Annotated in this window: 45 protein-coding genes and 3 pseudogenes (2 of these 48 running past the window's edge); 31 read left to right on the top strand and 17 right to left on the bottom strand. The window is 57.0% G+C overall.

Going from position 1 to position 57,671, the window contains the following annotated elements; all coding sequences use genetic code 11:
- A protein-coding gene (locus tag ACYZUC_RS12715; RefSeq protein ID WP_008044013.1) for a CitMHS family transporter crosses the window boundary here: on the bottom strand, nt 1-939 show its 5' portion. The gene continues 348 nt to the left of window position 1, outside the view; only the first 939 of its 1,287 coding nucleotides appear in the window; the start codon lies at nt 937-939; its stop codon lies beyond the left edge, outside the window.
- A 270-nt stretch (nt 940-1,209) separates the two neighbouring features.
- Between ACYZUC_RS12715 and ACYZUC_RS12710 the strand changes: the two genes are divergently transcribed.
- The 6 genes from ACYZUC_RS12710 to ACYZUC_RS12685 all read left to right on the top strand — a co-directional run bounded on the left by ACYZUC_RS12710 (nt 1,210) and on the right by ACYZUC_RS12685 (nt 12,552).
- Entirely contained in the window at nt 1,210-2,151 is a 942-nt protein-coding gene (locus ACYZUC_RS12710; protein ID WP_461996074.1) for a hydroxymethylglutaryl-CoA lyase, read from the top strand.
- On the top strand, nt 2,148-3,359 hold the full coding sequence (locus ACYZUC_RS12705) for a CaiB/BaiF CoA transferase family protein (RefSeq protein WP_461996073.1): 1,212 nt from the start codon (nt 2,148-2,150) through the stop codon (nt 3,357-3,359). Before ACYZUC_RS12710 ends, ACYZUC_RS12705 begins: the two co-directional genes overlap by 4 nt.
- 87 nt (nt 3,360-3,446) lie before the next feature.
- Nucleotides 3,447-4,208 carry an IclR family transcriptional regulator gene (locus ACYZUC_RS12700; protein ID WP_461996071.1) on the top strand — a complete coding sequence of 254 codons (762 nt, stop codon included), beginning with the start codon at nt 3,447-3,449 and terminating at the stop codon, nt 4,206-4,208.
- A 356-nt stretch (nt 4,209-4,564) separates the two neighbouring features.
- Nucleotides 4,565-4,711, top strand: a complete 147-nt coding sequence (locus ACYZUC_RS12695; protein WP_461996069.1) for a hypothetical protein — start codon at nt 4,565-4,567, stop codon at nt 4,709-4,711.
- A gap of 24 nt (nt 4,712-4,735) precedes the next feature.
- On the top strand, nt 4,736-12,157 hold the full coding sequence (locus ACYZUC_RS12690) for a two-partner secretion domain-containing protein (protein ID WP_461996067.1): 7,422 nt from the start codon (nt 4,736-4,738) through the stop codon (nt 12,155-12,157).
- Nucleotides 12,157-12,552 (top strand): hypothetical protein, encoded by a 396-nt coding sequence (locus ACYZUC_RS12685; protein WP_461996065.1) that lies wholly within the window; start codon nt 12,157-12,159, stop codon nt 12,550-12,552. Before ACYZUC_RS12690 ends, ACYZUC_RS12685 begins: the two co-directional genes overlap by 1 nt.
- Nucleotides 12,553-12,689: 137 nt before the next feature.
- Here the strand turns inward: ACYZUC_RS12685 and ACYZUC_RS12680 are convergent.
- A pseudogene (locus ACYZUC_RS12680) lies at nt 12,690-12,908 on the bottom strand (IS4 family transposase); the annotation flags it as partial.
- A gap of 675 nt (nt 12,909-13,583) precedes the next feature.
- Here ACYZUC_RS12680 and ACYZUC_RS12675 point away from each other — a divergent pair.
- The 16 genes and pseudogenes from ACYZUC_RS12675 to ACYZUC_RS12600 form a co-directional block, all read left to right on the top strand.
- Nucleotides 13,584-15,869 (top strand): annotated as a pseudogene (locus tag ACYZUC_RS12675) (DUF637 domain-containing protein); the annotation flags it as partial.
- Between the two features lie 1,301 nt (nt 15,870-17,170).
- Entirely contained in the window at nt 17,171-17,518 is a 348-nt protein-coding gene (locus ACYZUC_RS12670) for a hypothetical protein (RefSeq protein ID WP_461996063.1), read from the top strand.
- 262 nt (nt 17,519-17,780) lie between these two features.
- A complete protein-coding gene (locus tag ACYZUC_RS12665) occupies nt 17,781-18,086 on the top strand; it encodes a hypothetical protein (RefSeq protein ID WP_461996062.1) in 306 nt (101 codons plus the stop codon).
- 284 nt (nt 18,087-18,370) lie between these two features.
- Nucleotides 18,371-18,607 carry a hypothetical protein gene (locus ACYZUC_RS12660; protein ID WP_461996060.1) on the top strand — a complete coding sequence of 79 codons (237 nt, stop codon included), beginning with the start codon at nt 18,371-18,373 and terminating at the stop codon, nt 18,605-18,607.
- A 39-nt stretch (nt 18,608-18,646) separates the two neighbouring features.
- Nucleotides 18,647-18,805 (top strand): hypothetical protein, encoded by a 159-nt coding sequence (locus tag ACYZUC_RS12655; RefSeq protein WP_461996058.1) that lies wholly within the window; start codon nt 18,647-18,649, stop codon nt 18,803-18,805.
- 5 nt (nt 18,806-18,810) lie between these two features.
- Nucleotides 18,811-19,155 carry a hypothetical protein gene (locus ACYZUC_RS12650; protein ID WP_461996056.1) on the top strand — a complete coding sequence of 115 codons (345 nt, stop codon included), beginning with the start codon at nt 18,811-18,813 and terminating at the stop codon, nt 19,153-19,155.
- 481 nt (nt 19,156-19,636) lie between these two features.
- On the top strand, nt 19,637-19,960 hold the full coding sequence (locus ACYZUC_RS12645; RefSeq protein ID WP_256676880.1) for a hypothetical protein: 324 nt from the start codon (nt 19,637-19,639) through the stop codon (nt 19,958-19,960).
- 165 nt (nt 19,961-20,125) lie between these two features.
- Complete coding sequence (gene cdiI / locus ACYZUC_RS12640) at nt 20,126-20,506, top strand: ribonuclease toxin immunity protein CdiI (RefSeq protein WP_461996053.1); 381 nt, start codon at nt 20,126-20,128, stop codon at nt 20,504-20,506.
- A 321-nt stretch (nt 20,507-20,827) separates the two neighbouring features.
- The gene (locus ACYZUC_RS12635; RefSeq protein ID WP_461996052.1) at nt 20,828-21,295 is read left to right on the top strand and encodes a hypothetical protein; all 468 of its coding nucleotides are present in this window, start codon (nt 20,828-20,830) and stop codon (nt 21,293-21,295) included.
- A gap of 454 nt (nt 21,296-21,749) precedes the next feature.
- Entirely contained in the window at nt 21,750-22,034 is a 285-nt protein-coding gene (locus ACYZUC_RS12630; RefSeq protein ID WP_461996050.1) for a hypothetical protein, read from the top strand.
- A 261-nt stretch (nt 22,035-22,295) separates the two neighbouring features.
- On the top strand, nt 22,296-22,703 hold the full coding sequence (locus tag ACYZUC_RS12625; RefSeq protein WP_461996048.1) for a contact-dependent growth inhibition system immunity protein: 408 nt from the start codon (nt 22,296-22,298) through the stop codon (nt 22,701-22,703).
- Nucleotides 22,704-23,044: 341 nt separating this feature from the next.
- On the top strand, nt 23,045-23,605 hold the full coding sequence (locus ACYZUC_RS12620) for a hypothetical protein (RefSeq protein WP_461996046.1): 561 nt from the start codon (nt 23,045-23,047) through the stop codon (nt 23,603-23,605).
- A 224-nt stretch (nt 23,606-23,829) separates the two neighbouring features.
- Complete coding sequence (locus tag ACYZUC_RS12615; protein ID WP_461996044.1) at nt 23,830-24,258, top strand: Sbal_3080 family lipoprotein; 429 nt, start codon at nt 23,830-23,832, stop codon at nt 24,256-24,258.
- An 8-nt stretch (nt 24,259-24,266) separates the two neighbouring features.
- Nucleotides 24,267-24,686 (top strand): DUF2846 domain-containing protein, encoded by a 420-nt coding sequence (locus ACYZUC_RS12610; RefSeq protein ID WP_461996042.1) that lies wholly within the window; start codon nt 24,267-24,269, stop codon nt 24,684-24,686.
- A gap of 73 nt (nt 24,687-24,759) precedes the next feature.
- Nucleotides 24,760-25,314: a hypothetical protein gene (locus tag ACYZUC_RS12605; protein WP_461996040.1), complete on the top strand. Its 555-nt coding sequence runs from the start codon at nt 24,760-24,762 to the stop codon at nt 25,312-25,314.
- A gap of 58 nt (nt 25,315-25,372) precedes the next feature.
- Nucleotides 25,373-25,807, top strand: a complete 435-nt coding sequence (locus tag ACYZUC_RS12600; protein ID WP_461996038.1) for a hypothetical protein — start codon at nt 25,373-25,375, stop codon at nt 25,805-25,807.
- Nucleotides 25,808-25,961: 154 nt separating this feature from the next.
- Here ACYZUC_RS12600 and ACYZUC_RS12595 read toward each other — a convergent pair whose 3' ends face one another.
- A complete protein-coding gene (locus ACYZUC_RS12595) occupies nt 25,962-26,696 on the bottom strand; it encodes a DUF899 domain-containing protein (protein WP_461996036.1) in 735 nt (244 codons plus the stop codon).
- A gap of 177 nt (nt 26,697-26,873) precedes the next feature.
- On the opposite strand from ACYZUC_RS12595, the gene ACYZUC_RS12590 reads away from it, so the two are divergent.
- Nucleotides 26,874-27,263, top strand: coding sequence for a hypothetical protein (locus ACYZUC_RS12590; protein ID WP_008034272.1), 390 nt, complete (start codon nt 26,874-26,876; stop codon nt 27,261-27,263).
- 125 nt (nt 27,264-27,388) lie between these two features.
- Here the strand turns inward: ACYZUC_RS12590 and ACYZUC_RS12585 are convergent, their stop codons facing one another.
- From ACYZUC_RS12585 to ACYZUC_RS12575, 3 genes are all read right to left on the bottom strand, one after another.
- Nucleotides 27,389-28,258 carry a DUF6279 family lipoprotein gene (locus ACYZUC_RS12585; protein ID WP_461996034.1) on the bottom strand — a complete coding sequence of 290 codons (870 nt, stop codon included), beginning with the start codon at nt 28,256-28,258 and terminating at the stop codon, nt 27,389-27,391.
- Between the two features lie 65 nt (nt 28,259-28,323).
- On the bottom strand, nt 28,324-29,040 hold the full coding sequence (locus ACYZUC_RS12580; RefSeq protein ID WP_280163253.1) for a TorF family putative porin: 717 nt from the start codon (nt 29,038-29,040) through the stop codon (nt 28,324-28,326).
- Between the two features lie 205 nt (nt 29,041-29,245).
- Nucleotides 29,246-29,434 (bottom strand): hypothetical protein, encoded by a 189-nt coding sequence (locus tag ACYZUC_RS12575; RefSeq protein ID WP_028621608.1) that lies wholly within the window; start codon nt 29,432-29,434, stop codon nt 29,246-29,248.
- Between the two features lie 351 nt (nt 29,435-29,785).
- Between ACYZUC_RS12575 and ACYZUC_RS12570 the strand changes: the two genes are divergently transcribed.
- The 3 genes from ACYZUC_RS12570 to ACYZUC_RS12560 all read left to right on the top strand — a co-directional run bounded on the left by ACYZUC_RS12570 (nt 29,786) and on the right by ACYZUC_RS12560 (nt 32,032).
- Nucleotides 29,786-30,622, top strand: a complete 837-nt coding sequence (locus ACYZUC_RS12570) for a CvfB family protein (protein ID WP_008034266.1) — start codon at nt 29,786-29,788, stop codon at nt 30,620-30,622.
- Between the two features lie 165 nt (nt 30,623-30,787).
- Nucleotides 30,788-31,720 carry a DMT family transporter gene (locus ACYZUC_RS12565; protein ID WP_223435077.1) on the top strand — a complete coding sequence of 311 codons (933 nt, stop codon included), beginning with the start codon at nt 30,788-30,790 and terminating at the stop codon, nt 31,718-31,720.
- A gap of 183 nt (nt 31,721-31,903) precedes the next feature.
- Nucleotides 31,904-32,032, top strand: a complete 129-nt coding sequence (locus tag ACYZUC_RS12560) for a PA1414 family protein (protein WP_007914492.1) — start codon at nt 31,904-31,906, stop codon at nt 32,030-32,032.
- A gap of 93 nt (nt 32,033-32,125) precedes the next feature.
- Here ACYZUC_RS12560 and ACYZUC_RS12555 read toward each other — a convergent pair.
- The 6 genes and pseudogenes from ACYZUC_RS12555 to speB form a co-directional block, all read right to left on the bottom strand.
- Nucleotides 32,126-32,215 (bottom strand): annotated as a pseudogene (locus tag ACYZUC_RS12555) (acyl carrier protein); the annotation flags it as partial.
- Nucleotides 32,216-32,249: 34 nt separating this feature from the next.
- Nucleotides 32,250-32,975 (bottom strand): MBL fold metallo-hydrolase, encoded by a 726-nt coding sequence (locus tag ACYZUC_RS12550; RefSeq protein WP_461996031.1) that lies wholly within the window; start codon nt 32,973-32,975, stop codon nt 32,250-32,252.
- Between the two features lie 85 nt (nt 32,976-33,060).
- Complete coding sequence (locus ACYZUC_RS12545) at nt 33,061-34,440, bottom strand: sodium:solute symporter family protein (protein WP_461996029.1); 1,380 nt, start codon at nt 34,438-34,440, stop codon at nt 33,061-33,063.
- A 205-nt stretch (nt 34,441-34,645) separates the two neighbouring features.
- Complete coding sequence (locus tag ACYZUC_RS12540) at nt 34,646-36,157, bottom strand: purine-cytosine permease family protein (protein WP_008034259.1); 1,512 nt, start codon at nt 36,155-36,157, stop codon at nt 34,646-34,648.
- 54 nt (nt 36,158-36,211) lie between these two features.
- Nucleotides 36,212-36,634, bottom strand: a complete 423-nt coding sequence (locus ACYZUC_RS12535) for a YybH family protein (RefSeq protein WP_008040968.1) — start codon at nt 36,632-36,634, stop codon at nt 36,212-36,214.
- 9 nt (nt 36,635-36,643) lie between these two features.
- Nucleotides 36,644-37,594 (bottom strand): agmatinase, encoded by a 951-nt coding sequence (gene speB / locus ACYZUC_RS12530; RefSeq protein ID WP_008034256.1) that lies wholly within the window; start codon nt 37,592-37,594, stop codon nt 36,644-36,646.
- A gap of 344 nt (nt 37,595-37,938) precedes the next feature.
- Here speB and ACYZUC_RS12525 point away from each other — a divergent pair, with 344 nt between their 5' ends.
- Complete coding sequence (locus ACYZUC_RS12525) at nt 37,939-38,832, top strand: LysR family transcriptional regulator (RefSeq protein ID WP_008034255.1); 894 nt, start codon at nt 37,939-37,941, stop codon at nt 38,830-38,832.
- A 4-nt stretch (nt 38,833-38,836) separates the two neighbouring features.
- Nucleotides 38,837-39,433 (top strand): tRNA-uridine aminocarboxypropyltransferase, encoded by a 597-nt coding sequence (locus ACYZUC_RS12520; protein WP_461996025.1) that lies wholly within the window; start codon nt 38,837-38,839, stop codon nt 39,431-39,433.
- Nucleotides 39,434-39,571: 138 nt separating this feature from the next.
- Here the strand turns inward: ACYZUC_RS12520 and ACYZUC_RS12515 are convergent, their stop codons facing one another.
- The 3 genes from ACYZUC_RS12515 to ACYZUC_RS12505 are packed head-to-tail and all read right to left on the bottom strand — an operon-like array spanning nt 39,572 to nt 44,474.
- Nucleotides 39,572-40,927, bottom strand: coding sequence for an HlyD family type I secretion periplasmic adaptor subunit (locus ACYZUC_RS12515; RefSeq protein ID WP_461996023.1), 1,356 nt, complete (start codon nt 40,925-40,927; stop codon nt 39,572-39,574).
- 10 nt (nt 40,928-40,937) lie between these two features.
- The gene (locus tag ACYZUC_RS12510) at nt 40,938-43,097 is read right to left on the bottom strand and encodes a type I secretion system permease/ATPase (RefSeq protein WP_461996021.1); all 2,160 of its coding nucleotides are present in this window, start codon (nt 43,095-43,097) and stop codon (nt 40,938-40,940) included.
- A gap of 18 nt (nt 43,098-43,115) precedes the next feature.
- Complete coding sequence (locus tag ACYZUC_RS12505) at nt 43,116-44,474, bottom strand: TolC family outer membrane protein (protein ID WP_461996019.1); 1,359 nt, start codon at nt 44,472-44,474, stop codon at nt 43,116-43,118.
- 590 nt (nt 44,475-45,064) lie between these two features.
- On the opposite strand from ACYZUC_RS12505, the gene ACYZUC_RS12500 reads away from it, so the two are divergent.
- The 3 genes from ACYZUC_RS12500 (at nt 45,065) to ACYZUC_RS12490 (ending at nt 55,641) form a co-directional block, all read left to right on the top strand.
- On the top strand, nt 45,065-50,902 hold the full coding sequence (locus ACYZUC_RS12500) for a retention module-containing protein (RefSeq protein ID WP_461996017.1): 5,838 nt from the start codon (nt 45,065-45,067) through the stop codon (nt 50,900-50,902).
- Nucleotides 50,903-51,189: 287 nt separating this feature from the next.
- Nucleotides 51,190-53,151: a hypothetical protein gene (locus ACYZUC_RS12495; RefSeq protein WP_461996015.1), complete on the top strand. Its 1,962-nt coding sequence runs from the start codon at nt 51,190-51,192 to the stop codon at nt 53,149-53,151.
- Nucleotides 53,152-53,361: 210 nt separating this feature from the next.
- Nucleotides 53,362-55,641, top strand: coding sequence for an autotransporter outer membrane beta-barrel domain-containing protein (locus ACYZUC_RS12490; RefSeq protein WP_461996013.1), 2,280 nt, complete (start codon nt 53,362-53,364; stop codon nt 55,639-55,641).
- A 64-nt stretch (nt 55,642-55,705) separates the two neighbouring features.
- Here ACYZUC_RS12490 and ACYZUC_RS12485 read toward each other — a convergent pair whose 3' ends face one another.
- Entirely contained in the window at nt 55,706-57,214 is a 1,509-nt protein-coding gene (locus ACYZUC_RS12485) for a hypothetical protein (protein ID WP_461996011.1), read from the bottom strand.
- A gap of 149 nt (nt 57,215-57,363) precedes the next feature.
- Nucleotides 57,364-57,671, bottom strand: partial view of a YbaN family protein gene (locus ACYZUC_RS12480; RefSeq protein WP_008040608.1) — the 3' portion only. 79 nt of this gene lie beyond the right edge of the window; the window shows 308 of its 387 coding nt (coding positions 80-387); the start codon falls outside the window, past its right edge; the stop codon is at nt 57,364-57,366.

Genomic DNA, 57,671 nt, shown 5'->3' with positions numbered 1-57,671 from the left:
GTGAATCAGGCTTTCGGAAATGGCCTTGGTCATGCCGGTGCCGCCCATGATGCCGACGAAAATCCCTGCCGCGAAGATCAGTAAGGTCACCGCCATGACGTTATCGGCATGACGCGCGATCACCGCTTTCTGCTCTTTCAGGTTGGGGAAATTCACCACCAGGCCAATGCCGAACGCGAGCATGAACAACACCGCTGGCGGCATCACCGCGAGCATCATCATCGCGATCAGGGCGATGGTCAGCGCGGCATTGAACAGAAAACGCCAGTCGTTCAAGCGAAATTCGGTGAAGTGCTCCAGCCCTTCATTGGCGTCGAGTTGCACCACGCCCAAGCGGCGTCGTTCCAGCCGTCCGAGGTACAGCGCCACAAAAATCACCCACACCAGCCCGATGGCCATCAATGGCAGCATCGCCACGAACAGCTCGGTAATGTCGACTTTCATGGCACTGGCCGCCCGGGAAAACGGCCCGGCCCACGGCAGAATGTTCATCACGCCAATGGCCAGCAACAGCACCGTGGCCATGACTTGCAGGCGCACGCCGGTGCGGCGATACAACGGTAGCAGCGCCGCGCAGGTGATGATGTAAGTGGTGGCGCCATCGCCGTCGAGACCGACGCAAATCCCGAGAATCGCCGTGCCCAGTACGATTTTCTGCGGATCGCCTTTCACCGCTTTGAGGATCAGTTTGACCAGCGGGTTGAACAATCCGGCGTCGGTCATCATGCAAAAATACAGGATCGCAAAGGTCAGCATCACCCCGGTCGGGGCCAGCATTTTCAGGCCATCGAACATCATCGGCCCCAGCGTCGTGGTGTAGCCGGCCAGGCAGGCAAAGGCGACCGGGACCAGCAACAGCGCAACCAGCGGCGACAGGCGTTTGCTCATGACCAGGTACATGAAGCACGTGATCATCGAATAGCTGAGTAGGGTCAGCATGATTTCCCTCGTTTTTTATAGGTTTTGTCCGGGTATGACGGCGGGCGAAAGCAACGCTTTGTCATTGATAGTGTTCTGTTAGACAGAACATCATTCCTTTTGGTGGAACAACTTTCCGATCAAATTTTTACGCTGTCAAGTTTTTGTCCATTCGTTGACAAGCCACCGGAACCCGGCAGATACTAAAAATAGAACAATATTCTGTCAGGTAGAACGCAGATCGAAGTGCTCTGAAACACGGGCTTTCGTGGCGTCTCAGGAGGGCTGGTGATGGGTCATTCGAACGAAATCGATATTCTGGTCAGCGAAGTCGGGCCCCGTGACGGGTTGCAAAGCGTCGCGGCGACCATGCCGACCGAACTGAAACTGAAATGGATCGCCGCGTTGGCGAGCGCCGGGCTACGAGAGATCGAAGTGGGCTCCTTCGTCTCGCCGAAACTGCTGCCGCAGATGGCCGATACCGCTGCAGTGGTGGCTTTTGCGCGGACCTTGCCCAACCTGTTCGTGACCGCGCTGGTGCCCAACCTCAAGGGCGCCGAAGCGGCCTTCAAGGCGGGCGTGCAGAAAATCACGATGCCGATTTCGGTGAGCGAACCCCATTCCCTGGCCAACATCCGCAAGACCCATGTCGAGGTTTATCAGGAGGTGCGCAACGTCGTTGCCTTGCGCAACGAGCAGTACCCGCACGTCGAAATCGAGGCCGGTTTGTCGACGGTGTTTGGTTGCACGATCCAGGGCGAAGTGCCAGACGACGACACCGTGCGCATGGCCCTGATCATGGCCGAGCTGGGCGTCAACGAAGTGGGGCTGGCCGACACCGTCGGTTACGCCAACCCGACACAAGTGCGGCGCTTGTTCACCCGGCTGCGCCAGGAATTGCCGGGCATTGCCGGCAGTGCCCATTTCCACAACACCCGCGGCCAGGGCCTGGCCAATGTGCTCGCGGCGCTGGACGTCGGCGTGACCACCATCGACGCGTCTCAGGGCGGCATCGGCGGGTGCCCTTATGCGCCCGGCGCGTCCGGCAACATCGTCACCGAAGACCTGGTGTACCTGCTCGAATCCATGGGCCTGCGCACCGGCATCGACATCGATCGGCTGGTGCAGGCCCGCGAATGGTTGCGCCAGGGCCTGCCGGGTGAAGCGCTGTACGGCTTCATCCCGGACGCCGGGGTCGGCAAGAATTTTCACTATGCACAGAAGGCACTATGAATATGAGCCCCAGCCAACAACAAAAGCCTCTGCCGCTGGCCGGCATTCGGGTCATCGAGTTTGTCCACATGGTCATGGGACCGACCTGCGGCCTGGTGCTGGCTGACCTCGGGGCCGAGGTGATCAAGGTCGAACCAGTTCCGGCGGGCGACAACACCCGGCGTTTGATGGGCTCCGGTGCGGGGTACTGGACCACCTACAACCGCAACAAGAAAAGCTTCGCCGTCGACCTGAAATCCGCCGAAGGCATTGCTGCGGTCAAAAAGCTGATTGCCACCGCCGATGTGGTCACCGAGAACTTTCGCCCCGGCACCATGGAAAAACTCGGCCTGGGTTATGCCGACGTGAAAGCCATCAAGCCGGACATTATTTACAGCTCCATGAAAGGTTTCCTGCCCGGCCCTTACGAACATCGTACGGCGCTGGACGAAGTGGTGCAGATGATGACGGGGTTGGCCTACATGACCGGCCCGGTCGGCCAGCCTTTGCGCGCCGGGGCGTCGGTCAACGACGTCATGGGCGGGATGTTCAGCGCGATTTCGATTCTGGCGGCGCTGTTGCAGCGTAACCAAGGCGCTCAGGGGCAGTTCGTGCAGACCGGCCTGTTCGAGAATTCGGCGTTCCTGGTGGCCCAGCACATGATGCAAAACGTGGTCACCGGCACACCGGCGGCGCCGATGCCCAGTCGGGTTTCGGCGTGGGCGATTTACGACGTGTTCAGTTGCGCTGGTGAAGAGCAGGTCTTCCTCGGCGTGGTCAGCGACAGTCAGTGGAAAAGCTTTTGTGAGGTGTTCGGTTTCGATGCCTTCGGCAGTGATCCGCAGTTGGCCGGCAACAACCAGCGAGTCGCCGCGCGCAAGGTGATCCTGCCGCAAGTCCGCGAATGCCTGGCGGGCATGAGCAAGGAACAGGTGATGGCGCTGTGTGAAAAGGCCGGTCTGCCGTTTTCACCGATTCAGCGACCTCAGGACCTGTTCGACGACAAACACCTGAACGAGTCGGGTGGCATGGCTGAGGTGACGTTGCCTGACGGTCAATCGGTCAAGGTGCCGATGCTGCCGTTTGAAATGGACGGCCAGCGCTTTGGTACGCGCTTGAATGTGCCTGAGTTGGGCAGCCACAGCGATGAGTTGCTGGCGGAGTTGGGTTACTCGGATCGCGATATCAGCGCACTGCATCGCGCTGGCGTGATCAAGTCCGAGGGGTGAAGGGTGGTCGCCCGTTCGCTCAACGGTTAAGGTAGCCGCTGCGCAGCCCGGTGCTGGCGCCGTCCTGAAGTTTTGTCACGAGCGAACATGAGCAAACAAACCCCATCGGAAGACGAACCTTCCACGCCCGCTGCCGAAGGCGGCGTGGCGGCCGTGGATCGCGCCTTTGCGATCCTCGCGGCGTTCGACGTCGGCAGCAACAGCCTGCCACTGGCGGAAATCGCCCGGCGCACCGGCCTGTATAAAAGTACCATCCTGCGTTTAATGAGTTCACTGGAACGCGCCGGTTTCATCCGCCGCCTCGGCGATGGCCAGTACGCCGTCGGCCCCGAACCGCTGCGGTTGGCGCAGGTCTACCAGACCTCATTCCGCCTGCGGGACGTGATCTACCCGCTGCTGGAATCCTTGTCCGAGGCGAGCGGCGAAACCTCCTCTTTTTACGTACGGGAAAACGACAGCCGCGTGGTGTTGTTTCGCGTCGAGCCGAAGCGCGCAGTCAGGGTTTCCCTGCATGAAGGTGCCCGATTCCCACTGAATGCCGGCGCGTCGGGCAAAGTCCTGCGAGCCTTCGGCGCGCTGTCCGACCCGACCCTTGGTGCGATTCGCGAGCAATTCTGGGCGAGCTCCTTTGGTGAACGGGATCCGGAGACAGCTTCGGTGTCGGTGCCTGTATTCAATGCCGCGTATGAATTGACCGGTGCGTTGACCTTGTCCGGCCCGGCGGAGCGATTCAGCCAGGAGAAAGTTGCCACGGCGTGCGGCTTGTTGCTCGACGCAGCGGCCAGGGCGACCGTCGCGTTAGGCGGCGACAATCGCGAATTGCTCAAGGCGGCTGAGCGCATCACTTAAGCATTGCACAAACCCCTGTAGGAGCCGGCTTGCTGGCGATCCTTGGCGACTCGGTGTATCTGGTCAACCGAATCGCCAGCAAGCTGGCTCCTACAAGGTAAGTTTTCGGCTTTTTCATCCGCTGTTTCCAACTCCCTCATTCGCTGATCGATCAACTGGTACTTGTCCGGCAGATCCGCGCTGGCCGTGCCCTCCTCAGGTGTGAAAGTTCCGCCATTACCGCATCGGGTTCCGTTATCTCGTGAACTCAATATTTGACGCCAGAATAGTGGCCCTCTAATATCGCGCCACTATTTTGCTATCACTCTTCGTTTCGAGGGATCGAACCTGTGTTCATCCGCCCTCGTGGTGAGGTAGTGCCTGGCTTTTCTGCGCCTTTCTCCACTGCATTTTTCGCTCATGCCGCTCCCGCTCCGGGTGAAACCGACCTCATCCGTGAACGCCCGGACACCCTGGCCGAGCGTGAAGCGCCGAACTGTTTCCGCGTGGATTTCTTCTTCTGATTTCGCTGCATCGAGACCTTCCACATGGACGTTCGCCAATACGCTTTCCTCGCTCGCCAGTCTTCTGCCGTGGTGAAAACCCGCGAGCACTTCTGGGGCCTGCCCAAGCGAGGGGTGGCGTTCCTGCTGGCCAACGTCATGTTCTGGCAGCCGCTGTGGGCGCAGGCCGATGGCATTGTGGTCGCCAATCCGGGCACCGCGCTGGACCATGCCGGCAACGGCGTGCAAATCGTCAACATCGCCACGCCCAATGGCAGCGGTCTGTCGCATAACCAGTTCCATGATTACAACGTCAGCGCCCAGGGGCTGATTCTCAACAACGGCTCGGCGCAGACTTCGCTCACGCAACTGGGCGGCATCATCATCGGTAACCCGAACCTGAAAAACAGCGGTTCGGCGCAGACGATCCTCAACGAAGTCATCGGCGGCAGCCCCAGCCAGTTGCGCGGTTACACCGAAGTGGCGGGGCAGTCGGCACACGTCATCGTCGCCAACCCCTATGGCGTCACCTGCAACGGCTGCGGTTTCATCAACACCCCGCGCGTGACCTTGACCACCGGCAAACCGGTGCTTGATGGCGCGGGTCGCGTCGATCACTTCCAGGTCGATCAAGGCAGCATTGCCATCGAAGGTGCCGGGCTCAACGCGAGCAACATCGATCAGTTCGACCTCATCACCCGCTCGGCGACGATCAACGCCAACCTCTACGCAAAAAAACTCAACGTCATTACCGGGCGCAACAACGTTGATGCCACCAGCCTGTCGGTCAAGGCACTGGCGGCGGACGGTTCCACAGCGCCAACGTTGGCAATCGACAGCAGCGCGCTCGGCGGCATGTACGCCGGTGCGATCAAACTGGTGGGCACCGAGCAGGGCGTGGGCGTCAAGCTCAGCGGGGAGATGGCGACCAGTGCCGGTGATCTCAACCTCGACGCCAATGGCAAGCTGACACTGGCGACCACCGGCGCCAGCGGCACGCTCACAGTCAAGGCGCAAAGTGTGCAAGCGGATGGCCCGCTGTACGCCGGCGGCAACCTGAACGTCACGGCCAGTGAAGACCTGTTCAATCAGAAGAGCATCGCGGCAGGCGGCAACGTGATGCTGGCCAGTAACGGCCAACTGACCAACCTCGGCATCATCGAAGCCGGGATCAATGCCGACAACACCCACAACCTGACGGGCGACGTGCAGATCGACGCCAAAAACCTGCGCAACGCGGGTCAGGTTATTGCTGCGCACCAGCTCACCGCCAACGTCGAAAAAGATTTCGATAATCGCAAGGGGCTGATGAGCGCGAACGCGGCTGTCACCAAAGTGACGGTCGGCGAACGGCTCGACAACACCGAAGGCACCCTTCAGGCGAAGACTGATCTGGTGGTCAGCGGCGCAACGGTCATCAACCAGAACGGTGCGATGCTCGGCAAGGCGGTCACCGTTACCGCCACCCACCTTGACAACAGTCAGCAGGGCCGCGTCGTGGCGGACAGCGGCGCGCTGACCGTGACGGTGGATCAAGCCGTCAATAACCAGCAGGGACGGCTGCAAGCCACCGACGGTGATGTTGCACTCAAGGCTGGCAGCGTCGACAACCGCGCAGGTGTCGTAGTCGGGAAAAAAGTGGCGGTGACCACCACATCAGGCAATCTGGACAACCGCGCCGGGCAAGTGCTTGGCAACCGTCTGGAGGTCGACGCCAAAACCGCCGTTGATAACCGTGACAGCGGCCAACTGCTCGCGGGCAGCGACGGCTTGAAACTGAAAGCCAAAGGGCTACAGAACCAACAAGGCAACATCACCGCCGGTGGCAGCCACGCTGAACTCGATCTGAGTCAGGGCCGTCTGGACAACCAGTCGGGCACCCTTAGCGCGAGCAGCGTCAGCCTGACCGCGGGTGACGTCGATAACAGTGGCGGCAGCCTTGTCAGCCTGGCAGGCAACCTGCAATTGACGGTGGACCGTCTGGTCAACCAAGGTGGCTTGATCGAAGCCAGCCAGAAGTTGCAGCTCGATGGACAGAGCCTGGACAACAGTGCCGGGGGCCGACTGCTTGCGCACTTTGGTGATTTGAGTCGAATCGCCCTGCAAAACGAACTGGATAACCGTGGCGGACACATCGCCATCGGCAGCGACAACTTCGTCCTGCAGGCCGGCACCTTGCGCAACGGCGCCGGGCAGATCGAACACGCGGCCACCGGTCAGTTCAGCGTGAACTCCGCCAGCCTGTTCAGCGCCCAGGGCCGTTTGGTCGGTCTCGGCAGTGGCGACTGGAACATCACAAACGTCGACGGTATCGGCCTTTGGCATGTCAACGGTGCGCTGGATATCAGCGGCCTGCAAAGCATCGCCCTGCAAGCCGGTGACCGCATTGCCAGCGCCAGCAGCCTGAGCCTGGATGCGGTCAGCCTGAGCAATGCCGGCGAGTTGCTCAGCGACGGCGACCTCACACTCAAGCTGTCCGGCAACCTGACAAACCAAGGGCTGATTTCGACCCAGCAGGCGTTGAAAATCAAAGCGGCCAACGTGACCCAGAACGGCGGCCGAATCGCCAGTGCCAGCAACGGCGAACTGGTCCTGAGCGGCACGCTCGACAACCTCGGCCGGTTGACCTCCAGCGCCAATCTGAGCGTCGTCGCCGACCGCATCGACAACGGCGGCACCCTTGGCGCGCAGCAGCTCCTCACCCTCAGCGCTACCCGAGACATCAACAACCGGGCGGACAGCCTGATCTTCAGCGGCGCCGACATGACCTTGCGCGCCGACAGTCTGCTTAACCGCTACGCCGACTTCTACAGCAAAGGAAAACTCAGCTTCGCGGCCCTGGATGGCAGCAAGGCCAGCCAGTTGATCAACCGCTCCGGCAGCATCGAAAGCGGCAGTGACATCGACATCAAGGTGCGCGAGCTGACCAACGAAAAGGCCGAATTCGAAGCCACCCAAAGCATCGCCAGCCGCCGCATCGTGATCAACTGCACCGATTGCAGCGGCGGTACTCACTCCGGCTATTACATCGTCCGCACCCTTTACGAAGGCAGCATTCTCAAGGACTCCCCGGCGTCGCGACTGCTGGCTAACCAGGACCTGCTGCTAGACGCGGTCACCGTCACCAACGGCCAGAGCCTGCTGGCCGCCAACCGCCACACGACCATCACGGCCAGCAATTTTTATAACCGTGGTTTCACCCTCGACAATCGCGAAGAGAACATCAACTACTTCCTCGGCGGCGTCAGCAAGAGTACCTACCGGGTCACCGAGGCCGCGACCAACGCCTGGAACGCCAGCTACGCCGGGCAGCCCCTCGCCAATCAGGCGCCGATTCCGATCGAGGTGACGAAATACCCGATCGAGAACATCACCAACACCATCATGCCCGGCAACAACACGACCCATGTCGGCACCGTGCAGGCCGGTGGCACGCTGAAACTGAACGTCAGCGGTGAGCTGGTCAACGGCAGCCTCACCAACCAGGGGAACGCCCAGCTCATCGGCGCCACCCTCGACAGCCAGGCCATTGGTGCCGGTGGCCAGCAAATAATCCTCGCCAGCCCGGTGGGCAGCCCGGGCCCGTTGAAGGACGTCAAGCGCATTGAAACCGTCGCTGTCGACGGCAGCGTAAAAGTCAGCTTTGTCCCGGTCGATTTTACCGGCGCAGCCTTCGTCGGCATCGACCCGACTTCGCTCCCGAGTTTCCGCCTGCCTCAAGGCGATTACGGCCTGTTCACCCAGAGCCGCAACCCGGCCAACAAATACCTGATCGAAACCAACCCCTCGCTCGTCGACCTCTCGAAGTTCATGAGCTCGGACTACTTGATCGGCAAGCTGGGCTACGACCCCGACCAGGCCGCGCGCCGACTGGGCGACGGCCGCTACGAAACCCGACTGATTGCCGACGCCGTGCGCGCCCAGACCGGCCAGCGCTTCCTCGCCGATGGCCTGAGCAGCGACTACGAGCAATTCCAGTACCTGATGGACAACGCCATCAGCAGCAAAAACGCCCTGAACCTGAACGTCGGCGTCATGCTGACCTCGCAGCAGGTGGCCGCCCTGACCCACGACATCGTCTGGATGGAAGAACGGGTCGTCAACGGCGAAACCGTGCTGGTGCCGGTGCTGTACCTGGCCAAAGTCGACTCGCGCAATCTGCGCGGCGGCAGCCTGATTCAGGGGCGCAACGTAGAGATGATCACCGGCGGTGATCTGAAAAACGTCGGGACATTGCGCGCCAGTGAAGACCTCAGCGCCTTGAGCGGCGGCAGCATCTTGCAGGGCGGCCTGGCGCAAGCCAACGCCAACCTGACCCTGCTGGCGCAAGACAGCATCCGCAACGCCATGGCCGGGGAAATCCGCGCCGACAAGGTCAACCTCACCAGCCTCAAAGGCGACATCGTCAACGACCGCACCGCCACGACATTCAACATCGGTGCCGGCAGCGCCACGCAGGTCGATGCCGGCAGCAGCATCAGCGCCGGTTCAAAACTGACGATCAACGCGGCGAACAACCTGACCAGCAAAGGCCGGATCAGCAGCGGCGGCGATGCCACGTTGACCGCCGGCAACGACATCAACCTGCTCGCAGTGGAAGACCGCACCGTCACCCGCGACGCCCTGCGTCGCGGCATGCGCACCGAAGAAACCCTCACCCAATTGGGCTCCAGCGTAACCGCCGCGGGAAACCTGACCCTGCACGCCGGCCGCGACCTCAACTCCGTGGCCAGCAAGGCCAGTGCTGGAAAGGACTTGAACGCCAGCGCCGACGGCGACATCAACCTGATCTCGGCCGAGGACGAACACAACCTTGAGAGCCGCTACAAGAAGGGCAACAAAAAGGTTCATGAGATCGATGACCAGACTCGTCAGGTGGCCAGCGAGTTTAGTGCGGGTGGGAATTTGTCCGTCAAGGCCGCAGGGGATGTAACGCTGCGGGCCAGTAACTTGACAGCAGGCAACGAGGCCTACGTTTACGCCGGCAACAACCTCAACGTGCTCGCCGCGGAAAACAGGGATTACACGCTGTATGACATGAAGAAAAAGGGGAGTTGGGGCAGCAAGGCAACTCGCCGCGATGAAGTGACGGATGTGAAAAACATCGGCAGTCAGATTACCAGCGGAGGGAACCTGACGCTGGAGAGCGGTGGGGACCAGTTGTATCAGGTGGCCAAGCTTGAGAGTGGTAAGGACATTACGCTGGACAGTGGTGGGAGCATCACGTTTGAGGCGGTGAAGGATCTGCATGACGAAAGTCATATAAAGAGCAGCAACAACCTCGCATGGACGAGCGCCAAGGGTAAGGGCAATACCGACGAAACATTGCGCCAAAGCCAACTGGTAGCTCAGGGGCGGTTGGTGATCAAAGCGGTCGAAGGCCTGAAAATCGACATCAAACAGGTCGATCAACAATCGGTAAGTCAGACCATCGATGCGATGGTTAAGGCCGATCCGCAACTTGCATGGCTTAAAGAGGCCGAGAAGCGTGGGGATGTGGATTGGCAACTGATCAAGGAGACACACGAGTCCTTTAAATACAGTAACTCCAGCCTGGGCCAGGGCGCGATGCTGGCGATCATTATTATTGTGACGGTATTGACGGCTGGGGCGGCGAGCACCGCAGTGGCATCTGCCAGTACCGCGATGGGAGCTTCCGCCGGTGGCACCATGGCGGCGGCTTCGGCAGCCACCGCAGCCACCGCCACCGCTGCTGCCACATCGGCTACGGCTGCCGGACTGGGCAACGTGATTGCGACCGGCGTGCTGACTTCCATGGCTAGCACCGCAGCGGTCAGCACGATTAACAACAAAGGCAATCTTGGAGCAGCCGTCAAAGACGTCTTCTCATCTGAAAATCTCAAAGGCTACGTTCTGGCGGGTGCAACCGCGGGTATCGCCTCGCAATTTGGCTTCGTCCCTACCGAATTGTCGTTTGATTCGGCGGGAGTAAAGGCAGTAGCAATCAAAATTGCAGCCGACACGGCGGCCAGAACAGCCATTATGGGCGGTAGCTTGGCAGACAATCTGCTCGAAGCGACATTGAGTACTGGGATTGCCATTGGTGGTGCACTTGCGGCCAACAAAATCGGCGATGTAACCCTGTTCGAAAATGGAAAATTGACGAAAGTAGCAATGCACGCGGCGCTCGGCGGGTTGATGGCGGAAGCGATGGGCGGGGACTTTCGGACCGGGGCACTGGCGGCGGGGGCAAACGAAGCCGTTGTTGAGTTCCTTGCCGATAAGTTGCTACCGGTAGGGGTAGACAGAGACAGCCCTGAATATCTACAAGGTGTGAGTAAGTTGCTGGCGGCCTCTCAACTGATCGGCGTGTTGTCCGCGGCTATTACGGGAGGCGATGCGTCTGCCGCTGCGGCGGTGACGGCGAACGCTACGCAGTACAACAATCTCGATCATCCTTCCGCAGAGCGATTGCTAAAAGAGCTTCAGGGGTGCCGCGCGACTAAGGGTTGTAGCGCAGCAAACATCCGCGAAATCGTCGGACAGTACGAAAAACTGTCGACCCAGCGCTCGATGGCTATGAACGCCTGCGGAAACAGGGCGTGTGTGGAGGATATTCAGAAAAGCGCGGTCTCGCTGGACACCCCCGTTGCCAAGGACTTGATGGATTTCCTGCGGCGTAACATTTCGTACGATATGCCAGGGCTGCTTACCGGCAATCCAGGGTTGATTGCAGTCCCGTCGGAGGGGGTTGATCCGTGGGGAGCAATGTTTACTTCGGATAAGCAGATGGCTTTCGCGAAGTACGTCAAGGAAGGCTGGTTGACACCTGATGAAAGGGCCGGTATCGATCAATGGGTCAAGGACACCAGTTGGCTTGATCAACAGGCCGGGCGGCAGTTGTCTCTGCAGGATCGAGCGAACATGATGACCGGGCTGACATCTGCGGCTGCGATGGCGCTCATTGGTCGAAATCCGGCGGGTGCGGGCGCTGCTGGTGGTGCAAAAGAAATTGGAACGATTGGAGGTCAAGCAGCTTCTACACTTTCGAAGAACTTTGGCGAGTCAGTTCTCGGTCATAACACCCAGATTGGCGTGCGAAATAGTAAGGCGGGGACGATTTCTGGTGCTCACAACCACGATGCCTTCCTAGAGTCGGTTGAAATAACTGGTGCGAAAATCTCCAACAAAATCACGGATGTCCGTTATCCTGGCCTTGTTGAGTATAGCTATCAGTTGCCTAGAACCAATACTAAGGGCGAGTTGATGGGGGGGTATAAGCCTACATCCACGAAAACGACTTACGATCCAAAGGTTCTGCCGGATAGCAAGGTGGCTGATATGTCTAGTCGAGCGGCAATCCAAGCTGAGTCTTTGTTTAAAGCCAATCCGGCGTTGAGAGAAGCTAGTATTAAAGTTGATGGCTATCACTTCCAAGTGACACGTAATAGCAAGACTGGAGAAATAACAAACTCCTTTATCACTATGCCGCCGAGGACAAACTGATGGCTAGATTGGCTTGGCTTGAGAGCCTCAAGGAGTCATTTACTGCAACTGGCCTGGATTATGAAGACCTTTACGAATTGATAGAGGCTTCTATAGCGAGAGGGAGGACTAATTTCCCAGCGTTTATCTATGACGCATCGCGGGGGGTTGGCTTCTCTGTGAGTGAAGGATTTTTTTACTCTCTTGATCAGGACTGGGACGATCCAGAAGATTTCAGTGAGGTCAGTTTCTTTTTGGGCGAAGTGGAAACTTCAAGTATCCCAGTGCCTGATTACGTTTCCCTGATGAAAATTGCAGCTGATGTTTACTCTGCTTTCTTTCCTGATGATGGGGATGGTGTTCTAAGGTCTGCTGAAAGATTAGAAGAGCGTTACTCAAAGAAGTCCCCAGTCTAGTTGGGGACGTTTATTCAAGGGATAACGGGGACAGACCCTGAGGAATCCCCGATTTTTCTTACGACAAATCAAGAAGTTAGGGGGGTAACGGGGGCAGACCCTGAGAGATCCCCACAAATCTACCCCAACGCCCGCACCTATTGATGTACCTCGGTTCGCAACGCGTGCTCAAGCCTCTCCAAGGTTTTTCGAGAGTTTGAGCCGCATCCGCTACCCCAGTATTCCAAACCCAGCCGCCACAGCGACAACACCCGTCGGCGTTTAAGGCTATTGCTTTGAAAGCGATGTTCATGACCCGCTTCACGGGCCTGCAACCCCGTTAAACAAATGATGTAGTTAGCCAAAGCCGAGATAACGGGGGCAGATCACATTTTCTGAGGCGGATATATCGGGGGTAGTCCAAATTTTTATTAATAAAGTTGAGGTCTATCTCTTTTTATCCCTTCCTGAGTGACGTCAGCAAGAGTGCCTACCGGGTCACCGAGGCCGCGACCAACGCCTGGAACGCCAGCTACGCCGGGCAGCCACTCGCCAATCAGGCGCCGATTCCGATCGAGGTGACGAAATACCCGATCGAGAACATCACCAACACCATCCTGCCCGGCAACAACACGACCCATGTCGGCACCGTGCAGGCCGGTGGCACGCTGAAACTGAACGTCAGTGGTGAGCTGGTCAACGGCAGCCTCACCAACCAGGGGAACGCCCAGCTCATCGGCGCCAGCCTCGACAGCCAGGCCTTTGGCGCCGGTGGCCAGCAAATAATCCTGGCCAGCCCGGTGGGCAGCCCGGGCCCGTTGAAGGACGTCAAACGCATTGAAACCGTCGCTGTCGACGGCAGCGTAAAAGTCAGCTTTGTCCCGGTCGATTTTACCGGCGCAGCCTTCGTCGGCATCGACCCGACCTCGCTCCCGAGTTTCCGCCTGCCTCAAGGCGATTACGGCCTGTTCACCCAGAGCCGCAACCCGGCCAACAAATACCTGATCGAAACCAACCCCTCGCTCGTCGACCTCTCGAAGTTCATGAGCTCGGACTACTTGATCGGCAAGCTGGGCTACGACCCCGACCAGGCCGCGCGCCGACTGGGCGACGGCCGCTACGAAACCCGACTGATTGCCGACGCCGTGCGCGCCCAGACCGGCCAGCGCTTCCTCGCCGATGGCCTGAGCAGCGACTACGAACAATTCCAGTACCTGATGGACAACGCCATCAGCAGCAAGAACGCCCTGAACCTGAGTGTCGGCGTCATGCTGACCTCGCAGCAGGTGGCCGCCCTGACCCACGACATCGTCTGGATGGAAGAACGGGTCATCAACGGCGAAACCGTGCTGGTGCCGGTGCTGTACCTGGCCAAAGTCGACTCGCGAAATCTGCGCGGCGGCAGCCTGATTCAGGGGCGCAACGTAGAGATGATCACCGGCGGTGATCTGAAAAACGTCGGGACATTGCGCGCCAGTGAAGACCTCAGCGCCTTGAGCGGCGGCAGCATCTTGCAGGGCGGCCTGGCGCAGGCCAACGCCAACCTGACCCTGCTGGCGCAAGACAGCATCCGCAACGCCATGGCCGGGGAAATCCGCGCCGACAAGGTCAGCCTCACCAGCCTCAAAGGCGACATCACCAACGACCGCACCGCCACAACCTTCAACATCGGCGCCGGCAGCGCCACGCAGGTCGATGCCGGCGGCAGCATCAGCGCCGGTTCAAAACTGACCATCAACGCCGCGAACAACCTGACCAACAAAGGCCGGGTCAGCAGCGGCGGCGATGCCACGTTGACCGCCGGCAACGACATCAACCTGCTCGCAGTGGAAGACCGCACCGTCACCCGCGACGCCCTGCGTCGCGGCATGCGCACCGAAGAAACCCTCACCCAGTTGGGCTCCAGCGTAACCGCCGCGGGCAACCTGACCCTGCACGCCGGCCGCGACCTCAACTCCGTCGCCAGCAAGGCCAGTGCCGGAAAGGACCTGAACGCCAGCGCCGACGGCGACATCAACCTGATCTCGGCCGAGGACGAACACAACCTTGAGAGCCGCTACAAGAAGGGCAACAAAAAGGTTCATGAGATCGATGACCAGACTCGTCAGGTCGCCAGCGAGTTTAGTGCGGGTGGGAATCTGTCCGTCAAGGCCGCAGGGGATGTAACGCTGCTGGCGAGTAACCTGACAGCAGGCAACGAGGCCTACGTTTACGCCGGTAACAACCTCAATGTGCTCGCCGCTGAGAACAAGGATTACACGCTGTATGACATGAAGGCCAAAGGTGCGTTTGGGGCGAAGAAAACCAAGCGTGACGAAGTGACGGATGTGAAAAATGTCGGCAGTCACATCACCAGCGGAGGGAACCTGACGCTGGAGAGTGGCGGGGATCAGTTGTATCAGGTGGCCAAGCTTGAGAGTGGTAAGGATATTACGCTGGACAGTGGTGGGAGCATCACTTTTGAGGCGGTGAAAGACCTTCATGATGAAAGCCACACCAAGAGTGATAACGACGCTTTCTGGAACTCATCCAAAGGCAAGGGCAATACCGACGAGACATTGCGCCAGACCCAGATGATTGCCAAAGGCAACATCGTGATCAAAGCCGTCGACGGTCTGAAGATCGACATCAAACAAGTGGATCGCCAAACCGTCAGTCAGACCATTGATGCGATGGTCCAGGCTGATCCGCAATTGGCTTGGCTGAAGCAGGCGGAGGCACGGGGGGATGTTGACTGGAGGCAGGTCAAGGAAATCTATGAGTCGTTCAAGTACAACAACTCGGGGCTAGGTCCCGCGTCGCAGTTGATCATTGCCATTGCCTTGGCGGCCGTGATGGGGCCGATGATGGCTAGCATGAACGCGATGTTGCAGGCTGGAGCGATAAGCGTAGCGACCAAGGCCACGGTCAGTACCATTGATAACCGAGGCAACCTCGGCGCGGTGCTCAAGGACGTCACTTCCAAGGACAGCCTGAAAGGGTATGCAGTCTCGGTGGCGACGGCAGGCGTTACGCAGGGGCTCAAATACAACCCCAAGGCGGTTGGCCTCAATACCGAGAGCCTGAAGGTGGTCGCTTTGAAAGTGACCGCGGATGCTGCCATCAAAACTGCCGTCTATGGCGGTAGCTTCAAGGACAATCTCGCAACTTCGTTGCTCAGCACAGCGGCGAGCGTTGGCGGGGCCTACGGCGCTGGAAAAATTGGTGATCTGGTACCCGTAGACGGTAGCCTGGAGAAAATTCTCCTTCACTCGGCCTTGGGCGGGTTGATGGCAGAGGCCATGGGGGGCGACTTCCGCACGGGCGCGATAGCAGGTGGTGCCAACGAAGCTCTGATCGGCTTGCTTGGGGATAAGCTGCTGCCTTCGAATCTCAAGCCTGGCACGCCCGAATACATCCAGGCGGAAGCAAATCTGGTCGCGCTATCGAAGATCGTCGGCGTACTGGGGGCTGCGGCCTCCAATGGGGATCTCAACGTTGCTGCGGAAGTGGCTGAAAATGGCACCCGGTACAACTTCCTTGGTAATCACTCTCAAGCAGAGCGAGACAGAGCTCTCAAGGAGTACGAGGAAACCAAGAGCCTGGATGCGGCCAAAAAGATAATGGCGCTGCAGGGGGCAGATCAACGCAGTGATGGGTTGTTAGCGCGCTTTCACGCCGATCCTGCGTCCCTGTCTATGTCAGAAAAAAACGAGTTAGTGGCATACCTGCAGGTGTACGGCTATGAGCAGAGCCTCAAATACGGAGAAGAGTCCGCCAAGGCCAGCATCGCCAACTTGTTGGAAAACGGCCCAGTTCCTTATCGGGATTACCCGTTTGCGGGCGGTACTCTGCAGGAGCGAATTGCCTACGCCGATGGTTTGAGGGCTCAGGACGGTGTGTCAGTCGGCAACATCTTTTGGTCCAGGGACCAGAGCGCCAGCGAAATGTTGTATCGCGATGCTCAAGGCTACCTGCGCATCAATCGTGAAATGCAGGCCATGAGCGACTTGGGGACACCAGCACTCTATTTTCTGACGGGTAATCTCGGCACGATGATTCGGGTCGCCGCTGCAGCGAATGGCGTACTCCAAGCTGGCTACGGCGCAGGCCAGGTCTACGACGGTGATACCTGGAATGGAATCGCCAATATCGTGGTCGGAGCCTTGAATGCTGCCAGCCTGAGGATTCCAAAGATCAAACCCTCGGGAGCCGTAGGTGGCGTGGTGAAGACGGCAGAGGATGCCTCTCCAGTTGGGAAGTATGCGCGCAGAACTGAGATAAGCTATCGTCTGGCTTCTGACGTAAATGCGACATTCCCTGATGGCTGGTCTCCACCATACAAACCGGGTACGAGAGTTACCGAATTTACAAATACTGTAGATGATGTCTACGTTCGGGTTCATGGTGAAAGCAATATGGCTCGCTCCTGGATGATGAAACCCGAAGCTATTGAGGGGTTGACCGCTGCGCAGATTAAATCGAAATATGCGCTACCTGAACTGCCTACGTTTGTTTCCGAGGTCAATGTGCCTGCTGGCACTAGAATTAGGACGGGTACTGTGAATCCAGTTTTTGATGGCGTAGGAAATGCCACGCAATATGAGCTGCTGCAACGGCTGCCTGAATCGGCATTTACAAATACTGTGAGGCTTAGACAATGAGTACGGTTGAGTTTCGTGTTGAGGATGGGAGACTTGTCATCGGTGGAAAGTTGGTTGATCTTCCGTATACGGTTGGTGAAGTTGTGGTGTGTGGTAATTTGCTTGCGGTTAGGGTTGAACCACCGATTGGTGTTATTTTTAATAGAAATGTATTTGCGGTGGCAAGGGGGGGTAAAGTTATTTGGCAAATTGCAGAAAGTCCTCATGGGACCGAGATGGACAAACCCTACGTCGTGATTTTTCGTGATAAGGATGAGGGGTTGGTTGCGGCTAATTGGAATGGAGTTGACTATTTGGTAAATTTGGAGTGTGGCAGTATTTCTACAAAAGCCTTTAATAAATAGAAAATAAGATAACGGGGGGCAGATTACATTTTCTACACGTCTCGGGTGGAGTTTGGTTGCAAATTACTGGGGTACTGTAAAATCCAAGGTAGTGCGCCATGAGTGAAGTTATTTATCCTCGTCGTAAAGTTTTCCTGGCTTTTTTCTTTGTCCGCTAATACTTGGATTCATTGCTGGAATTATCAAAACAGCAGCAGCACTCGCCGAGTTAGTTAGTAATCCAAAATTGCTAGGTTCGGTGAGGGGGGCTGAATTGCTGTTGATGCCGTTTTTGACTCCGCTTCTCATACAGTTGGCTTTCTTCCTGCCATTTCTGGCTTACGCATCGGTGATTGTATTAATTAAAGTCAAGAAGACACCTCGTAACTGTATGGTTGTTTCCTTTTTTGGAAGCTGTGTGGCCGCGTCGTGGGTGTTGTTGTTTATTTCAAATGTGGTGCAAAACATCAAGGGGGCCCAGTATTCGGACTATGTTATTGAATTACTGGTGCTGTTCGCCGCATCAATGGCTACCTGTTGGTTAACGGCCCATTTCTTTTTACCTGAGGGAAGCCAGGTTGAAGGTTAGAGGGGTTAAGGGGGGCAGACCACATTTCCGGTATAGAAACGTGGTCTGTCCCCATTTTTCTATAATGCGTGATGGAAGTGTAGGGCGTTTTGATCCGGATGCAGGTATCGCTGACGCATGGTCTAGATTCCAAAATGGAACCTACAAGGCAGAAGACGTCCAGTTGTTTAAGCATGAGTATTTTGAAGCTAGATTTGAAGGCGTTTTTAAAGTTGACTATGGTGTTTCGCATGATAAAACACAGATTCGGTACCCGAGTCCACTAGGGAGCTGAGAGAGGTTGTATGGCATTTTATATTGAAATGGATAAAGTGGCAGAAACTGAAGAGTATGTTGAATACACGTTCGGTAGGGATCTTGAGATTGGGGTAATCCGGCTTGGGAAGAAGGGTGGGACTATTCATGTGTTGAAAGAGTGCCCTCTCGATATGAATGGAGAATGGTCGCAAAGAGCTGCTATGAAGCTAATTCGTCTTATGAGAAGTGGCGATTTTCCCGAGAGAACTCAGTGGGCTTCTTGACGAAAGAAGGGGATAACGGGGACAGACCACATTTCCTGTATGGAAAACGTGGTTTGTCCCCATTTTCCCCATTTGGATAAGGCGGATATCGTTCCAATTGATTATAGGAATCTTACACCCGGAAATCAGGGTATGGTTAACGGCTGGATAAAATTGCTAACCTCGGAACAGCAAGATAAAATATTAATTCTGCGGTGAAAATTATGGGTATGTATATATCGATAAATGACAAGTCGGGTTGGGGGACGTCAGGTGGTGTTTTTGATTGTATTGTTGAAGGCACAAGGAAGTTTTTCACTAAAAACCAAGAAAGCTGTATGAGAACAATATACGAAGCGCTAGATGAGCAGGCACAGAGCTTTATCATTTTAGATAAGGTCTCAGGTGAGTGTTTCAATCTGTTCTATCGCCATTGCAAAACAGCAATGGATGGTTTTCCTGAGAGTGAGCGAGGGAAGTTAGTTCCAGAGAGTCACATTCCAGGGGTGTTATGGAACTGGTCTGAGGTTTTACGGCTTATGCGAGAAGACTCTCGCTATGAAGAGTAAGCAGGCTTTGGTGTAAAAGGTATTTCTCCAGTTGTAACTGCTGAGGGAAAGATTATAAGAAGGAGACAGATCACATTTTCTGAGGCGTATTTTTACTAGCCGAAATGATGAGGCATAGAGAGGGGTTTTATTTTTATTGGTTTGGCTAAGCTTTCGATTTTATTTGTATGAAAGTACTCACCATATGCCTCGCAGAGCACGTATCCTGATGCCGGGAGACCGAGCAAGCATTTAGTTTTTTAGATGAAAAACGTGGTCTGACCCCATTTTCCCCAGGAGAGGTACAACCCCGCGACTGGGAAACTGGAAGAGTCTGTGATCGAGTACGACCAGTATGGCCGGCAGGTTAAAAGAACGGATTACACTAATCACGGATATGGGGACCAAGGAAAGCCTGCGGAATATCATTCCGACCCGCACACGCATACCTATGAATATGGTCCAGGCTATGGCTCCAATGGGAAAGAGACGAGGGTCAATAATGATTAGTCTTCCAGAATTGAATGAATTGCTTGTTGCTCACAACTGCTTGCATGCAATTAGTATTCAGTTGAATGAGGATGGGATGGCTTATGATTTATCTCTATCGATTTCGGCCTCTGAAAAGGTAGGGGCTGATGTCGTGCGTATCAGATTCATTGATATTAGCCAATTTACGTCCCGTGATTTTGGCGGCGGATTAACTCAGCTGATGCATATGAACGTTAATAAGCTGGATTCTGGCTTTGATAGGATGCGTTATCAATTGAGTGATCTTGAAGATGGAAAATTATCGTTTTATTTTTCATCGTTCTCGGTTGCTTAAGTGGTGCAAAAGAAATTGGAACGATTACCACCAGAACAACAAAGAACACCACTCGACTGGGGGGATAACGGGGACAGACCACATTTCCTGTATAGAAAACGTGGTCTGTCCCCATTTTTCCTTGGCCGGTAAGACCGTAAAAAACTTTTTCCGGAGGCTAACTAAATGGCTAGTAATTCCGCAGGCGAAGGGGTTTTAAGTGAATATCTTTTTAAGTGGGTTGATTGTGGTAATGATGAATTTTGGGTTGTTAAGGAGTTCTTTAACTCTATAAATATGAGTAAGAAGTTTTTGTGCGGATTGTCTTTGCTTACTGATGGTATTGGTTTTTGTTTCGATGAGGCTTACTTTCATCTACCGGATTTAGACGGTTCAGATGATGAGTTGAGATTTGATGGTTTAATGTTTGGTGTTTTTGATGGCGAAACTATTGTTTCTGAAGCGGATGGTTACAGCCTTGTGAGGCTGGCTTGCGAGAAGTACCTTCAACTTCATCCAGAAGATACCACCAAAGTGAATGAACTATTAGCCAAGCTTCCTGCTTGAAGTCTTGCTTGATGCTCATCCAGCACGGATAACGAGGACTGACCACGTTTTTTTGGGGAGGCGGGAGCAGACCTATTTTTTTTATGCATATTTTTATTAGCCAAAATTGTGAGGAATAGAAGGGGGTTATATTTTTTATTAGGTTGGCAAAGCTTTCGGGTTGAGTTATGCGAAAGGGTAACGGGGACAGACCACGTTTTTGTAATTAAGATGGGTCACATTCTCTAAGCATATTTTGATTGGCCGAAATGATAGGGGAACGTGGTCTGCCCCCATTTTTCTCATGGGCGTCCGCAGGGTGTATTGATTGACGGAGGCATTATGGCCGGCTTGTTGGAAATTGTGTTTGAAGATGTCGGCAAGGACCTAGTCTTGCCATTGCTGGAGACGATTATTTCTGACTCTGAGACAATCGTTGGTGCCGAGTGTTCAGAGGGTTTTCCGGTTTGGAGTAATGGAAATATTCAGCTCGACTTCATCAGGGCTGCGATTGAGTTTGATGCGGCAGTCAGTATTTTTGTCAATGTTGAGAACTTAAGATTTACTGATATGAGTGTGAAATCAGCACTCGTACGGATTGTTAAATATGAAGATACTTTTGATCTTGATATTAGTTTTTATGAGAATGATGTCGGGTTGTTCAGTGCTGATATGGTTGGTGATTTGTTTGCGTATTCAAAAGAAATAAATAAACAGTTTAAGCTTGTTAATTGTTATTTTGGGATGGAACCTGCCTCAGACGAAACGACACGCTTTTTCACTAATAAAGTGTTGGGGCCGCTAAAGTAAGGAGCGAAGAGTTAAACGGGCGACCTAACAGATTGCCCGTTTTCATTCATCCCGCAATTTTCATCGGCATCTTCGACGGCACCGATCCGACCTCACTCCCGAGTTTCCGCCTGCCTCAAGGTGATTACGGCCCGCTCACCCAGAGCCGAAGCCCGGCCAACAAATACCTGATCGAATCCAACTCCTCGCTCGTCGACCTCTCGAAGTTCATAGGATAAAAGGGGACAAACCACATTTTCTGAGGCGTATTTTTATTAGTTGAAATGATGGGTATAGAAAGGAGTTTTTTTTTCTTAGGTTGGCTAAGCTTTCGGTTTGACTTATATGAAAGGACTTACCACTTTCCTCGAAAAGCACTTATCTTGATGCCGGGAGACCGAACTAATATTCAATTTTTTAGATTGGAAACGTGGTCTGGCCACTTTTTTCTATAATGGTTTATGGATGTAGACGTATGAATGTTTCTGAGTCGTGCTCTGAGTCAAATCGGTTCATGTTTTTTGAGGGGTATGAGGAGGAGCGGTTTGAAGAGTTTGTTGATGTTGTACTTAGAGCTTTAAAATCTAAAGTGGAAAGTCGTGAGTTTGGCCCGTATTCAGTGTTGGTTGTTGTTTGTTATGCGGGGCATAAGTTGATTTTGACGAGCGGGTCATTTGAAGGATGTTTCATTTCCATGGAGAAAAATGTGGATGGGGGAGTGGTAAAGAAAATAACTGAGGCTTTTAAAGTCATAGGTTAGGTAAAAAGCCAACAGAAACAGCACCTGTTTAGTATGGAATATGAATCAAGGTTTATTATCTAAAGAGATTTTTAAAGGGGGGGATGGTGGTGGGTGTTTAGGAGTATTTAGTCAGCGTTCGATCACGTTATATCTGGACGGTGAGCCCAGATAGGATGCCCGGGGAGGTCGAGAAAATATTCAGTTTTTGGGTGGTAAACGTGGTCTGGCCCAACTTTTCCCGATTAAACTAATTGAAGGTGCAATTTCTGGGGTGGGTATATGAAAAAGACATTTCGGTCAGTAGCGAAAGAAAATAATAGCTCGTGGCAACCCGAGGCTGAAATGTCATCCTTGACTCAATGGTATCTATCCATTCGCGATATACCTCTTGAAAATCTTCCGATGGAGGATCTATGTCGTGCAGTGAGGCAAGAATTATTTATATCTGACTTATTGCCAATAGTGGTTTCTACTCTAGAGAAAAATTTGCTGTCGGGGTTCATAGATGATGCTGAGTTGCTGGGGGCGGTATCGCGGTTATCGCCACACTATTGGAGTGGGAATATTATTCTCGCCAAAAAAATGATGTCTCTATTATTAGAGAGTGAAGATGATTTGGCGGTGGATCCTAATGCGGTTAAATCTGCAAGTGTCCTTAAGGGTAAGTTGCTGGATATTATTAATTAGTGGGGATGATGGGGGCGGACTACGTTGTCTGAGGCATATTTTGATTGGCCGAAATGATAGGGGATATAGAGGAGTTACATTTTTCTTGGGTTGACTAAGCATTCGGTTTGACTTGTATGAAAGGACTCACTGTATGCCTCGCAAAGCACGTATCTTGATGCTGGGAGACCGAGTAAACTCTCAGCTTTTAGGTAGAAAACGTGGTCTGGCCTCAATTTTCTCCCATTTTTCCCTGCAAAATCTCCCCGCCGCGTTCAGTGGTTCAGCGTTTAGAACGTGCCACTTGGTGTAAGTCCTCTTATCAGTCAAAAGATACGCGTTTATAAGGAAATCTATACGTCGTGAAGAAAATCACACTGCTACCACTGACCCTGGCTGTCGCATTGACCGGCTGCCATTCCAACGTCAGGGACTCTTCCCCCAGCCTGCTGAAAGACGGCATTCAACTGCGCCAGAACACGGTGACAGTCGATGCCCAGCACGCCAAGGTCATCATGAAAGCTACAGGCAGCACCCATCCCGTACAGTTTTCAGTCAAGCGTGCCGCCGATCCTGACCAGCGTATGGAGTTGCTTGGAACTGTAGTGGATTCGGGCCAGGGCAAGGTGTTCGGCTGGATCGCCAAACTCAACGAAGTGGCCAACAGTGCCACGGTTAAACGCTTCCCGCAGTTGGAAGCACAGGCCGATGCCGATAAGGCGTTTCAGGTGTCGGGATATTCGAATAGCAGGGTGGCAAGCGGCTTGTATAGCTGCGGTCCGCTGCAAAGTTCCTTCATCCCGGAAAGAGCCAAGGTTTACCTGGTTGAGTTCCAGTTTATTGGCACCAATTGCGAACAGCATGTTTACGATGTCACCCAGCCTGATCAACGTATTCCCGTGGCGAGCGTACCTGCGGTGTGAAGTGGATTCATCTATTGCTCACGCGATAAAAAAACGGGCGACCCAAAAGGTCGCCCGTTTTCATTGGCTGCGCAATTTTTGCTGAGAACAGTGCCGTTCTCGTGGGGCCTAAACGCGAGCTTCTTGCGAACTGCTCCGCGTCAAACGACGTAAATTGACCCCGAAATTCTGCTGATCTAGTATGCGGCATCATTGCGCCATCATTCTGGATTCAGGGACCGAATATGCTGTCCAGAGCCATCACGGCAAGCCTTCTACTGGTATTGGCCGGTTGTACCAACATCAAAGTCGAGCCGGTCGCTCCTCAATATAAAATCTCCCAACTCTGCATCGAAGAGAACCCGAAAGTGGTGGTGGGCGATTTCGTCGATGGCCTGCAGACGTTGTTGCGCAAGCACAACATCGACAGTCGGCTTTACGCCACGCCCATTCCGGACAGCTGTGAGTATCGCCTGACTTACACCGCTATTCGTTCCTGGGACTTTTCCCCGTACTTGTCCGATGCCAATGTCCGGCTCTTCAAGGGCGATCAACAGATCGGTTTCGGGCAATACCACCTGACGGGCGAGGGCGGTTTTGATCCGTCCAAAGTGGCGTCGGTCGAGGAGAAGATGGGGCCGGTGCTCAATCAGTTACTGGGGCAAAACAAATGAGCGCAGTAATGAAAAGTATTCCGGCGTTGTTGCTCATGCTGTTGTTGGTTGGCTGCGGTCACACTAGCTCCAGCCAGCCTTATTTCGAGCCACCGGCGCCACCTCAGGGCAAGGCGTTGGTTTACATGATGCGGACCCAGGTCATTCAAGGCAGCTTTTATGACAGCGTGTTCAGCATCAATGACAGTGCGGTGGTGGGGCTTAATGACAAGACCTATTCCTGGGTGCTGGTGAGTCCGGGCCTGCACAAGGTATCGGCCGGGCCGCGTCCGCATCCCCGAAACGTATTTCTGACCCTCTCGGTCGAGCCGGGTAAAGAGTACTTCGTTGAATACACGCAGGAGTACGCGGCGGAGATGGTGCGGGTGAGGGATGCCAAGGACGGGAAAGCCATGGTGAAGGGGTATTCGTATATACCGGTGAAGTAGTCGCGCGCAGTAAATGGGTGATCCATCGCCACCCGAAACTCAATGTTTTTCTTATCTTGTAAGGGACTACTCAATGCGTTTTTTGGCTTACTGGTTTCTCTTGGCTGCGTCGGTACTGCTCTCGGGGTGCAACACCACGCCCTATGACAAGGCGACGATCTATTACGATCGGGCTCAATTCCCTGCGCAGATTGTTCAGGATTTCCCTGCATTGACTGGTCCGATTCTTCAGCACGGGCGGTGCACGCTGATCGTCGCGACGCCTGGCTCAAATACCGGCAGTTACCATTTCTGTACCTATGCGCTGACTGCGAATGAGCTGTATGTGCAGGGTTGGGACGCCAAGGCGCTGAAGTATGTGGAGATCGTGCACGTTGATTTGTCGACGCTTAAAACGATTTCGATTGCTTCATTCCTCCGCGCCAGTCAGGTCCAATTGACCGAGGCGCGCCGACAGTTGGCGCTGAGTGCTTCGATTGACGAAGGTGGTTATGGCGATAGTGCGGCGACCGAGCGGTTATTCGAATCGATCAAGAGCAAGGGTGTGCTTGTCGTGAAAAGCGAAGGGATGATGAACCCGCCAGCGGCGCCTTCGCCGATGATCATCCCCATTATCATTCCTAAGTAAGCGCTTTTTTTGAGCCGGGGCTTGCAGATACGCTATGTGTGACAAACAGATATACGACTTGACTGCACAGGATCTGCTTGCCCAAGGAGTTTGGTATTTCCCAATGGACGATACCGTGCAGAACGAACTGACGGTTCGCCCGGTGCCCTCAAGAGAAGTGATTGAGGCCGACTTTCAAATCATCGTCAGAACTGTTTTTGAAGGGCAAGATGGTTCGCGTTACGTGGGTTATGTGTATTGGCGCGCGAGTGACCATATCGGTGATCTGCAGCCGGTTGTGTTTGTCGGAACAGCTGGATGCGTGACGTTCTGGGGCGGGATGTTCCAACCGGCATGGTCTGCGTACCCTTCAGAGTTGCAGGCATTGCGCTTGGTGTTGCCTGTTTCATTCACCTCTGAAGTTCTTTTCGAATTGTCAGCTATTTCTGGTGTGCTGGAAGGGTTGTATTACTTCGAGAATGTTGAGGATGGAATTGTTGGCGTCGTCGCGTGATGTACGCAGTTTTTTGTACTCCATGAAAAGGGCGACCAATAGGTCGCCCTTTTCATTTGCTTCACAGCTTGCGCTTGCAAACGACTACCGATGACTTCCACTAGTCGCAGACGTTTCGACGCGAGGGGAATTCAGGCGTGCATCACGATGCGATTCATCCCCCGTGACAGCAGCTCGAAGAAGCTTTGTCTTCATACCGATCATGATGCTTCACCCATTCCATGATCTGCTCTTCGTTGCGCCCCTTGGGTGTCAGGTCAAGGTAGTTATAGGCGCCGACCAGCATGTCCAGGCCACGGGCGTAAGTTGAATAGGTGTGAAAAATCTCGCCTGCTTCGTTGCGATAAAACACGCTGAGGCCAGGGAGCTCTTCTTCGGCGCCGTCAGTTTTTTCGTAGTTGTAGGTGGCTCTTCCGGCGGCAACATCTTCAGCTCGGGCCGAGACGCCAAAGTCATAGTTAAAGTCGCAACCTTCTGACGATACCCAGTCGAATTTCCAGCCCATGCGTCGCTTGAACGCCTGGAATTCGGCGAAGGGGGCGTGAGAAACCGCCACCACCGCCACGTCATGATGCGCCAAGTGCTGGTTGGCACCGTCGATGTGGTCGGACAGGAATGAGCAACCAGGGCAGCCTTCGTCCCAACCGTCGGCAAACATGAAGTGGTAGATGACCAGTTGGCTGCGACCGCCGAACAGGTCGGCCAGCTTCAATTCACCATTGGGGCCCTGGAAGTGATAGTCCTTGCTGATTTTCACCCAGGGCAGGGCGCGGCGTTCGGCGCTGAGTTTGTCCCGTTCCCGGGTGAAGGCTTTTTCGTGGGCCAGGTGTTGTTTGCGGGCGGCGAGCCATTCTTCTCGCGACACGACCGGATGGTTCTGAACGTTCATCGGGTTTTCTCCTGCGCAATGCTGGGCGGTGACTGACACAACCTTGTCGTTTGACCTATGCCAAATTCGACATACCGCCGGTCAGCGCCGTTAAAGAACTGCGCTGAACGGCGGCGAGCACTGTCGGTCACAAGCTATGAAGGCCATCACACTCACAGGTTTTGGAGGTTGGACAGGATGACGACTTATAACTGGGATTTGATTGAACGCCTGCTGCACGAAGTGCAGAACGCAGCACCCAGCTTCACGCCACGGCCCTATGCCGAGCAGTACGCGGCGGAGAAAGCCACGGAGGGCGAAGAGACTGAGAACCTGGATCACCTGAAAGCGGTGGCCGGCGAGTATGAAAAGTTACTGTTGGCGCGTGGCTATATCGAGCCTCGACCTGAAGAGCAGGGTGGAACCGGTTCGAATTACAGGCTGACGATGCGGGGTTCAAGGTTGTTGAGCCTGATCGATAGCAGCATTCCGGGCAATGATCATCCGCGGCAGGTGCTGGATGAGCAGGACGATGCGCTGGATGAGGTGACGTTTGATGAGGTGGCGTCCCACGCGCAAATTGCCTGAAGAGCCCGCATATCCCTTGTAGGAGCTGGCTTGCCAGCGATTGCGGTCTTTCAGCCAGCATGGATGTTGGATGTAACGGCCTCATCGCTGGCAAGCCAGCTCCTACAGGGGATTGTGGTGGGGGACTATCCCTGCTTCGCGGCTTTCAGGCACTTCAAGTCGTTGAAGTCTTTGCGCACGCCTTCGATTTTCTTAAGCAGCCGCTGGCGTTGAGCCGGTGTGCTTTCGGCCATCAAATCCACAAACAGGCTTCGTGCCTGAGCTTCGGTGTTGGCGTAGGCCTTGCGGTAATCGGGTGTCCATAAGCTCTCGCGATTCACCAGAAGCGTCTCGATGCGCTGTGGGAATTCAGGACTCTGACGCTGCGCAACCGCCGCGCTGAACTGTTTCTGCCAATGCACTCGGTTGGCAATCCATTGCGTGTTCTGGTCGCCCAACGCATTTGACCAGGCAACGACCCGTTGTTGTTGGGTCGGGCTCAGCGGTCCGATCCAGCCATCCAGACGTTTTTCCATGCGCTCGCTACGTTCCTTGATCTGCTGAACGAGCGACGGTTTCACGTAGTCCTGCTGGCGTTTGCGCTGGTCCTTGGCAAAGGCTTCGTTCATTTCCGCGACTTGTTTGTCGTCCAGCCCCTGCAACAACTCGATGGCTGACGGGGTGATTTCCCGGGCGGTCTGGGCGATGGCTTGTTTGGCTTCCTGGGTGCGGGATTGCAGCGCGGCGTCAGTGACCTGATTGGTTTCGACCATCACCTGCAAACGGTCCAGCCAGTCGAGATAGCCTGGCAGTTGCGTGGTGCAGTGCCAGCTCAGGTGTTCCTTGAGGCGCTCGTTGAGCCAGCCTTTTTGCTCGCCGTTCATGTCCAGGTAATCGCTGAGCGTCCACGGGATGATCACGTCGAGGTTGCGATAGGCCAGGCCCATGCGGCTGCAGGCACCGAGGGCAAGACTGAGGGTGATGACGACGGCGAGACACTTCAACCAGCGCGACATGGGCGAGTCCTTGCGAAAGCGTAGGTTCTCATGTGATCGCAGGATGAGCCTGCCAGTTCAGCCAATCAATAAAACGCGCGTTCAGCCTTGAGGGTGACCAGGCCATCGCACTGACTGTTGTGCCCGGAATAGGCCGAGCAGTCGCTGCCGCTGAGGCTCGAGTCGCTGTAGATCAGGTCAAGGTCGATGCCCATGAAAGGGCGGGACAGTGTCAGCGACCAGTCGGTGAAACTGCCTACGTACCCACCATCCACCGACACCGGGGTGTTGAGCTGATGAGTGGTGTATTTCATGCTGATCCCGACGCCGAACGGCTGATTGCCACGGAGGTCGGCGAACACGGTGCTGTTCTGTTTGTCCGGATCGTTGCTGAACGCTGCGCCGAAACGGCTGCCCAGCAGGGTCAGGCCGCCAAAAAGTTCCTGGGTGTTGAGAGTGTCCACTTTGGGGTAGCTGTAACGGATCATGCCGACTTCGTAACCGAGGGTTTGATCGAAGGGCTGTTTAAACCCCACGTAGGAATCAACTTCAAGGTTGTTGCCCGGACTCAACCCCATGCTCGGTGACCATTGGCCGAAGTAGAAGCCGCTGTCGTGGCTCAGATCGAGCCCGCCGTGAAAAGAGCCGGTGGTCGAGGGTTTGACCAGCCCTTGGGCCATGCTGCGGCTGGGGGTGGTGCCGAGCTTGAGGTCGAAGTCACCCAGTTCACGCTGGAAGATTTGCGCGTTGGCGGCCGAACACAACAGCAGACTGCCAAGCAAGAAAAGAGAGGGTTTGAGCATGCGTCACTCCATGACAGCGAGGAGCAGAAACAAAAACTGCTGAAACGCTTAATCTAGACGTGTGCAAGCATACCGGCGAATGCTCGGCATCGAGGGCCGTTCGTCGATTTTTGAAATATTGATGGGTTTGGCGGGGTGTTGCGGGGAGGGTTCCAGTCCAAGCGCTTCGAAGCTCAAAGCGCTTAGGGACCAGGTAACGCGGGTGTTATTTTTTGCCCAAGGTGATCTGCTTGGACGGGCCGAACGTCTGGCCGCTGACGCCTTTGGCAATTTGCTGGATCTCGCCGCCGGATTTGAGGAACGCAGCAATCTGATTGTTGATCGATTCGCTGGTTTCAACGGCTGGAGCTGGCTTTGCTTTGCTGGTGGATGCTTTTACGCGCATGGCGGCCATTAACCTGTAGAAAATTAACTTGGCCACGCATCGTACAGGAAATACTTGACAATTGCTTGGCAAATATCCCCCTGAAATACACATCACAAAAGCGCCATTAATCGCAAGTTATTATTCGAGTTATGTTCCTAAGCTGCTGTTTTAAATAAGAACATCGGTGGGGAAGAATGGATTTTTACCTGGCTGGAAGGGCGATGAATCGACAGGTTGGCCTGACGAGCGGCCAGACCCGCCTGTCAAACCCCAGGAAAATTAAGGCCCCCAGAGGATTTTCTCGCGCCACCGGGCCGGGCGCCCAACGCGGCCTGCAAAAACGGGTAGAATGCCGCCCACGCAATGAGGGTATTGGAAATGGCTTTAGTCGGGCGTTACAACAGTTTGCAAGTGGTTAAACACACTAACTTCGGTTTATATCTGGACGGTGGTGCGGACGGCGAAATCCTTCTGCCTAATCGTTATATTCCCAAAGATATTCCCAGCGAAGATGAAGACTGGCTCAACGTTTTTATTTATCTGGACAGCGATGACAAACTCATCGCAACTACCGAAAAGCCGAAAGTTCAGGTCGGTGAATTCGCCAGTTTGAAAGTCGTTGAAGTCAACAGCATCGGCGTCTTCCTGGATTGGGGCTTGCCGAAGGATCTGTTGCTGCCGTTTTCCGAAGAAAAGCGTCAGATGACCGCGGGCGAGTACGTTGTGGTGCATGTCTACCTCGACAAGCACACCCGTCGTATCACCGCGACCGCGCGTCTGGACCGTTACCTGGACAAGACCCCGGCCAACTACACCCCTGGCCAGGAAGTTGATCTGCTGGTTGCCGAAGCCACCGATATGGGCTTCAAGGCAATCATCAACAACAAGCACTGGGGCTTGATCCACAAGAACGAAATCTTCAAGTTCATGCGCGCCGGTAAAGAAGAGAAGGGCTTCATCAAAGAAGTCCGTGCCGACGGCAAGATCAGCCTGAGCCTGCAACCAGTGGGCGAAGAAGCCGCCACCAGCCTGAACTCGAAGATCCTCGCCAAGTTGCGCGACAACAACGGCGCGCTGCCGGTGAGCGACAAGAGCGATCCAGCGGTGATCACCAGCATGTTCGGTGTCAGCAAGGGCAACTTCAAGAAGGCCATCGGCGCGTTGTACAAGAATGGCCAGATCGTCATTCATGCCGATCGCATTGAACTGAAGTGACGTCGCGCAAGATGGCGTCCGTGGTGACTTGAAGGTCTCCCACAGGCTACTTTTTCTGGCCATCTGGTTAATAATCGACAGCATAAATATTTGCCCCGACCTTGAGTCGGGGCTTTGCTTTCTACTGTGAGTCACTGCCATGGATTGTATTGTCGAGGTGTTCCGGTGAGCGCCAGCCGGCGTAGCGCCGATGGGTTTGCCCTGCAAGTGATGGTCGGGTTGTGCCTGATCTGGGGCGTACAGCAAGTCATGATCAAGTGGGCGGCGCCGGACATCGCGCCAGTCATGCAGGCGGCCGGTCGGTCAGGCATTTCTGCGTTGCTTGTAGGATTACTGATCTGCTGGAAGGGCGGTTGGGATCAGGTCAGCCATACGTGGCGCGGTGGACTACTGGCCGGCGCGCTGTTTGGACTGGAATTTTTCTTCATTTCCGAAGGCTTGCAGCTGACCACGGCCGCACACATGTCGGTGTTCCTTTACACCGCGCCGATCTTCACCGCGCTGGGTGTGCACTGGCTGTTGCCGAGTGAGCGTTTAAGACCGGTGCAATGGTTGGGGATTTTTCTGGCGTTTGTCGGGATTGCCATCGCGTTTGCCGGTGGGGTGTCCTGGGACAACCTCGATCACCGCATGTTGATGGGCGATGCACTGGGCGTATTGGCCGGTGCCTCCTGGGGGGCGACCACGGTCGTGGTGCGGGCCTCGCGCCTGTCGGAAGCGCCGGTGACGCTTACGTTGTTCTATCAGTTGATTGTCGGTTTCGTCGGCCTGCTGCTGATCGCGATGCTGAGTGGCCAGGTTACCCACGTCAGTCTGACCACCGTGGCCGTGGCCAGCGTGTTGTTCCAGGGGCTGGTGGTCTCGTTTTTCAGTTACCTGACGTGGTTTTGGCTGTTGCGCCGGTATCTGGCGGCGAACCTCGCGGTGTTTTCGTTCATGACGCCGTTGTTCGGTGTCACGTTCGGCGTGGTGTTGCTGGGTGAGGCGCTGAGTCTCAACTTTGTCATCGGTGCCGTGCTGGTGCTGCTCGGCATTACGTTTGTCAGCGCTGAGCAGTGGGTGCGCCGTCGTTTGCGCAAAGCCCTTGGCCAGCAGTGACCGGTCTACCCAGGGTGTCGATTCAGGCCCAGGCGATTGCCTGAGCTAATGGTCAGGTATTTTGATCAATTCAGTAACAGATCATTGCGGATTTTGCCGAGCATTTCGTAGGACTTCGGACTATTATCAGTGCGAAGGGGCTACAGAATTTCAGCCGCTCGGCACTACCCTGAAGGGGGCACCATGAAAGAGAAAATTCAAAACTGGCTGCATGACCTGGGTGTCGCACTCGGTTTGATCGAACCGCCTCTGCAACCTGTGCCTATTCGCACTGACGATGAACAGCGTCGACGCCAGCAGCGTCGTCGGTAACGTCAAGGTCTGGAACACCGCAGCCGTGTTGTAGCAGCTGTCGACGGCTGCATTCGGCTGCGTAGCAGGTGTAAATTCAAAAAACGGGCGAAATCAGTGTCGCCCGATCTCCATCAAAAACCGACTCAGATCATTCGCCGTCCTGGCGATTTTGAGCATCCGCTCTTCTTCGGCGCTAAATGCCTGTTGTTTTCCCTGGTGTCGAGTACAGCAGGCTTCAGCCATGCGAGCGCTGCCACTCATCAATCATCGTGCGCAAATATTCCCCGGAAAAACTGCCGAAATGCCCGCCATGCACGGTGCGGATCGGTAACTCACGCAAGCGCTGCAGACTGCGCGCGTAGTCGTCGAGGTTGGAATGGTAAGCGTCTTCGATCAGCGGCCCGTCGTAGATGATGTCGCCGCTGAACAGGGTTTCGGTCGCCGCTTCATACAGGCTGATGCCGCCCGGTGAATGTCCCGGCGTGTGCAGCACCTGCAGCACGCGATTGCCCAGATCCAGCACGTCACCTTCCTCGATCATTCCCGTGGCCGGCGCGGCTTTGACCCGGTACTCGGCGTAACACAGCGGGCAATCAGGATGTGCCTCGAACATATCGTCGCCGACAAATGCCCGGCTCAAATCGTTTTCGCCGTCAGGTGCCGCCAGGATGTCAGCCTCGGCAGGATGGACCAGGCGTTCGGCAAACTCGTGATGGCCGGCGATGTGGTCGAAATGGCAGTGGCTGGCCACCGCCACCAATGGCCGTTCGGTGATCCACGGCAGTTGCTCGCGCAGGCTCACCAAACCGGAGCCGCTGTCCAGCAACAGGTCCTTGTCACGGCCCTGAATGTGCCAGAGGTTGCAGCGGTAGAAGGGACGGATGTAAGGCTCGTGAATCAGACGGATGCCGTCGCTGAGTTGCTTGACCTCAAACCACTGATCGCGAGAAACAATCTTCATCAAAGGTTTTCTCCGGACGAAAAAAAACGGGTGTGGCAACCGACGCCACACCCGTCGAAGAAAGCATCAAGTCGTTATAGAAAGCTTAGATGGCGCTCGCCACCTGCGCCGGGCGACGGGACAGCAAGCTGACCAGCACGAAACTCACCAGGCCCACAGCGAGGCTGTAGTAGATCGGCGTGTTGGCATCCATACCATCCTTGATCATGAACACCAGCGCAGTGGCAAAGCCCATGCCCATGCTGGCGATGGCGCCGGCAGTGGTGGCGCGTTTCCAGAAGATTGCACCGATCAGCGGGATCAGCATGCCGCCCACCAACAGGTTGTACGCCAGGGTCAGGGCGCTGATCACGTCGTTGACCACCAGTGCGATACCCAATACCGCGAAGCCGGTCAGCAGGGTGAACAGGCGGTTGACGCCCAGGCTCGACTGTTTGCCGCCGCGCAGTTTCGGCAGCAGGTCTTCGGTCAGGGTGGTGGCAGCGGCGAGCAGGCCGGCGCTGGCGGTGGACATCATGGCTGCCAGGGCAGCGGCGATCACCAGGCCACGGATACCGTCCGGCAGGGACAGTTTGACGATGGCGGCGAAGGCGTTGTTGACGTTGTCCAGGTCCGGGATCAGCACATGAGCAGCCATGCCGATCAGGGCGCAGGCCAGTCCGTAAAGGATGCAGTAGAAGCCTGCGAATGTACCGGCGACCTGAGCCACTTTGGCGCTCTTGACGGTGAACACACGCTGCCAGATGTCTTGGCCGATCAGGATCCCGAAGAAGTAGATCATGAAGTAGGTGATGATGGTGTCCCAGCCAATCGTGGTGAAGCTGAAGGCGGTTGCCGGCAGTTTCAACACCAACTCATCCCAACCACCGACGCGGTACAGGCAGATCGGCAACAGGATGAACATCAGGCCCACGGTCTTGATGACGAACTGGACGATGTCGGTCAGGGTCAGGGACCACATGCCGCCGATCGCCGAATAAATCACCACCACGCCACCGCCGACCAATACCGACAGCCAGAACGGCAGGTCGAACAGCACTTGCAGTACGGTGCCGATGGCCAGGATCGAAACCACGCCGATCATCAGTGCATACGCCAGCATGATCACCGCGCTCGCGGAGCGGGCCATCGGGTTGTAGCGTTTTTCCAGCACCTGGGTAACGGTGTAGATTTTCAGTTTCAGCAGCGGTTTGGCGAGGAACAGGTTCAGCGCCACGATCCCGCAGCCGAGGGCCGCGCAGAGCCAGAAACCGGAAATGCCATGGACGTAGCCCAAGCGCACGGTGCCGACGGTAGATGCACCGCCCAGAACGGTAGCGGCCATGGTGCCCATGTACAGGCTCGGGCCGAGGTTACGACCGGCGACCAAAAAGTCTTCGTTGGTCTTGGCCTTGCGCATGCCGTAGTAGCCGAGTATCAGCATCGCGGCGGCGTAGATGAGTACGACGAATAAATCCAATGCCATGATGGCGTGTCTCCGATTGTCTTTTTTATGGTGAGGCGAAAATCAATCCCTGTGGAAACATCAATCCTTGTAGGAGCGAGGCTTGCCCGCGAAAGGAGCGCCGCGGACAGTCAGGCAGACCGCGTCATCGTTCTTCGCGGGCAAGTCGGAATGCCGCATCGCTCGCTCCTACAGGTAATGCGTTTGCCACAGGTAATGCGTTTAATCAGGCGGCTTGTCGCAACGCCGGTTTACCGAGCGAATCCGTGCTCTTGCTGCGGGGATCATTCGGGCCGAACACCGCAGCCGATTCCGGGAACAGGCTCAGCAGCGCCAGGTACACCAGCGAGGCCAGGCCGAGGGTTACCGGCAGGCTGATGTCGATGCCATCCGCCAGGTTCCCCAGTACACCCACGAATTGCCCCGGCAGGTTCACAAAGCACAAACCGACCAATGCACTCGGGATCCAGGCACCCAGCCCACGCCAGTTCCAGCCGTGGGTGAACCAGTAACGACCGCCTTTCTCGCCGCGGGTGAACACTTGCAGGTCATCCGGGCAGTAGAAGCCGCGGCGCACCAGCAGGCCGATGATCATGATCACCATCCACGGAGTGGTGCAGGTGATGATCAGTACGGCGAAGGTCGACACGCTCTGCACCAGGTTCGCCGCAAAGCGTCCGATGAAGATGAAGGCAATCGACATCACACCGATCAACAGGGTGGCCTTGACCCGCGACAGCACACGCGGGAACACGCTGGACATGTCCAGCCCGGTGCCATACAGCGAGGTGGTGCCGGTGGACATGCCGCCGATCACCGCAATCAGGCACACCGGCAGGAAGAACCAGCTCGGCGAGACGGCCAGCAGGCCGCCGACGTAGTTGTTCGCGGCGATGTAGTCCGGCGCCTTGATCGCTACGATAGTGGCGGTGGCGAGGCCGAACAGGAACGGGATGAACGTTGCGATCTGCGAGATCACCACCGCGGCCATGATCCGGCGCTTGGAGGTTTCACGCGGGATGTAACGCGACCAGTCGCCGAGGAACGCGCCGAAGGAAATCGGGTTGCTCATCGCCACCAGCGCAGCGCCGATGAAGGCAGCCCAGAAACCCGGTTGGCCCATGCTCACGGTGCCGGCGTAGTTCACATCGAAAGGACCGGCGAAAGCGAAGATGCCCAGCAGGAACAGCAGGCTGGCGCTCCACACCGCGATCTTGTTGACCCACAGCAGGAAACGGAAGCCGTAGATGCAAACCGTCAGTACCAGGATCGCGAACAGACCGTAGGCCAGGCCCAGGGTCAGGTCGGTTTCCGGCAGGCCGATCAGGCGTTTTGCGCCACCGATCAGCGCATCACCCGAACTCCATACCGAGAGCGAGAAGAAGGCGATGGCGGTCAACAGCGACAGGAACGAACCGACGATCCGCCCGTGCACGCCGAAGTGCGCACCGGAAGACACGGCGTTGTTGGTGCCATTGATCGGGCCGAACAGGCCCATCGGCGCGAGGATCAGCGAACCCAGTAACACGCCCAGCACAATCGCCCAGACGCCCGCCTGGAATGACAGGCCGAACAGCACCGGGAAACTGCCGAGCACGGCGGTGGCAAAGGTATTGGAACCGCCGAAGATCATCCGGAACAAGTCCGTCGGGCCTGCGGTGCGTTCGTTGTCCGGGATCTGTTCGACCCCGTAGGTTTCAATGTGCGTAAGGCTTTGGTCGTTGTTGTTGTTATTCATGATCTGCTCCGATCATAAAGGCGCGCTCATCGTGTGTGAGCGTCACCTGTTTGGCTAAGGGGTTGGCAGCCCTTCCGGCATTGCGGACAAATGTTCGTGGCAGGCCAGCCATAGGCCTTGTTGTTCTTGGCCAGACGCTTGTTTCTTGAAAACAATCGTCTCGCGCTCCTGGCTGAAGTGTTGCTCCCCTTGCATGCGCAGCTCGGTGGCCACGTCATGGATGAAAATCGCGACGTCACCCTGCAGGCTGACGAAAGCGTTGCTCGAGGTGCACGACAGCACCTCGAAGCCATCCTCGGCACGCCAGGTGTCCCACAACGCCTGATAGGCATCGCGCGACAGCAGAGGCTGCTCGAGGGTGTAGAAGACGAAGCTGGCATCGGCGCTGAAGGCGCCGAAGTAGGCTTCGCGATCGTTACGGGCAAAGGCTGCCACCAGATCGGCGGCAGCGTGCAAAACCTGATCACGTTCGTTCATGACCGATCCTCAGCGGTGGGCCACGCCAGGCAGTACGCAGAGCATTTCGTACAGCAGGTTGGCGCCCAGCAGCGAGGTGTTGCCGGTGGTGTCATAAGCGGGCGAGACTTCTACCAGGTCGCAACCGACCAGGTCGAGACCTTGGCAGCCGCGAACGATTTCGATCGCCTGAATGGTGGTCAGGCCGCCGATTTCCGGAGTGCCGGTGCCAGGTGCCCAGGCCGGGTCGATACCGTCGATATCGAAGCTCAGGTACACCGGACCGCCGCCGACTTTCTCGCGAACTTCGGCCATCAGGGGGGCCAGGGATTTGTGCCAGCATTCTTCGGCCTGAACCACACGGAAGCCCTGATTGCGGCTCCAGTTGAAGTCATCGGCGGTGTAGCCCTGAGCGCGCAGGCCAATTTGCACTACACGGTCGCAATCCAGAAGACCTTCTTCGACGGCGCGACGGAAGGTGGTGCCGTGGGCGATTTTCTCGCCGAACATGTGATCGTTCACATCGGCGTGAGCGTCGATGTGCACCAGGCCGACCTTGCCGTGCTTTTTGTGGATGGCACGCAGGATCGGCAGGGTGATGGTGTGGTCGCCGCCGAGGGTCAGGGGGATCACATCGTGTTCAAGGATGTTGTCGTAGGACTCTTCGATGATCCGCACGGCGTCGAGCAGGTTGAAGGTGTTGATCGCGATGTCGCCGATGTCGGCAACCGACAGCGAGTCGAACGGTGCCGCGCCGGTGGCCATGTTGTACGGGCGGATCATGACCGATTCAGCGCGGATTTCACGCGGCCCGAAACGGGTGCCAGGGCGCAGGGAAGTACCGATGTCCAGTGGGATGCCGATAAAGGCAGCGTCCAGGCCGGCAGCGGTAGGTACATGGGGGAGTCGGAGCATGGTGGCGATGCCGCCGAAGCGCGGCATTTCGTTGCCGCCCAGTGGTTGGTGAAGAATCTTGTCCACGGGTAAGGCCTCATCGTCGTTGTTTTATTTATGTCGGTTGCACCGCACCGGGGAGGCTCGGGCACCGTTAGGGGCCGATTCTGCGAAATGTAGTGGCCGGGAAGAATCGCTACGGACAAATACTTAGTTCAGATTTTTCTAAACTAATGGCGGGAGGGGGGATAGACTTCCCGGCTTGAGGGATGGGTTGTCCATGCAACCGAATCGCCGGCAAGCCGGCTCCTACAGGTTGAGCGTAATCGTCAATGCTGCACGACCCTGTAGGAGCCAGCTTGCTGGCGATCGGTTGCGCAGCAACCGCCGTCAAACAACGCGGACTCACCGATACACGCTACGGAGCCCCCATGGCCAACGCTTTACCCGACCTGAAACTATTACGCATCTTCGTCAGCGTGGTCCGCCATCAGGGGTTTGCCAACGCCCAGCAAGAGCTCAACCTCTCGACCTCGGCGATCAGCACCTACATGAGCCAGCTCGAAGCGGCCCTCGGCCTGGTGCTGTGCCATCGCGGGCGCGGCGGTTTCAGCCTGACCAGCAAAGGCGAGCTGTTCCATCAGGAAACCCTGCGCCTGCTCGGCGAACTCGAAGGCTTCGAGCAATACGCGGCGGCGCTGAAAGGTGAGCTGCGCGGTACGCTGAACCTCGGCGTCATCGACTCCACCGTCAGCGACAAGGCCTTGCCGTTCGCCGAAGCCATCGGCGCCTACAGCCAGGAACACCCGGCCGTGCATTTGCACCTGTCGGTGATGAGCCCGTACGAGCTGCAACTCGGCGTGCAGGACAACCGCCTCGACCTGGCCATCGGCGCGTTTTCCACGCGCATGAGTGGGCTGGTCTACATGCCGTTGTACCGCGAGCAACACTGGCTGTATTGCAGCAGCCGTCACCCGCTGTTCACCGAGCGGCGCATTCCCGAACAGGTCATCACCCAGCAACGCATGGTCGGTCGCGGTTACTGGAGCCAGGCCGAACTGGCGCGCCACGGCTTCAAGCACAGTGCCGCGACCGTGGAAAGTATGGAGGCGCAGTTGATTCTGGTGCTGTCCGGCGCCTATATCGGTTATCTGCCGGAGCATTACGCCCAGGCCTGGGCCGACAAGGGTGATTTGCGCGTGTTGCTGCCGGCGACCTTCGGTTACCAGGCACCGTTCTCGATGATCATGCGCCGGGGCCGCAGCCGCGAACCGCTGATCCAGACCTTCCGCGACCTGCTCAAGGCGCAGCTCAATCAGGCTTGAAACCATGTCCAGAATCCAATGCCCGCGCTGCCTGCGCCCGCAAACCCACTGCCTGTGCCCACTGATCCCGAGCCTCGACAGCCGCACTCGGGTGTTGCTGCTGCAGCATCCGAGCGAAGTGAACCATGCGCTGAACACCGCAAGGCTGGCGGCGTTGGGGTTGAAGAATGCCGAGTTGATTGTGGGTGAGGTGTTCGAGGATTTGCCGGCGCTGTTGAATCAGCCGGGCTATCAGGCGCGATTATTGTTTCCGGCCGATGATGCGCAACCGATGCAGGCGTACGCCGCAAACGATGAGCCACTCTTGTTGGTGGTGCCGGACGGCACCTGGCGCAAGGCACGCAAAATGCTGCACCTCAATCCGCTGCTGGCGGCATTGCCCCGAGTGACTTTGGTGGAGGGCGGCGTGTCGCGGTATCGCTTGCGCAAGGCGCCGGGGCCGGGGGCGTTGTCGACGGTGGAGGCGATTGTGCAGGCGTTGCAGACGCTGGAAGCGCCTGTCAGTTTCGAGCCGTTGTTGAAGCCGTTCGAGGCGTTGATCGAGGGGCAGATTGCGGCGATGGGGGAGGAGGTTTTCCAGCGCAATCATGGTCCGCAATAGTCGGTGTCAGTGAGGGCCTCTTCGCGGGCAAGCCTCGCTCCTACAGGTCTGCGTAATGTCGAAATTAACGCATAACCTGTAGGAGCGAGGCTTGCCCGCGAAGAGGCCGGGTCAATCACCAAATTTTTCGGAAAGTGATTACCGCTCCCGCATCGCCTCCGTCCGCGCTTTCAACACCGGTTTCAGCAGATAATCCAGCACACTTTTCTCCCCGGTAATGATATCCACCGTCGCCACCATCCCCGGAATGATCAGCAGTGGTTTCACATCCCCACCCAAGTGATTTTTATCGGTCCGCACCTGAATCAGATAGAAGCTGTTGCCCTTGTCATCAGTAATCGTGTCCGCACCAATCAACTCAAGCTTGGCACTCAACCCACCATAAATCGTGTAGTCGTACGCACTGAACTTGACCATCGCCTTCTGCCCCGGATGCAGGAACGCCACGTCCTGCGGGCGCACCTTGGCTTCGATCAGCAGGTTGTCTTCGATGGGCACGATTTCCACCATGTCGCTGCCCGGCTGGACCACGCCGCCGATGGTGTTGACCTTCAGCACTTTGATAATCCCGTGCACCGGCGATACCACCGTGGTGCGGCTCACGCGATCATCGATGGCGATGCTCGACGCGGTTATTTTCGACAGGTCGGTGCGTTTCTCATTGAGCTCTTTCGCCGCGTCCGAACGGAAGGATTGTTCCGACTCGTCGATCTTGCTTTTGATCTCGTTGATCGCCGACTCGGCGCGAGGAATCGCCAGCGTCGTGGCATTCAGCGAACCACGGATTTCTACCGCGCTGCGTTTGAGCCGCAGGATTTCCACCGGCGACACCGCCCCGGTGCCCACCAGTGGCGCAGACATGTTCATCTCTTGTTGCAGCAGCGCCAGGCTTGAACTGTATTGACCCTGTTTGGAGCGGAACTCCGCCAGTTCCTGGGTTTTCTGCCGCAGTTGTTCGGTCAGCGTGCGTTGCTCGCTGGCCAACCGGCGTTGCCGTTGTTCGTACAGCGAGCGCTCGTCCTCGGCCACTTGCGGGGCCTTGGCGATCACCTCCGGCGACAACTTGAACGGCCGCCCCTCGGCCTCGGCGGACAGGCGTTCGACCTGCGCGGTCAAGGCATAACGATCCGCTTCACTTTCTCCCTTGTTCGACAGAAACCGCGTGTCATCCAGGCGCAGCAGCGTGTCGCCCTTGTTCACCATTTGCCCTTCGCGCACGAAGATCTCGGTGACGATGCCGCCCTCCAGGTTCTGGATCACTTGAACCTTGCTCGACGGAATCGCCTTGCCTTCGCCCATGGTGACTTCTTGCAACACCGCAAACTTCGCCCAGACCACGGCGCTGATGATCAGCGCAGCGGCGAGCCACACGGTAATCCGCGACCAGCGCGGTGAATCCTGCAACGAAGCGCCGGCGGTTTCCGGCATGAATTCGCTTTCGGCGCTTTTGCTGAAGCTGTCGAAGTAGCCGCGTGAGCTTTGTGACGATGACATGGGCGGACTCCTAGACGGCCGCAGAGCCGACACGGCCCTTGCGCAGTGCATCGATGACCGCTTCTTTCGGACCGTCGGCGACGATCCTCCCGTTGTCCAGCACTACCAACCGATCCACCAGGCTGAGCATCGAGGTGCGGTGGGTCACCAGCAGCAAGGTTTTACCCTGGACCCAACCGTGAAGCTTTTGCCGCAGGACATCTTCGCTGCTGTTGTCCATGGCGCTGGTGGGTTCGTCGAGCAGCATGATCGGCGGGTCGAGCAACAAGGCGCGGGCCAGCAATACGGCTTGGCGTTGCCCCCCCGACAACAACTGCCCGCGTTCGCCGACGGGCCGGTCAAACCCTTGTGGGTGTTGACGTGCGAGCTCGGTGACGCCTGTCAGTTCGGCCACCTCCAGCATCCGCGCATCGCTGATGTAGCGTGCGCCGAGGGTCAGGTTGTCGCGCAGGCTGCCGGCCAGCAACGGCAGGTCATGGGCGACGTATCCGATCTGTTGGCGCAGGTCGGCGACGTCCAGTTGCCGCAGGTCCAGGCCATCGAGCAGCAACTGGCCTTCCTCCGGTTCGTAGAAACCCATGAGCAGTCGCCCCAAGGTGCTTTTCCCCGAACCGCTGCGACCGATGATGCCCACCCGCTCTCCGGGTTTGAGGCTGAAACTGATGTTGGCCAGCGCCGGTGCATTCTGGCCGTTGTAGTGAAAGGTCACGCCGCTGACGTCGAGGGCGCCTTGCAGTTGCGTGCGTTCCAGCGGTCGCTGTTTGGCGTCGCGTTCCTGTGGCAGGCCCATCAGCGCATCGGTGCTTTTCATCGTCAGTTGCGCTTGCTGATAGCGCGTGATCAACCCGGCGATCTGCCCCAGCGGTGCGAGTACTCGACTGCCAAGCATGTAGGTCGCCACCAGCGCACCGACGCTGAGGTTGCCGGCGATGATGCTGTAGACCCCGGCGACGATGGTCGCCATGCCGGAGAACTGCTGGATGAACAGCGTGCCGTTGGTGGCCAGCGCCGAGAGGTTGCGCGCGTGGCTGTCGAGGCGGGTGAGGGCGCCGTGGGTGCTTTCCCATTTGTGCTGGCGCTCGCTTTCGGCGCTGCAGGCCTTGAGGGTTTCCAGGCCGCCGAGGGTTTCGATCAGCAACGCTTGGCGTTCGGCGCCGAGGGTCAGGCTTTTTTGCACGGTGTCGCGCAGGCGCACCTGAATCACCATCGCGAACAGGATCGTGATCGGAAACGCCAGCAACGGAATCACCACCAGCCAGCCACCGAGCAGGCCGATCACCACCAGCATCAGCACGGCGAAGGGCAGGTCGATCAGGCTCGTCAGCGTCACGGCGGTGAGGAATTCGCGCAGGCCCTGGAAGTCATGGATGCTCTGGGCAAAACCGCCGATGGTCGCCGGCCGCGCTTTCATCGACATGCCGGTGATGCGTTCGAACAAGGTCGCGGACAGGATCACGTCGGTTTTCTTGCCGGCGGTGTCCAGCAAATGCGCACGGACCACCCGCAATGCCAGCTCGAAACCGGTGCCGATCAGCAAGCCGATGGACAGCACCCACAGGGTCGAAGTGGCCTGGTTCGGCACCACTCGGTCGTAGGTCTGCATCACGAACAGCGGCACCATCAACCCCAGCAGATTGATCAGGAAACTCGCCAGGATCGCATCGCTGTACAGCCATTTCGACAGCTTCAAGGTGTCGCGAAACCACGCCTCCACACGCGGCACCAGAGGCGAGCGCAGGTCTTCGAGTTCGTGCCGTGGCCGGGCGAACAAGGCCTGGCCGCTGTAGTTTTCGGCCAGCTCTTCACGGCTGACCCATTGCTCGCCACCGTCGGCTTCGCTCGGCAGGATCAGCAGGCGACCATCATCGCCAAAGCGACGCAGCACGGCGGTGCGACCGTTGTCGAGGATCAGCAGCACGGGCAGATTGAGCGCAGAAATGTCGTCCAGTTCACGGCGCAACAAACGCGCCTGCAAACTGGCCCGGGCCGCTGCGCGCGGCAGCAGGTCCAGGCTCAGGCGTTGGTGTGCCATTGGCAGCCCGGCACTCAGGCTGGCGCGACTGACCGTCGCGCCATGAAGTTTGCAGAGAATCAACAGACCGTCCAGAAGCGGGTCATCGAAGCTCAGCCGCGGATCGACACCAGTGTTGCCGGGTTCCATGCTGGTCACATTGCTCGCTCCAGTACGCTACTTCAGTTCAGGCAAACGGGCTTCGTTTTTCACTTCGGTCCGGGCAATCGCGTCGGCGGGCAGCACCACGCGTTGTTTGCTCAGCAACTGGCCCATGTTCGCCAGCACGCGGTACATCGAGTATTCCTCGGTGTAGCGCACTTCGGTATAGCGGCGGTTGGCGTTGTAGAGTTCGTTTTCACTGTCGAGCACGTCGAGCAGGGTCCGTTGGCCGAGGCCGAACTGGTCTTGATACGCTGCCCGTACGCGGGTAGTGGTTTCGGCGTATTCGCGGGCGGTCGGGGTTTGTTTTTTCGCGTTGACCATGGCGTTCCAGGCCAGGTGAATGTTCTCGTTGAGTTGGCGCAGGGCATTGTTGCGGATGTCCATGGCCTGGTTGATCTTGTGCGCGTCGGAGGCCAGTCGTGCCTTGTCGCTGCCGCCGCGGAACAGGTTGTAGTTCATCACGACGCCGACGCGCCATTCGTTGTCGTGGCCTTCTTCGCCGGCGATGTTGTTATTCGCCCCCACCGCGGCTTCAGCGTCGAAGCGTGGGTAGAACGGCGACTTGGCGACTTCGTACTGGCTCTCGGCCGATTGTACATCCGCCTGGGCCGATTTCAGGTACGGGTTGTTGTCGACCATGCTCTGTTGGGCATCCCGGATCGTGGCCGGCAATTCGCCGCGAATCGACGGCAGCGTTTCCAGTTCATCGGGCATGCGCCCGGTGACGGCGTAGAAATTCGCTTCGGCATCGGCCAGATCGACTTCCGCGGTGTCGAGGTTGTTTTCCGCGAGTGCCCGACGCGCCACGGACTGGTCGGCGTCAGCGTTGCTGCCGATCCCGCGCTGGGTGCGCAGGCCGATCTGGTCGTTGACCCGCAGGTGGGCTTGCAGGTTGTTCTTGGCCAGCGTCACCAGTTCGCGACGCTTGAGCACGTCGAGGTAGACCTCGATGGTGCGCAGGGCCAGATCCTGGGCGGTGCCCTGCGCGTAATAGGCCCGCGAGTTGACCACGCCTTTGGTGCGCTCGACTTCGTTGGCCGTGTTGAAACCATCGAACAGCATCTGCCGCAGACGCAGTTCCGATTGGGTGTAGTTCAGGATTTCCGTGTGGTGATTGCCGAAGGCCCGGGTGTTGGTGTTATCGCTGTACCCGCGCCCGTACGCGGCGTTCAGATCCACGGAAGGATAAAAGCCCCCCTTGGCGACTTTCACGTCTTCATCGGCCGACAGACGGCTGTCCACCCGCGACGCCAGTTCCGGGTGGGTCGCAATGGTGCTCTGGATCGCCTCGGTCAGTGACATGGCGTGAGCCTGAGAAGTACAGGCCATGGCCAATAGAATCGCACTGCAGATAGGGTTCAATCGGCGCATGGGTACATCTCCCTGAGTCCTAATGGTGCTTATTAGTCGCCAATTATTTGACGACATTTATAGGTAGAACCGTTTCATGCTCGTTACAACAGAGCTAAGAACATTCTGGGAGGAACCTAAGAAGAATTTCTCATAAGGGTTATGCCAAAAAAAACTTATGCGCTCTGCAAAATCCAGCACATTGTTCACGTCGAAAGCCCTTGATTTATGAGCGTTAGGGCGCTCAAAAGGGCAAAAGGAAAGTTCCACCCACATATCGACTAGGGCGTAGAAGTGCTGGAGGGGAGGGACGCGAAACGGTTTTTTTGGTGACGGTTTTTTGTCACTTGGTTGGTTCAGAACCGTTACGCATCGCTCACTGGACGAGGTGTTACCGAACAGGATCCCGATGCCTTTGATTGCAGAGGGTTTTATTCCGTAGCGGACACGTCGCCCATGAGCGACACGCTTGGCGAGATAGTCGCCAGGGCAGGGGCTTGGTGTTGACAAGCTGCTCCCCGGAAGAGGCTCGCTGGCCACCGCTTGACCCATGAGCACGTTCTTCGCAAACAACAGGATGCCGACGGCAGTCGGCAGCGGAGGAAGTGCACATGGCTACGCTCATCGGTATCGTCAGTAAGGTCATTGGTCAGGTGTTCGCCGAGGCGAGCAACGGCACCCGGCGTGCTCTGGTCGAAGGGGACCGGCTGTTTGCCGGCGATCAACTGATCACCGGGGCCGAAGGCGCGGTGGCGGTGCACCTGCAAAATGGCCAGGAACTGACGCTCGGGCGTGGCAGCAGTCTGCAAATGAACCCCCAATTGCTGGTGGATCACGCCTCCCATGTGAATACACCTGAAGCGAACACGCCGACTCAGGCTCAACTGTCAGATGTCGAGCGAGTACAAAAAGCCATCGCGGCGGGCGACGACCCGACCCAAACCGCTGAAGCGACGGCGGCGGGGCCGGGCACACCGGGTGCGCCCGGCGGTGCATTGGGCGGCGGCCACAGTTTTGTGCTGCTGGAGGAAGTGGCCGGGCGGGTCGATCCGACTGTCGGATTTCCCACTGCGGGCTTCAATGGTGTTCCCGAATTTCCGCTGGAGCGTCTGGCCGGCGATCCGGACAATGGCGGCAATGCGACCGCTGCACCGATTGTGGCTGATACCCCGGATCGTCCGGGCATTCCGGATACTCCAGACATTCCAGACAATCCCGTCACCCTGAATGGCCTCGACGTAGAGGGCGGCGAGCTGACCGTCTACGAGAAAAACCTCACCTACGGCACCGACCCGGACGCACCGGCGCTGATCCAGACCGGCACCTTCACTGTCACCGCGCTGGACGGTCTGCAAACCCTCACCGTGGGCGGCATCGCCGTGGTCACTGCGGGCGTGGCGGCAGGTTTTCCGCAATCGACTGAGACCGACACCGGCGCGATCTTCACCATCACCGGTTACAACCCGGCGACCGGTGTGGTGAGCTACAGCTACACGCTGCGTTACGACAGCGACCACCCGAATGGCGGCGGCGTCAACAGTAGCTCCGAACACTTCGACGTGGTGGCCAAGGATGTCGACGGCAGCACTGCGACCGGGCAGATCAACGTCAACATCGTCGATGACACACCGAACGCCAACCCGGACGCGACCTCGGTGGTGGAGGGCGGCACCGTCAGCGGCAACGTGCTGTGGAACGACGTCGCCGGCGCCGACGGTCCGTTGCTCGGCGGTGGCGTGGTCGGCGTGCGCGCCGGCTCGGACACCTCGACTCCGGTCAACGGCGGGCTCAACACCCACATCAACGGCACCTACGGTTACCTGACCCTGGACGCCCAGGGCAACGCCGAATACCACAGCTACCCGAACGGCGTGAACGGCCCGGGCGCGACCGATGTGTTCACCTACACCTTGCGCGATAACGACGGTGACGAAAGCACCACGACCATCACCATCGACGTCACCAACAGCTGCATCAGAGCCGCCGTCGACAACGACGTCACCGTCTACGAAAAAGCCCTCGACCTGAGCAAGGATGGCCAGGATCTCGCGGCGGGCACCGTCACCGGCAGTGAGCCGGGCCATACCGGCGAAACTGCCTCCGGCACACTGGTAGGCTCGGTCACCGGTGCTTCCGGCGCAGTCACCTACACCCTGGTCGGCAGCGCCACCGGAACCTATGGGCAAATCCTGCTCAACCCCAACGGCACCTACACCTACACCCTGACCTCGCCGGCCAGCACCACGCCGCACGCGGACAACGGCGCCAATACCCTGAGCGAAAGCTTCACCTACCAGGCCACCGATTCCCTGGGCAACACCGTCACCAGCACCATCAAGGTCAACATCGTCGACGACGTGCCCAAAGCGATGGATGACAGCAACGACGGTACCGCCACGCCAACGCACCTGACCCTCGAAGGCAACGTCCTGAGCAACGACGTGCAAGGCGCGGACCGCGTGCCGACCGGACCGGACAGCGGACCGATTACCGCGGGCACGTTCACCGGGACTTACGGCACCCTGGTGCTGAATGCCAACGGTACCTACACCTACACGCTGAACATCAGCGATGCCGATTTCAAGGCGCTGCACAATGGCGGTGAGGGGAAGGAGCAATTCAACTACACCCTCACCGATGCCGACGGCGACATCAGCACCGCGACGCTGGAACTGAACATCCATAACAGCCCGGTGACCCTCAACGGTCTCGACGTGTGTGGCGGCGAACTGACCGTCTACGAGAAAAACCTCACCTACGGCACCGACCCGGATGCACCGGCCCTGAGCCAGACCGGCACCTTCACCGTCACCGCGCTGGACGGTCTGCAAACCCTCACCGTGGGCGGCATCGCCGTGGTCACTGCGGGCGTGGCGGCAGGCTTCCCGCAATCGAGTGAGACCGATACCGGCGCGATCTTCACCATCACCGGTTACAACTCGGCGACCGGCGTGGTGAGTTACAGCTACACGCTGCGTTACGACAGCGACCACCCGAATGCCGGGGGTGCCGACAGCATCTCCGAACACTTCGACGTGGTGGCCAAGGATGTCGATGGCAGCACCGCGACCGGGCAGATCAATGTCAACATCGTCGACGACACACCGAACGCCAGCCCGGACGCGACCTCGGTGGCGGAGGGCGGCACCGTCAGCGGCAACGTGTTGTGGAACGACGTCGCCGGCGCCGACGGTCCCTTGCTCGGCGGTGGCGTGGTCGGTGTGCGCGCCGGCTCGGACACCTCGACCCCGGTCAACGGCGGGCTCAACACCCACATCAACGGCACCTACGGTTACCTGACCCTGGACGCCCAGGGGAATGCCGAATACCACAGCAACCCGAACGGGGTGAATGGTCCCGGCGCGACGGACGTGTTCACCTACACCCTGCGTGATAACGACGGTGATGAAAGCACCACGACCATCACCATCGACGTCAGCAACGGCTGTATCACACCGGTCACCCTCAACGGCCTCGACGCGTGTGGCGGTGAACTGACCGTCTACGAAAAAAACCTCACCTACGGCACCGACCCGGATGCCCCGGCGCTGACCCAGACTGGCACCTTCAACGTCAGCGCGCCGGATGGCCTGCAAACCCTGACCGTGGGTGGCATCGCCGTGGTCACGGCGGGCGTGGCGGCAGGCTTCCCGCAATCGAGTGAGACCGACACCGGCGCGATCTTCACCATCACCGGTTACAACCCGGCCACCGGCGTGGTGAGCTACAGCTATACGCTGCGTTACGACAGCGACCACCCGAATGCCGGTGGTGCCGACAGCATCTCCGAGAACTTCGATGTGGCGGCCAAGGATGTCAACGGCAGCACCGCGACCGGGCAGATCAACGTCAACATCGTCGATGACACACCGAACGCCAGCCCCGACGCGACCTCGGTGACCGAGGGCGGTGTGGTCAGCGGCAACGTGCTGTGGAACGACGTCGCCGGCGCCGACGGTCCCTTGCTCGGCGGTGGCGTGGTCGGCGTGCGCGCCGGCTCGGATACTTCGACCCCGGTCAACGGTGGCCTCAACACCCACATCAACGGCACCTACGGTTACCTGACCCTGGACGCCCAGGGCAACGCCGAATACCACAGCTACCCGAACGGGGTGAACGGTCCGGGCGCGACCGACGTGTTCACCTACACCCTGCGCGATAACGACGGTGACGAAAGCACCACGACCATCACCATCGACGTCACCAATGGCTGCATCAGCCCGGTCACTCTCAGCGGCCTCGACGCGTGTGGCGGCGAGCTGACCGTCTACGAAAAAAACCTCACCTACGGCACCGACCCGGACGCACCAGCGCTGATCCAGACCGGCACCTTCAACGTCAACGCTCCGGATGGCCTGCTAACCCTCACCGTGGGTGGCATCGCCGTGGTCACCGCAGGCGTGGCGGCAGGTTTCCCGCAATCGAGCGAGACCGACACCGGCGCGATTTTCACCATCACCGGTTACAACCCGGCCACCGGCGTGGTGAGCTACAGCTATACGCTGCGTTACGACAGCGATCACCCGAATGCCGGTGGTGCCGACAGCATCTCCGAGAACTTCGACGTGGCGGCCAAGGATGTCAACGGCAGCACCGCGACCGGGCAGATCAACGTCAACATCGTCGATGACACGCCGAACGCCAACCCTGAGGCAACGTCGGTGGTGGAGGGCGGCACCGTCAGCGGCAACGTGCTGTGGAACGACGTCGCCGGCGCCGATGGCCCCTTGCTCGGCGGTGGCGTGGTCGGCGTGCGCGCCGGCTCGGACACTTCGACCCCGGTCAACGGTGGCCTCAACACCCACATCAACGGCACCTACGGTTACCTGACCCTGGACGCCCAGGGCAACGTCGAATACCACAGCAACCCGAATGCCGTGAACGGCCCCGGTGCGACCGACGTCTTCACCTACACCCTGCGTGATAACGACGGTGACGAAAGCACCACGACCATCACCATCGACGTCAGCAACGGCTGCATCAACGCGGCCAGCGACAATGGCGTCACCATCATCACCAACGTCCTGTCGGGCAACGTCACGGTGCCGGGCGACGTGCTGCTGGCCAACGACATCGATGCCAACTCCAACCCGCTGACCGTATCGCCAACCACCTTCAACACTGGCTGGATTGCCAAAGGCGCGGACTTTACCGGCAGCAACCAGAGCTACAGCTTCACCGGCAACAACGCTCAATCGGTGACCATCGCGCGCAGCGCATTCGTCGCCAACACCGCAGCCATGACCGCGGTGCTGGTGGTCAGCGGAGCGTTGGGCGAAGTCAAAAACAACAACACCAATGACGAGGACCGCATCACCGTCACCCTCAAACAGGGTGAAACCCTGAACCTCGATCACAACCTGGCGGGCGGTCACGTCACCATGGAGTACTCGGTCAACGGCGGCACGTTCATCGGCATCGGCGATGGCCAGACCATCACCGCCGCAGCAGACGGCACCTACCAGATCCACATCACCAACATCGACAACGGCGGGCATGGCAACGGCAAAGGCGCGGAAGATTACCAACTGACCATGACCGTCGACTACTCCGGCGCCCACAACACCACCCCGGACTATCACGGCGCCTACGCCGTCGGCGACAGTGCAGCGGCGACCATCAGCTATCAGGACGGTCACACCCTCACCGGCACAACGGGTGACGACATGCTGGTGGCGGGCACCGGCAACAACGTGATCAACGCCGGCGACGGCAACGATGTGCTCACTGCCGGTGCAGGCAACAACGAACTGCACGGTGGCGCCGGCAATGACTTGCTCTACAGCGGCGCGGGCAACGACCTGCTCGACGGCGGCACCGGCATCGACACCGCGAGCTACGCCCACGCCACCGCCGGGGTCAAAGTGGATCTGAGCCTGCTCGGCGCGCAAAACACCGTGGGTGCCGGCACCGATACCCTGACCGCCATCGAAAACCTCACCGGTTCCAGCTTCGATGACAAACTGACTGGCGACAGCCACAACAACATCATCACCGGCGGCCTCGGCAACGACGTGCTCAACGGTGGCGGCGGCGATGACGTGCTCATCGGCGGCCTCGGCAACAATACCCTCACCGGTGGTGCCGGCGCCGACACCTTCCTGTGGCTCAAAGGCAACAGCGGCCACGACGTGGTCACCGACTTCACGCCAGGTGCCGACAAACTCGACCTGTCGCAACTGCTGCAAGGGGAGAACGGCACGGCGGCGTCGCTGGATGACTACCTACACTTCAAAGTCACCGGCAGCGGCGATTCACTGGTCACCAGCATCGACGTCAGCGGCATGGCGGGTGCTGCGCCAAACCAGACGATCGACCTGGCCGGTGTGGACCTGGCCAGCCATTACGGTGTGACGCCGGGCGCGGGTGGGGTGATTGCCGGGGCGGATACGGCGACCATCATCAACGGCATGCTGAATGATCATTCGTTGAAGGTGGATACCGTGTGACCTGAAACCTTAAACAACAAAACCCGCCATCCCTGTGTAAGGGATGGCGGGTTTTTTGTTGTGCGTTGTTTAGGGAAGTGTCCGACCGGCGGTAGCAAAACCTGTGATTTCTGACAGTAGCCAGCGCTAGCGGCCTGTCTTTAAATCCAACCATGAGGTTGCAGGTTTTTAGTTGTAGCGAATGTTTGCAAAGCAGGTTGTTTATCGGCGCCTTGCAGTCGTTGGTCAGGCGCTGGGTCGTTATACCTAAGGGCAGGTAAAGCCCAGGCACTGAAAGGAACGATAATATGTCGAACTACATCAAGCTGACTCGACTGACGAAGGAACAGGAAAACGCACTGGCTTATCGAAAGTTGCGATTTTCAGCAGACCCAGTACCGGCTGCTCCGCCAAGACTACACTCGGATAACCCCTTCATGAACCATGAAGTCGATGACGATGTGAACCAGCTTCATTTCCAGTTTCAGGGTTTGCCACTTAAGGTCCAGATCGACCAGTTTGAACAGTCGCAGCAAACTAATCCTCCCATCGACGGGATCATTCAGTTTGTATGGAACGGGACTCTGCTGAATGAGCCAAGATATCGTTATAAAACCCCCGTTAACCCTGCTGATTTCCCTTTTAATTTGACGCTGCCTGCTGGATTGACAGATAAAGCCGGTAAGCACGAGTTGAAGTACCGTATTAATCATGGAGGTAATACCGGAGCTGTAGTCACTCCATTGACTGTCAATGTCGACAGGGAAGCACCTCCGCCCATTAAGCCGACGGCCCCGGTTACTGAAATTACCAAGGAGTACCTAGATCTTCACGGATATATAGAAGTGACAGCTCCGCTGACTCAAGCCAACAAAATTGGTGATGTCATCCGCTGTTGGTTTGGTTCACGTATAAACGATACCGTATTGGTCGGCACAAAGACTCTCGAAAGCCCGATTACTGCGCCGGTGTTCCGTTTAACCAAAGAGATGGTAGGCACGGAGGAAATCCCTAAAGCGCTTTGGACTGATCATACTGACCGTAAAGGCAATCGATCGGCGCAATCGGATCGTCTGCATCTTGACTTGGTTCTGACTGACCCTCCGGTGTTGGTACCACCCGTTGTTCCACTGTTCGATGACGACGGGGTCATCAGCTTGATTGACGCGCAGACCGTTACCGGCGTGGGAGTTTGCATCAAAGAACAGTATGTGGGTTTTGTGTCCGGTCGTGACTATATGCAAATTATCTGGGATGGCAAGGTACAACAGGAAAAGTTGATCACTGGTTTTCCAGTCTTTACTGACGTGCATTTTAGAGACGTCTACAACGGTGTTGCCTTTAAGGATGACGTCCCGGTAGGACTGCGGGTTCGGCGTGGTAACAAACACCACCCTGCTGCAGGCCCCATCGTTACACTTGTCAAAAAAGATTTGAGAAGGCCCGGCACCATAGACCCCGAAAAACCAGGGCCGCCGGACGAAAGTTTGCCTTTGGTGACGGCTAAAGGCGCCGTTACACCTGAGAAAAATGTGATACGTAAAGTTGACTCGACGGGGCCTGTGACAGTCACTGTACCTTTGTACGATGGGTCTAAAGCAGACGAAGAAGTACAGCTTTACTGGAACGGCGTAGAAGTTCCGGCATCCACCACGCCAAATGAAGGCGGGCGTTATGTCGTTCTCGGCACCGAACCCACCGGCTTTGAAATTACTTTCACGGTCCCATGGGCGTTAGTTGATGCATCAGGCAATGATATCGATACGCTGGTTCACTACATCGCCTTTGATGCAGTTGCGGATGGCTATGCTGTTTCTCTTCCGACAGAAGTTGATGTTCAAATTCATGATGTTGATGTGTCTGATCCGGTATTCCAGCATCTTGATGAGGACTTTGGTTATCTTAACTGTAATTCCGTTCGCAGAGTTCCGGTTGTCGGGTTGGCAATTATTGTCTTTATTCCACCGGATGCTCAACTGGCGGATCAAGATATCGAGCTTGTTTATCAGGCGTATTCAGATGCCGCTGGTATTACTCCAATCGTTGGTGTGACCGACAAGGTTAATTACAGAGTCAGTGCGCGGGAGTCCATCGATGGCGCCTATATCAATTTTCCATTCGCCGTCTTCGATCAGACTGGCAGTGCCTTTGGTGCAGTTGAATACACTGTGACGCTAGGGGGAGTTCCAACAACGTCCGATAGGCATTTGGTTCAGGTGCATATGAAGGAGGGTGAAGGCGGGTCATGTGTTGTCCCTCCGTTGGAATAACTGAAATGGAGGCGCTTTATGCGCCTCCTTTTTTACGGCGTATTTTTAGTTTTATTTTATTGAGTTCTCTGGTTTGACGCGGGGTGATTTCCTCATGCTCAGAGAGATTAATCCTACATTTTTCTGTAAGACGAGCCGGTATCGTGCGCACCTCTCGACGTCACCCGCAATTCGATGAGGTTGACGAACTGACGAACAGGACGCACGAACATGACTTTTAAAAGTATCAGGCCGCGCACAGTCGCAGGCACAGGCTCATTCAAGAAGCTGGCAATACTTCCAGCATTTTTTTTCGTAAATTCGTCGCTATTTGCTGCTGATATTATCGATAACGGCACCATTAAGGATATCGATACGGGAACCCCCGTTACTGATTACCTTGTTCGCAATAACAGTACCTTGAATGTGGCAGGTAGTACCACCAAGAGTATTTTCGTAGAAACCGGATCTACGCTAAATATCAACGGTGGGACCATTAATGCCGACACTGGCATTGAAGGTATATCGATTACCAACAGCAGTGCGACCATTAACTCCACCAAGGTATTCAGCGACACCGTCGGCCTGGTGGTCAATCGGGTCAACAACTCGTTACAAGGCTCGGTTGTCTCTGCCACAAACAGTGAGTTCCATGGCGGTGAACTAGGCGCCAGGGTGACTGGCTTCAGCACCCTTACCCTGTTCAATACGAGCTTGACGGGAACCGACGTCGGCAGTGTTGGCTTGAACGTGCGCGGTGGTGAAGTACTCGCATCGGCCGATTCTCGTATTAGCGGTGACAGGGCTGGCGTGATAATGGACAGGGACCCTGCCGGCGTCGGCGCTAACACATTGGTGCTGGATAACTCGACAGCTGAAGGGCGCAATGGAGCGGCCATTGTTGTGGAGCAGGGCATCAACGCCACCATCGAGGTGTTGAACAACTCCACGCTGATTGGCGGAAACGGCAATGTACTTCAAGTAGAAGGCGCCTCGACGGCGAGCATGCGGGTTGCGAACAGCACCTTGCAAGGCAATGTGCAAGTGACTGGCAATAGCACCGCCAATCTCACCTTCAATAGCGCTTCGATGGTAGGCGATATCCTGCGCGAGAACGGCTCGACGGCCAATGTCACCTTGAACAATCGCTCATCGTTCACCGGACGCCTGAACAACAGCAACCTGAGCCTTAACAGCGGTTCGAACCTGACCATGGTTGGCGATGACCGCATCGGTACCCTGACGTTGAGCAACAGCACGGTTAATTTCGGTGCGCCTGGCGCGCAACGTGCGAATCGTCAACTTGAAGTGGGTACGCTCAATGGCAGCGGCATCATTGCCATGCAGGGCAACTTCCAGACCGGTGAAAGTGACTTGCTGAAAGCCGGTGCGGCCACTGGCAGCTATGAATTGGCCGTCAACGCTTCGGGCAAGGACGCGACGGCTCCTCGACAATTGACGCTGGTGCAAATCGGCAATAACCAGGCAGATTTCGCGCTGTTGGGTGGCCGGGTCGATGTGGGGACATGGCAATACGATTTAGCCGAAAGAACCAATGCCTCCGGCGAAGCGGAGTATTACCTGAACCCTACCACCCGGCTCAGTTCAGGTGCTCAATCGGTGGTGGCATTGTTTCGAACAGCCCTTACCGTGTCCTATGGCGAGTTGAAGTCGCTGGAAAACCGCATGGGCGAGTTGCAGGCGGACGACAAGCGCCATGGCCTGTGGGTACGAGCTTATGGCAACAAGTGGAACGTTGACGATGGTTCGACGGGTGTGGGTTATCGTCAACAGCAGCAGGGTTTCACCCTGGGCGCCGATACCCGACTGGGTGACAGTCCGTGGACTGTCGGTATGCTGGCGGGTTACAGCAAGTCCGATCTGAATCTCAACGGCGGCACTTCGGCCACGGTTGACAGCTACTACTTCGGCCCCTATTTCGGCTGGCTGAATCAGGACAATGGCTACTTCGTTGATGGCGCCCTGAAGTTCAACCATTTTCGTAACGAGTCCAAAGTCGGTATGAGCGATGGCAAACGTGCCGAAGGCGATTACAACAACTCGGCTGTGAGTGCGATGGTAGAAGGCGGCCGCCATATTGATCTGGGGGATGGCTGGTTTGCCAAACCTTCTGTTCAGGTATCCGCTGCAATCATCCAGGGAGAAAGCTATTACTTGGACAATGGCATGAGCGCTGAAGGTGACGACACGCATTCGTTGCGCACGAAGCTGGGCGTCATGGCGGGTCGAAGCATCAACCTGGGCGATACTCAGGTGCGTCCATACGGGCGTGTGGCGGTGGTTCATGAATTTGCATCGAACGACGACAACGTGCGGGTCAATGGAAACTCGATCAATAACAACCTGTCGGGCAGCGGTTTCGAAGTCGGTGCCGGGGTGATGGTTTCAGTGTCTGAGAGGCTGCACCTTGGTGTCGGTGTCGATTATGCCAAGGGTAAAAATATCGAACAGCCCGTGGCTGCCACTTTCAGTGCGAACTATCAGTTTTAAAAGTGTGAGACGAAAAAAAACCGCTAAAAGCGGTTTTTTTTTGCACTGCCGGCAATGGATTTTGCTAACTGTCGGTAGAGCCGTTCGCCGAAACCCGCGTGAACCTTACTTTATTCGATTCGGCGTTATGATCGTCGGAAGCAACGGCACTGACCTCATAGGCTCTGCCTACTGTCAATCCGGTGAGAAGTGTCGCCCAATTTCCATCCTCGTTGGCCGACTCTGCTTTCGGGTCGACGGTCCCGTTGACCTTGAGGTTGACCGACGATAGCGGGTTGGTTTTGCCGCCGACTCTTACATAACTGGAGGTGGTGTTACCGTTATCGATAATTTCCTCTTTGGCATCATGCACTTGGGTTTCGCGTGGCGCGATGGATTTTCTGACCTCAAACGAGTACGGGCCAGACTCACCGCCATCGGGGTATTTTGCCTTGGCAACAAGGAGATAATCCCCGAGTGACAGCGGGCCGATGGATACTGCGTAGCCGTCAGCTCCGATTTGCCCCTCACCTAAAGAGTCGTTGCCGTTGAAGATCTCGACGTACTCGCCTGCTTCGCCTTCGCCTTTGGCAATCAGGTTGCTCTCATAGGTGAAACCACCGTCATCGACGGTTTTTCCATGGGTGTCAGTCACGGTGTCCAGCGTTACAAGATCCGCCCCTTTAACGGTAAAGGTTCTGGGCGTAGGGGTCACCTCCCCGTCACCATATAGTTTTTTAGCTTTCAGGCTGTGCACGCCTGGGTCCAGTTTGATTTTGATTTCCCACTCTCCGTTACCCTTGGCGGTCGCCGGCGGAAATCCTTCTGGATCGTCGTGGTCGAGGAGTTGAACATCCTTGCCTGGCCTGCACTTGCCCACGACGGTGAGGTTTTGGTCAGAGGTAGTGTCGCCTTCGTTGACAGGATTGCCGTTCGAGTCACCGACAGCATCGAGAGACAAGCCGATGTCCGCTGCAACGTTGAAGCTTCGTGGCTCGGATGATTTACCTTCGCCGTAGAGTGCCTTGACGGTGATGGTGTAGGAGGTGCCTACCAGCAGATTCTTGAGTTCAAGTGTGTAAACGCCAACTGAATTAACCGGCGCCTCTTCAAGTGGTGTGCTGCCATTGAACGCCTGAACTTTCTGGTTCGGGAGGGCTTTACCTGTGACTTTCACCGATGGGGAGTAGGTCGTTTCGCCTTCATCAATCGTTCCCTCGTCATCTTCTATGGACTCGATGATGGGTGCGTCGGCGACCACGGTGAAGGTTCGAGGGGGGCTGGAAACAGGCTTATTGCCGTAATTACCCATGGCAATCAGGTTGTATTTTTTGACTTCGTTGACCTCGACCAACCCGGTCTTCCAACCGCCGTTCACGTCGCTTTGGGCGGATGCCAATGTATTGAAGCCGTCCCTTACCAGAATCGGCTTGTCCGGCTCAGCGGTTCCACTGACCGTGAAGAAGGTGTCGGAGGTCGTGCCGTTTTGACGAACAAGGTCCCCGTTGGAGTCCCTGACTTCTTTGATACTCAATGTCAAATCTGTTTCCTCGGGCGCAATGCCCGACGGAACGTTCGGTTGTCTGGCTGTCATGGTGATGGACTCCGGTCCTGGGGTGAGTGCCGGATTGATTTAATGCGTGAAGCATCAGCATTGACTACTGTCAGAAATAACAGTTGTGGGAGGGTTTCCGATAAGCGGTTGGAGTGACAGCCAGCATCACATCGCAACGGCCCGGATTTTCAGAGTGTTTTTTGCCGAAGAATATATACCGTCACCAGCACCGCACTGGTCAGCATGAACCCGCGTGCCCACGGCAGGGGCACCAGGTAGCAGGACAACAGAATACTCGCCCACATCAGGCCGATGGCGTAGACCTTGCCCTTGAGTGGAATGCCGTTGCCGTCGAGGTAGTCGCGAATCCACGGACCCAGCCGTGGATGCTCCACCAGCCAGTTGTAAAAACGCGGCGAACTGCGGGCGAAGCAGGCGGCCGCCAGCAGCAGGAAAGGCGTGGTGGGCAATACCGGGAGGAAAATCCCGATCACCC

The sequence above is a fragment of the Pseudomonas sp. GT1P32 genome, assembly GCF_054897805.1.
Note: the sequence above shows the minus strand (reverse complement) of the source record. Positions and strands in the feature narration are given on the sequence as shown.

Bases quoted from the DNA above. Each gene is read 5' to 3' on its own strand.
- ACYZUC_RS12660 (WP_461996060.1), top strand. From the start codon at position 18,371: ATGGCATTTTATATTGAAATGGATAAAGTGGCAGAAACTGAAGAGTAT.
- ACYZUC_RS12560 (WP_007914492.1), top strand. From the start codon at position 31,904: ATGAAAGAGAAAATTCAAAACTGGCTGCATGACCTGGGTGTCGCACTC.
- ACYZUC_RS12645 (WP_256676880.1), top strand. From the start codon at position 19,637: ATGATTAGTCTTCCAGAATTGAATGAATTGCTTGTTGCTCACAACTGC.
- ACYZUC_RS12540 (WP_008034259.1), bottom strand. From the start codon at position 36,157: ATGAATAACAACAACAACGACCAAAGCCTTACGCACATTGAAACCTAC.
- ACYZUC_RS12570 (WP_008034266.1), top strand. From the start codon at position 29,786: ATGGCTTTAGTCGGGCGTTACAACAGTTTGCAAGTGGTTAAACACACT.
- ACYZUC_RS12495 (WP_461996015.1), top strand. From the start codon at position 51,190: ATGTCGAACTACATCAAGCTGACTCGACTGACGAAGGAACAGGAAAAC.
- ACYZUC_RS12610 (WP_461996042.1), top strand. From the start codon at position 24,267: ATGAAAAGTATTCCGGCGTTGTTGCTCATGCTGTTGTTGGTTGGCTGC.
- ACYZUC_RS12700 (WP_461996071.1), top strand. From the start codon at position 3,447: ATGAGCAAACAAACCCCATCGGAAGACGAACCTTCCACGCCCGCTGCC.
- cdiI (WP_461996053.1), top strand. From the start codon at position 20,126: ATGGCTAGTAATTCCGCAGGCGAAGGGGTTTTAAGTGAATATCTTTTT.
- ACYZUC_RS12710 (WP_461996074.1), top strand. From the start codon at position 1,210: ATGGGTCATTCGAACGAAATCGATATTCTGGTCAGCGAAGTCGGGCCC.
- ACYZUC_RS12535 (WP_008040968.1), bottom strand. From the start codon at position 36,634: ATGAACGAACGTGATCAGGTTTTGCACGCTGCCGCCGATCTGGTGGCA.
- ACYZUC_RS12650 (WP_461996056.1), top strand. From the start codon at position 18,811: ATGGGTATGTATATATCGATAAATGACAAGTCGGGTTGGGGGACGTCA.
- ACYZUC_RS12685 (WP_461996065.1), top strand. From the start codon at position 12,157: ATGGCTAGATTGGCTTGGCTTGAGAGCCTCAAGGAGTCATTTACTGCA.
- ACYZUC_RS12630 (WP_461996050.1), top strand. From the start codon at position 21,750: ATGAATGTTTCTGAGTCGTGCTCTGAGTCAAATCGGTTCATGTTTTTT.
- ACYZUC_RS12625 (WP_461996048.1), top strand. From the start codon at position 22,296: ATGAAAAAGACATTTCGGTCAGTAGCGAAAGAAAATAATAGCTCGTGG.
- ACYZUC_RS12545 (WP_461996029.1), bottom strand. From the start codon at position 34,440: ATGGCATTGGATTTATTCGTCGTACTCATCTACGCCGCCGCGATGCTG.
- ACYZUC_RS12490 (WP_461996013.1), top strand. From the start codon at position 53,362: ATGACTTTTAAAAGTATCAGGCCGCGCACAGTCGCAGGCACAGGCTCA.
- ACYZUC_RS12580 (WP_280163253.1), bottom strand. From the start codon at position 29,040: ATGCTCAAACCCTCTCTTTTCTTGCTTGGCAGTCTGCTGTTGTGTTCG.
- ACYZUC_RS12690 (WP_461996067.1), top strand. From the start codon at position 4,736: ATGGACGTTCGCCAATACGCTTTCCTCGCTCGCCAGTCTTCTGCCGTG.
- ACYZUC_RS12665 (WP_461996062.1), top strand. From the start codon at position 17,781: ATGCCGTTTTTGACTCCGCTTCTCATACAGTTGGCTTTCTTCCTGCCA.
- ACYZUC_RS12485 (WP_461996011.1), bottom strand. From the start codon at position 57,214: ATGACAGCCAGACAACCGAACGTTCCGTCGGGCATTGCGCCCGAGGAA.
- ACYZUC_RS12670 (WP_461996063.1), top strand. From the start codon at position 17,171: ATGAGTACGGTTGAGTTTCGTGTTGAGGATGGGAGACTTGTCATCGGT.
- ACYZUC_RS12705 (WP_461996073.1), top strand. From the start codon at position 2,148: ATGAATATGAGCCCCAGCCAACAACAAAAGCCTCTGCCGCTGGCCGGC.
- ACYZUC_RS12520 (WP_461996025.1), top strand. From the start codon at position 38,837: ATGTCCAGAATCCAATGCCCGCGCTGCCTGCGCCCGCAAACCCACTGC.
- ACYZUC_RS12655 (WP_461996058.1), top strand. From the start codon at position 18,647: ATGGAAAACGTGGTTTGTCCCCATTTTCCCCATTTGGATAAGGCGGAT.
- ACYZUC_RS12550 (WP_461996031.1), bottom strand. From the start codon at position 32,975: ATGAAGATTGTTTCTCGCGATCAGTGGTTTGAGGTCAAGCAACTCAGC.
- ACYZUC_RS12575 (WP_028621608.1), bottom strand. From the start codon at position 29,434: ATGGCCGCCATGCGCGTAAAAGCATCCACCAGCAAAGCAAAGCCAGCT.
- ACYZUC_RS12605 (WP_461996040.1), top strand. From the start codon at position 24,760: ATGCGTTTTTTGGCTTACTGGTTTCTCTTGGCTGCGTCGGTACTGCTC.
- ACYZUC_RS12500 (WP_461996017.1), top strand. From the start codon at position 45,065: ATGGCTACGCTCATCGGTATCGTCAGTAAGGTCATTGGTCAGGTGTTC.
- ACYZUC_RS12515 (WP_461996023.1), bottom strand. From the start codon at position 40,927: ATGTCATCGTCACAAAGCTCACGCGGCTACTTCGACAGCTTCAGCAAA.
- ACYZUC_RS12590 (WP_008034272.1), top strand. From the start codon at position 26,874: ATGACGACTTATAACTGGGATTTGATTGAACGCCTGCTGCACGAAGTG.
- ACYZUC_RS12595 (WP_461996036.1), bottom strand. From the start codon at position 26,696: ATGAACGTTCAGAACCATCCGGTCGTGTCGCGAGAAGAATGGCTCGCC.
- ACYZUC_RS12505 (WP_461996019.1), bottom strand. From the start codon at position 44,474: ATGCGCCGATTGAACCCTATCTGCAGTGCGATTCTATTGGCCATGGCC.
- ACYZUC_RS12525 (WP_008034255.1), top strand. From the start codon at position 37,939: ATGGCCAACGCTTTACCCGACCTGAAACTATTACGCATCTTCGTCAGC.
- ACYZUC_RS12635 (WP_461996052.1), top strand. From the start codon at position 20,828: ATGGCCGGCTTGTTGGAAATTGTGTTTGAAGATGTCGGCAAGGACCTA.
- ACYZUC_RS12585 (WP_461996034.1), bottom strand. From the start codon at position 28,258: ATGTCGCGCTGGTTGAAGTGTCTCGCCGTCGTCATCACCCTCAGTCTT.
- ACYZUC_RS12615 (WP_461996044.1), top strand. From the start codon at position 23,830: ATGCTGTCCAGAGCCATCACGGCAAGCCTTCTACTGGTATTGGCCGGT.